This is a genomic window from Hydrogenophaga crocea (assembly GCF_011388215.1).
In the GTDB taxonomy this organism is placed as follows: domain Bacteria; phylum Pseudomonadota; class Gammaproteobacteria; order Burkholderiales; family Burkholderiaceae_C; genus Hydrogenophaga; species Hydrogenophaga crocea.
Map to the genome: position 1 here is coordinate 2,173,362 of NZ_CP049989.1, position 56,007 is coordinate 2,229,368.

General features: G+C 70.7%; 48 protein-coding genes (2 of these 48 running past the window's edge). 25 read left to right on the forward strand and 23 right to left on the reverse strand.

What is annotated here, in order from left to right; genetic code table 11:
• The 3 genes from G9Q37_RS10335 to G9Q37_RS10345 form a co-directional block, all read left to right on the forward strand.
• A protein-coding gene (locus G9Q37_RS10335; protein ID WP_205710747.1) for a DUF4365 domain-containing protein crosses the window boundary here: on the forward strand, positions 1-641 show its 3' portion. It extends 478 nt beyond the left edge of the window; 641 of the gene's 1,119 nt are visible here — the last part of the coding sequence; its start codon lies off the left edge, out of view; its stop codon occupies positions 639-641.
• A gap of 120 nt (positions 642-761) precedes the next feature.
• Entirely contained in the window at positions 762-1,529 is a 768-nt protein-coding gene (locus G9Q37_RS10340; RefSeq protein ID WP_166227115.1) for an abortive infection system antitoxin AbiGi family protein, read from the forward strand.
• Positions 1,530-1,610: 81 nt separating this feature from the next.
• Complete coding sequence (locus G9Q37_RS10345) at positions 1,611-2,369, forward strand: hypothetical protein (RefSeq protein WP_166227116.1); 759 nt, start codon at positions 1,611-1,613, stop codon at positions 2,367-2,369.
• A 253-nt stretch (positions 2,370-2,622) separates the two neighbouring features.
• Here G9Q37_RS10345 and G9Q37_RS10350 read toward each other — a convergent pair whose 3' ends face one another.
• Positions 2,623-3,540 carry a LysR family transcriptional regulator gene (locus G9Q37_RS10350; RefSeq protein ID WP_166227117.1) on the reverse strand — a complete coding sequence of 306 codons (918 nt, stop codon included), beginning with the start codon at positions 3,538-3,540 and terminating at the stop codon, positions 2,623-2,625.
• A gap of 150 nt (positions 3,541-3,690) precedes the next feature.
• Here G9Q37_RS10350 and G9Q37_RS10355 point away from each other — a divergent pair, with 150 nt between their 5' ends.
• Entirely contained in the window at positions 3,691-4,479 is a 789-nt protein-coding gene (locus G9Q37_RS10355) for a class II aldolase/adducin family protein (RefSeq protein WP_166227118.1), read from the forward strand.
• A gap of 12 nt (positions 4,480-4,491) precedes the next feature.
• Here the strand turns inward: G9Q37_RS10355 and G9Q37_RS10360 are convergent, their stop codons facing one another.
• Positions 4,492-6,009, reverse strand: a complete 1,518-nt coding sequence (locus G9Q37_RS10360; protein WP_166227119.1) for a winged helix-turn-helix domain-containing protein — start codon at positions 6,007-6,009, stop codon at positions 4,492-4,494.
• A gap of 192 nt (positions 6,010-6,201) precedes the next feature.
• Between G9Q37_RS10360 and G9Q37_RS10365 the strand changes: the two genes are divergently transcribed.
• The gene (locus G9Q37_RS10365; protein WP_166227120.1) at positions 6,202-6,726 is read left to right on the forward strand and encodes an OsmC family protein; all 525 of its coding nucleotides are present in this window, start codon (positions 6,202-6,204) and stop codon (positions 6,724-6,726) included.
• Between the two features lie 109 nt (positions 6,727-6,835).
• Complete coding sequence (locus G9Q37_RS10370) at positions 6,836-7,645, forward strand: alpha/beta fold hydrolase (RefSeq protein WP_166227121.1); 810 nt, start codon at positions 6,836-6,838, stop codon at positions 7,643-7,645.
• Between the two features lie 17 nt (positions 7,646-7,662).
• Here G9Q37_RS10370 and G9Q37_RS10375 read toward each other — a convergent pair whose 3' ends face one another.
• Entirely contained in the window at positions 7,663-8,685 is a 1,023-nt protein-coding gene (locus G9Q37_RS10375; RefSeq protein WP_166227122.1) for an AraC family transcriptional regulator, read from the reverse strand.
• Between the two features lie 80 nt (positions 8,686-8,765).
• Between G9Q37_RS10375 and G9Q37_RS21940 the strand changes: the two genes are divergently transcribed.
• Together G9Q37_RS21940 and G9Q37_RS10380 are read left to right on the forward strand one after the other, a co-directional pair.
• Positions 8,766-8,891, forward strand: a complete 126-nt coding sequence (locus G9Q37_RS21940) for a hypothetical protein (protein ID WP_277345042.1) — start codon at positions 8,766-8,768, stop codon at positions 8,889-8,891.
• Positions 8,888-10,009: an acyltransferase family protein gene (locus G9Q37_RS10380; protein WP_166227123.1), complete on the forward strand. Its 1,122-nt coding sequence runs from the start codon at positions 8,888-8,890 to the stop codon at positions 10,007-10,009. Before G9Q37_RS21940 ends, G9Q37_RS10380 begins: the two co-directional genes overlap by 4 nt.
• 18 nt (positions 10,010-10,027) lie before the next feature.
• Here G9Q37_RS10380 and G9Q37_RS10385 read toward each other — a convergent pair whose 3' ends face one another.
• Positions 10,028-10,912, reverse strand: coding sequence for a LysR family transcriptional regulator (locus G9Q37_RS10385; protein WP_166227124.1), 885 nt, complete (start codon positions 10,910-10,912; stop codon positions 10,028-10,030).
• A gap of 98 nt (positions 10,913-11,010) precedes the next feature.
• Between G9Q37_RS10385 and G9Q37_RS10390 the strand changes: the two genes are divergently transcribed.
• The 3 genes from G9Q37_RS10390 to G9Q37_RS10400 are packed head-to-tail and all read left to right on the forward strand — an operon-like array spanning position 11,011 to position 16,010.
• Positions 11,011-12,582 carry an NADH-quinone oxidoreductase subunit L gene (locus G9Q37_RS10390; protein WP_166227125.1) on the forward strand — a complete coding sequence of 524 codons (1,572 nt, stop codon included), beginning with the start codon at positions 11,011-11,013 and terminating at the stop codon, positions 12,580-12,582.
• Positions 12,583-12,606: 24 nt separating this feature from the next.
• Positions 12,607-15,162 (forward strand): YbcC family protein, encoded by a 2,556-nt coding sequence (locus tag G9Q37_RS10395; RefSeq protein WP_166227126.1) that lies wholly within the window; start codon positions 12,607-12,609, stop codon positions 15,160-15,162.
• Positions 15,159-16,010 (forward strand): DUF6671 family protein, encoded by an 852-nt coding sequence (locus G9Q37_RS10400; protein WP_166227127.1) that lies wholly within the window; start codon positions 15,159-15,161, stop codon positions 16,008-16,010. The genes G9Q37_RS10395 and G9Q37_RS10400 overlap by 4 nt, the downstream gene beginning before the upstream one ends.
• 13 nt (positions 16,011-16,023) lie before the next feature.
• On the opposite strand, the gene G9Q37_RS10405 is transcribed toward G9Q37_RS10400, so the two are convergent.
• The 7 genes from G9Q37_RS10405 to G9Q37_RS10435 form a co-directional block, all read right to left on the reverse strand.
• On the reverse strand, positions 16,024-16,461 hold the full coding sequence (locus G9Q37_RS10405; RefSeq protein WP_166227128.1) for a hypothetical protein: 438 nt from the start codon (positions 16,459-16,461) through the stop codon (positions 16,024-16,026).
• Positions 16,394-17,035, reverse strand: a complete 642-nt coding sequence (locus tag G9Q37_RS10410) for a nucleotidyltransferase domain-containing protein (protein ID WP_166227129.1) — start codon at positions 17,033-17,035, stop codon at positions 16,394-16,396. Before G9Q37_RS10410 ends, G9Q37_RS10405 begins: the two co-directional genes overlap by 68 nt.
• A gap of 70 nt (positions 17,036-17,105) precedes the next feature.
• Positions 17,106-17,948: a LysR family transcriptional regulator gene (locus G9Q37_RS10415; protein WP_166227130.1), complete on the reverse strand. Its 843-nt coding sequence runs from the start codon at positions 17,946-17,948 to the stop codon at positions 17,106-17,108.
• A gap of 56 nt (positions 17,949-18,004) precedes the next feature.
• The gene (locus G9Q37_RS10420) at positions 18,005-19,021 is read right to left on the reverse strand and encodes a TRAP transporter substrate-binding protein (RefSeq protein ID WP_166227131.1); all 1,017 of its coding nucleotides are present in this window, start codon (positions 19,019-19,021) and stop codon (positions 18,005-18,007) included.
• Between the two features lie 55 nt (positions 19,022-19,076).
• Positions 19,077-20,354, reverse strand: a complete 1,278-nt coding sequence (locus tag G9Q37_RS10425) for a TRAP transporter large permease (RefSeq protein WP_166227132.1) — start codon at positions 20,352-20,354, stop codon at positions 19,077-19,079.
• Positions 20,351-20,830, reverse strand: a complete 480-nt coding sequence (locus tag G9Q37_RS10430) for a TRAP transporter small permease (RefSeq protein WP_166227133.1) — start codon at positions 20,828-20,830, stop codon at positions 20,351-20,353. Before G9Q37_RS10430 ends, G9Q37_RS10425 begins: the two co-directional genes overlap by 4 nt.
• Positions 20,827-21,363 (reverse strand): gluconokinase, encoded by a 537-nt coding sequence (locus G9Q37_RS10435; protein WP_166227134.1) that lies wholly within the window; start codon positions 21,361-21,363, stop codon positions 20,827-20,829. The genes G9Q37_RS10430 and G9Q37_RS10435 overlap by 4 nt, the downstream gene beginning before the upstream one ends.
• 181 nt (positions 21,364-21,544) lie before the next feature.
• Between G9Q37_RS10435 and gntR the strand changes: the two genes are divergently transcribed.
• Together gntR and G9Q37_RS10445 are read left to right on the forward strand one after the other, a co-directional pair.
• On the forward strand, positions 21,545-22,579 hold the full coding sequence (gntR, locus tag G9Q37_RS10440) for an HTH-type transcriptional regulator GntR (protein WP_166227135.1): 1,035 nt from the start codon (positions 21,545-21,547) through the stop codon (positions 22,577-22,579).
• Between the two features lie 108 nt (positions 22,580-22,687).
• The gene (locus G9Q37_RS10445; protein WP_166227136.1) at positions 22,688-25,030 is read left to right on the forward strand and encodes a penicillin-binding protein 1A; all 2,343 of its coding nucleotides are present in this window, start codon (positions 22,688-22,690) and stop codon (positions 25,028-25,030) included.
• Between the two features lie 44 nt (positions 25,031-25,074).
• On the opposite strand, the gene G9Q37_RS10450 is transcribed toward G9Q37_RS10445, so the two are convergent.
• From G9Q37_RS10450 to G9Q37_RS10465, 4 genes are all read right to left on the reverse strand, one after another.
• Entirely contained in the window at positions 25,075-26,055 is a 981-nt protein-coding gene (locus tag G9Q37_RS10450; RefSeq protein WP_166227137.1) for an NAD(P)H-dependent flavin oxidoreductase, read from the reverse strand.
• Between the two features lie 19 nt (positions 26,056-26,074).
• A complete protein-coding gene (locus G9Q37_RS10455) occupies positions 26,075-27,865 on the reverse strand; it encodes an acyl-CoA dehydrogenase (protein WP_166227138.1) in 1,791 nt (596 codons plus the stop codon).
• Positions 27,866-27,938: 73 nt separating this feature from the next.
• Positions 27,939-28,871: an electron transfer flavoprotein subunit alpha/FixB family protein gene (locus tag G9Q37_RS10460; RefSeq protein ID WP_166227139.1), complete on the reverse strand. Its 933-nt coding sequence runs from the start codon at positions 28,869-28,871 to the stop codon at positions 27,939-27,941.
• A gap of 13 nt (positions 28,872-28,884) precedes the next feature.
• Positions 28,885-29,634, reverse strand: a complete 750-nt coding sequence (locus tag G9Q37_RS10465; protein WP_166227140.1) for an electron transfer flavoprotein subunit beta/FixA family protein — start codon at positions 29,632-29,634, stop codon at positions 28,885-28,887.
• Between the two features lie 317 nt (positions 29,635-29,951).
• On the opposite strand from G9Q37_RS10465, the gene G9Q37_RS10470 reads away from it, so the two are divergent.
• From G9Q37_RS10470 to G9Q37_RS10480, 3 genes are all read left to right on the forward strand, one after another.
• Positions 29,952-30,956, forward strand: a complete 1,005-nt coding sequence (locus G9Q37_RS10470; protein ID WP_166227141.1) for a TRAP transporter substrate-binding protein — start codon at positions 29,952-29,954, stop codon at positions 30,954-30,956.
• 82 nt (positions 30,957-31,038) lie between these two features.
• Positions 31,039-31,542, forward strand: a complete 504-nt coding sequence (locus G9Q37_RS10475) for a TRAP transporter small permease (protein ID WP_166227142.1) — start codon at positions 31,039-31,041, stop codon at positions 31,540-31,542.
• Positions 31,539-32,834 carry a TRAP transporter large permease gene (locus G9Q37_RS10480; protein WP_166227143.1) on the forward strand — a complete coding sequence of 432 codons (1,296 nt, stop codon included), beginning with the start codon at positions 31,539-31,541 and terminating at the stop codon, positions 32,832-32,834. The genes G9Q37_RS10475 and G9Q37_RS10480 overlap by 4 nt, the downstream gene beginning before the upstream one ends.
• On the opposite strand, the gene G9Q37_RS10485 is transcribed toward G9Q37_RS10480, so the two are convergent.
• Both G9Q37_RS10485 and G9Q37_RS10490 read right to left on the reverse strand, forming a co-directional pair.
• Positions 32,821-34,140, reverse strand: coding sequence for a mechanosensitive ion channel family protein (locus tag G9Q37_RS10485; protein ID WP_166227144.1), 1,320 nt, complete (start codon positions 34,138-34,140; stop codon positions 32,821-32,823). The two genes, G9Q37_RS10480 and G9Q37_RS10485, sit on opposite strands and share 14 nt — an antisense overlap.
• A 53-nt stretch (positions 34,141-34,193) precedes the next feature.
• On the reverse strand, positions 34,194-35,147 hold the full coding sequence (locus tag G9Q37_RS10490) for a histone deacetylase family protein (RefSeq protein WP_166227145.1): 954 nt from the start codon (positions 35,145-35,147) through the stop codon (positions 34,194-34,196).
• A gap of 30 nt (positions 35,148-35,177) precedes the next feature.
• Between G9Q37_RS10490 and G9Q37_RS10495 the strand changes: the two genes are divergently transcribed.
• The 5 genes from G9Q37_RS10495 to G9Q37_RS10515 all read left to right on the forward strand — a co-directional run bounded on the left by G9Q37_RS10495 (position 35,178) and on the right by G9Q37_RS10515 (position 40,751).
• A complete protein-coding gene (locus tag G9Q37_RS10495) occupies positions 35,178-36,122 on the forward strand; it encodes an AAA family ATPase (protein ID WP_166227146.1) in 945 nt (314 codons plus the stop codon).
• On the forward strand, positions 36,122-37,102 hold the full coding sequence (locus G9Q37_RS10500) for a DUF58 domain-containing protein (RefSeq protein WP_166227147.1): 981 nt from the start codon (positions 36,122-36,124) through the stop codon (positions 37,100-37,102). The genes G9Q37_RS10495 and G9Q37_RS10500 overlap by 1 nt, the downstream gene beginning before the upstream one ends.
• Before the next feature lie 2 nt (positions 37,103-37,104).
• Complete coding sequence (locus G9Q37_RS10505) at positions 37,105-39,126, forward strand: transglutaminase TgpA family protein (RefSeq protein WP_166231180.1); 2,022 nt, start codon at positions 37,105-37,107, stop codon at positions 39,124-39,126.
• Between the two features lie 13 nt (positions 39,127-39,139).
• The gene (gene mltB, locus G9Q37_RS10510; RefSeq protein ID WP_166227148.1) at positions 39,140-40,213 is read left to right on the forward strand and encodes a lytic murein transglycosylase B; all 1,074 of its coding nucleotides are present in this window, start codon (positions 39,140-39,142) and stop codon (positions 40,211-40,213) included.
• Positions 40,214-40,292: 79 nt separating this feature from the next.
• Complete coding sequence (locus G9Q37_RS10515) at positions 40,293-40,751, forward strand: type III secretion system chaperone (RefSeq protein WP_166227149.1); 459 nt, start codon at positions 40,293-40,295, stop codon at positions 40,749-40,751.
• Between the two features lie 85 nt (positions 40,752-40,836).
• On the opposite strand, the gene G9Q37_RS10520 is transcribed toward G9Q37_RS10515, so the two are convergent.
• The 3 genes from G9Q37_RS10520 to G9Q37_RS10530 are packed head-to-tail and all read right to left on the reverse strand — an operon-like array spanning position 40,837 to position 45,682.
• Positions 40,837-41,796 carry an alpha-E domain-containing protein gene (locus G9Q37_RS10520; RefSeq protein ID WP_166227150.1) on the reverse strand — a complete coding sequence of 320 codons (960 nt, stop codon included), beginning with the start codon at positions 41,794-41,796 and terminating at the stop codon, positions 40,837-40,839.
• A gap of 17 nt (positions 41,797-41,813) precedes the next feature.
• Positions 41,814-43,256 (reverse strand): circularly permuted type 2 ATP-grasp protein, encoded by a 1,443-nt coding sequence (locus G9Q37_RS10525; RefSeq protein ID WP_166227151.1) that lies wholly within the window; start codon positions 43,254-43,256, stop codon positions 41,814-41,816.
• Complete coding sequence (locus G9Q37_RS10530; protein ID WP_240936594.1) at positions 43,253-45,682, reverse strand: DNA internalization-related competence protein ComEC/Rec2; 2,430 nt, start codon at positions 45,680-45,682, stop codon at positions 43,253-43,255. The genes G9Q37_RS10525 and G9Q37_RS10530 overlap by 4 nt, the downstream gene beginning before the upstream one ends.
• A 212-nt stretch (positions 45,683-45,894) precedes the next feature.
• Here G9Q37_RS10530 and G9Q37_RS10535 point away from each other — a divergent pair, with 212 nt between their 5' ends.
• The 4 genes from G9Q37_RS10535 to G9Q37_RS10550 are packed head-to-tail and all read left to right on the forward strand — an operon-like array spanning position 45,895 to position 53,451.
• The gene (locus G9Q37_RS10535) at positions 45,895-49,350 is read left to right on the forward strand and encodes a transglutaminase family protein (protein ID WP_166227153.1); all 3,456 of its coding nucleotides are present in this window, start codon (positions 45,895-45,897) and stop codon (positions 49,348-49,350) included.
• A gap of 34 nt (positions 49,351-49,384) precedes the next feature.
• A complete protein-coding gene (locus G9Q37_RS10540; RefSeq protein WP_166227154.1) occupies positions 49,385-51,973 on the forward strand; it encodes a circularly permuted type 2 ATP-grasp protein in 2,589 nt (862 codons plus the stop codon).
• Positions 51,974-51,984: 11 nt separating this feature from the next.
• Positions 51,985-52,935, forward strand: coding sequence for a transglutaminase family protein (locus G9Q37_RS10545; protein ID WP_166227155.1), 951 nt, complete (start codon positions 51,985-51,987; stop codon positions 52,933-52,935).
• A gap of 54 nt (positions 52,936-52,989) precedes the next feature.
• A complete protein-coding gene (locus G9Q37_RS10550) occupies positions 52,990-53,451 on the forward strand; it encodes a RidA family protein (protein ID WP_166227156.1) in 462 nt (153 codons plus the stop codon).
• Here G9Q37_RS10550 and G9Q37_RS10555 read toward each other — a convergent pair whose 3' ends face one another.
• The 3 genes in view from G9Q37_RS10555 to parC are tightly spaced (at most 12 nt apart) and all read right to left on the reverse strand, a layout consistent with a single transcriptional unit that may run on beyond the window.
• Positions 53,452-53,634 (reverse strand): hypothetical protein, encoded by a 183-nt coding sequence (locus tag G9Q37_RS10555; protein WP_166227157.1) that lies wholly within the window; start codon positions 53,632-53,634, stop codon positions 53,452-53,454.
• Positions 53,635-53,646: 12 nt separating this feature from the next.
• Positions 53,647-54,762, reverse strand: a complete 1,116-nt coding sequence (locus tag G9Q37_RS10560) for a DNA glycosylase AlkZ-like family protein (RefSeq protein ID WP_166227158.1) — start codon at positions 54,760-54,762, stop codon at positions 53,647-53,649.
• 4 nt (positions 54,763-54,766) lie between these two features.
• Positions 54,767-56,007 carry the 3' portion of a DNA topoisomerase IV subunit A gene (parC, locus tag G9Q37_RS10565; RefSeq protein ID WP_166227159.1) on the reverse strand. Its footprint extends 1,111 nt past the window's final position, so only the last 1,241 of its 2,352 coding nucleotides appear in the window; its start codon lies off the right edge, out of view; its stop codon occupies positions 54,767-54,769.

Below are 56,007 nucleotides of genomic sequence, written 5' to 3' on the forward strand. Positions count from 1 at the left end.
CCTACTGTCGCGAGGTGACCCGTGACACCGTCATGAAGACCGGCAAGCTGTGGAAGATTGAAGTTCCAAAGATTGACATGCTTGCCAATCCAAAAAAGTGGCTTCATGAACTAGAGTCGCTCACCCAGCCAGAGCTGTACGTCCGGCGCATGAACAGGTTGCGCATTGATCGTCGTTGGATGGACCTTATCGCGGAAGGTTGGGAAGTTCGTGTGACCTTCGACCATTGGGTAAACAAGTCACTCCCGCGCTATCAGGTGACGATCTACGCCGACGAAGAGAGGGAGACTTGGCCTACTCTTTACGCCCCCGGAGTTGGGGTCAAAGGCATGCTCCAGCACTTTTTTCCATGGGCTGACTTCACCGTGGACGGCGAAGAACATGAGGAGGGGGCACAGGGACGTTACGAGGCGGAGTGCTACTCTCGCTATGACGCGGAAACCGGGGAAGCGTTCTACGACCAAGAATTCGACGAGTGGTACGAGCCGCCAACAGGCCTTGTCCCAGTCTCAGACAACGGTGAGACCGAAACCTACGTATTGATTCTGTCGTTGAACGAGCTCGGCAAAAGCTTCTTGGCCGTTGACGACTATCTTTCTGACCCCGAAGTTCAAGAAGCCATCGGATTCGAACTGAAGTGAGATCGGCAGAGCGCGCGGTCAGCCATCGTTCGACAGATGGACTTGGATCCCGGCCATCGGCCAATAGCTGTAGCGCCAATGCACTCTCGTTTTCGAAACACGCGCAACCCCAAACCACCCATGCTGCCGACGCTCCGATTCCTCCACTCCATGCGCGAACTCGAGTTCCTTCGGTTGGCGTTGTCAGAGGGACTGATGTTCACCGATCACGAGGCCGCTTACGTGCCGGCCTCATCGACAGCTGAGTGGGAGGAGCTCTCGGCTGGGGTCACCGTATTGCTCAAGCAGCGGCTCGCAGCGCTGGGCAAACCGTGGCAGTCTTTGTCGGAGGGCCGGAGAGAAACGCTGATGAGCGGCATCGGCTCAATGCGCGGCAAGATTCCCATGATCTGTTTCACGGAGATTCCGGAAGGACGACAGCTCTGGTTCCAACAATTCACGTTCGGCCGGTATGGAGTTGTCGTCTCAAGAAGCTGGCTCGAGCGGAATGGAGGCGACCGAGTGCTGTATGTTGGTGAAAACTCCGAACTTTCCCGTCGGTTGTACCGCGTAATTGCGACATTCATGGCCTCGACCGTACTGCTGGGCCAAGATGGAGAACCGGTATTCTCCCACCACTCCTTCCCGCCGATCCTCGATCTATTGGCGTGCATGGAGCAGCGGTCAAACCTCGCGGAGCTTGAGTGGCGCATCCCCGGCCATCATGGTTTTCACTCAGGTCAGCGCGCAACGGGAAGGCGACTGCCGCTCCCACTCGGCGACGTCGAAGCAGTTCTTGTGAAAGAGGCATCTGAGGTCGCAGAGGTTGAGCGCCTAATGCGCACTCTGCCAGGCTCAAACTCACTGCCATCGCTGCCTTTGGTCATCCATCAGCCGGCGGTACTTTGATGCCTAACCTCTCCATCCAGTGGCTGTCGACTAGGCTTCGCTTTTTTCCGTCTTTCCTGTCGCACGTTGAGCAAATAAACCATGAAGTTGCGCCTCCCATGCATGCAGTGCTTCCAAGAGCTCGGGAGGCCGACTGACGAGATGTTGCCCGTTGAGCTACGTGATGACGGCCTTTACGAGGCGACATGCGAACGCGGACACACCACAGTGACGGCGATCCAAGAGCAAAAGTACGAAGTACTGTTTGACCTTGCTGCGATGGCCCTTCTCGACGGCTATCCTCGCGAAGCAATTGCCAGCATGGCGGCTGCACTCGAGCGGTTTTATGAGTTCTATGTTTTCGTGCTCTCCTTAGAGCACAAAGTCGATCCCAATGCATTTGCCGCCACCTGGAAGCTAGTGGACAACCAGTCGGAAAGGCAATTCGGTGCTTATTTGTTTGCTTCACTGCTATACAGCCCGAATACAGTTCCAAAAGTCATTGAGGAAGAGCAACCTTTACTTCCTGGAATTGCCAAAGGCCAGACAAGAACGTGGCGTTCGTTCCGCAACGCTGTAGTGCACAAGGGATACATGCCGTCGACGGCAGAGTGCCTTGTGTACGGCGACCTTGTGTATCGGCACATTACTGAGTTGACGCTCGAGCTGAAGAGGTCATGCGCCGAGTCCCTACAAAGAGCTAACTTTGCGCACCTCTCTAAGGCGCATGGCGGGGGTAAGTCCGTGTCCACGATGTCTATCCCCACCCTCCTGTCCTTTGTCCGCGAAGAGCGCCCGGCGTCTTTGGCGGAAGCATTGAAAGAACTTGAAAAGTACCGTACGTGGCTGCACCACAAATGAAATTCAACGAGCAGCTCCGGCTAACACATTCGCGTTGCGCGCGAGTTTTTCGGCTGGAACCGCGGTAACGAATGTCTTCTTCCACGACTGAAAAATGCTCACCACTGGCCGATCACAGCAGCCTAGCAATGGCATCGCTAATCGCAAGCGGTCCGCGTCCAAGACCAGCTTCCAAATGGCTGCGAGGTAACGCAGATCTGACGTTCACGGCGCCGACACGACCGGCAGCACCCCGTCTGAAGCCGCCCCTCCCTCACCCCACCACCCCCCTCACCCCCACCAACAACTCCTCCACCAACGCCCCCGTCGCCGGCGACAAATGGCTCTCCTGCCGCCGGTACAGCGCGTACCGCCGCGTGGTCTGCACGTCGCGCAGCGGCAGGATGCGGATGGCCTGGCCCGGGTTGGGGGCCGGTGGTTCGAACAGGGCGCGCGGCATCCAGCCCAGGTAGCCGCCGCCCGCCACCAGCCGGCGCAGCAGGTTGATGGACTTCGATTCCACGCTCGCGGCGGGCACCGGCAGTTGGCGCTCGGCAAACAGTTGCTGCCAGTCTTCGCGCGGCTGCAGGCCGCGCGGCACCAGGGCCCAGCGCTGCTCGGCCAGGTCGGCCAGGCGCATGTCGGTGCGGCCGCACAGCGGGTGGGTTTCGCCCAGCACCACGTAGCAGCCTTCCTGCCACGCGCCTTCGGTGATGCGCTCCAGCCCGGGCGCGGTGGGCACGTCGAAGGTCAGGGCCAGGTCGATCTCGCCGCGCGCCAGCTGCGCCAGCAGGTCTTCGGTGAGGCCCTCTTCCACGCTGGCCTGCAGCCCGGGCCACTTCTGCAGCAGGCGCTCCACCGTGGCGGGCACAAAGCTCTCCAGCGCGCTGGCCACCGCGCCCACGCGCACGCGGCCGCGGCCCATGCCGCGCAGCGCCTCGATGGCCTGCACCGCGCGCGCCGATTCGTTCAGCAGCAGCCGTGCATGGGGCGCGAGTTGCGCGCCGTACTCGGTGAGCGTGGCGCCGCGCTGGTGGCGCTCGAACAAGGGCACGCCCAACTGCTCTTCCAGCCGCTTCACGATGCGGCTCAGGGCCGGCTGCGTCACGTGCAGCACCTCGGCCGCCTTGCCCAGCGAACCGCAGTCGACGATGGTCTGAAAAGCGTGGATCTCGCGCAGGTTCAGCAGCATGGCAGGGCCCAAAAAAGTTCGGCGGCATCTTACGGGCGGGCGCGCGCGGGTCGCACCGCATCGGTATGCCTTGGGGCCGATTCGTCATGCCCGCGCGCGGCAGGCCGTGCCTAGACTGCGTCGCCCCCTCCACCCCCCAAGACACAACCCATGCTCACCAACGAAGAACTCCAGCGCGTGCTGCAGCAGCGCCAGCAACTGCGCACCCAGGTGTCGCCCGAGGAATGGGCCGCGCGGGTCGAGCTCGCGGCCTGCTACCGGCTCATCGCGCACTTCCGCATGACGGACTGGATCTACAACCACATTTCGTCGCGCGTGCCGGGCTCGCACGAGCACTACCTCATCAACCCCTTCGGCCTGCTGTACGAAGAGGTGTCGGCGTCGAACCTGGTGAAGGTGGACGTGCACGGCCGGCTGGCGGAAGACGTGCCGCTGGAGGTGAACCCCGCGGCCTTCGTGATCCACGGCGCGATCCACACCGCGCGGCCCGACGTGGGCTGCGTGCTGCACACCCACACCGCCGCGGGCGTGGCGGTGGCCGCGCAGGCCGATGGCTTGCTGCCGATTTCGCAGCACGCCATGCGCGTGTACGGCCAGATCGGCTACCACGACTTCGAGGGCATTGCGCTGGACAACGCCGAGCAGCAGCGGCTGGTGGCCGACATGGGGTCCAACAACATCCTCATCCTGCGCAACCACGGCCTGCTCACCGCGGGCCGCACCGTGCCCGAGGCCTTCGAGCTCATGTTCTACCTGGAGCGCGCCTGCCAGATCCAGATCGCGGCCACCTCGGGGCCGCAGAAGCTGGTGTTTCCCTCGGCCGAGGTGCAGTCGCGCGCCATCGCGCAGTTCGCGGACTCGCCCTCGTACATCCAGGGGCGCGACTGGCTCGCGCTCATCCGGCTGCTCGACCGCATCGATCCTTCGTACCGCAGCTGAGCCGGGCCGCCTTCAGGCGGGCGCCGGCGGGCTCTGCGGCCACAGCAGCGCCAGCCGCTCGCCCACGCGCCGGCCGTGGGTGAGCGCGATGTCGGCCACGCCCATGCCCGCGCACAGGCGGCGCGCCTCGGCCAGGGCCGCGGCCGCTGCGGCCGGCTGGCCCTGGCGGTCCAGCAAGGCGGCTTCGAGCACGCGCGCGAGGTGAAAGCGCGGGTCGCGCCGGGCGGCTTCGCGTGCTTCGGCCAGGGCTTCGGCCTCGCGCCCCACGCGCAGCAGGAAGGTGCCCAGCGCCCAGCGCCAGAAGCCCTGGCGGCGGTCGCGCGGGCTGATGGCCATGCCGTGGCGCATCTGCTCGATGCCGGCTTCGAGCCGGCCCGTGAGCGCCAGCGAGGCCCCGAGCGCCACGTGCGCCTGCGCATTGCTCGGGTCGATGGCGAGCGCGCGCTGCAGCACCTCCACGCCGCGCTGGTGCTGCCCCAGGTCGCACAGCGCGCAGCCCGCGTAGCCCAGCACCTCGGAGCTGCCGTCGTCGAGCGCGATCGCGCGATCGGCCGTGCGCAAGGCATCGGCCGCGAGCCGGGCCGCGTCGGGCAGTTGTGTGAGGTTGGTGGAGAGGGCCGTCAGCAGCGCGTAGTGCGCGTGGCCCAGCCCGAAGGCCGGATCCAGCGCGGTGCTCTTGAGCAGCAGCGCACGCGCTTCGGCGATCGCGTCGGGGCCCCAGCCCTGCAGGGCGATGGCGCCGATGGCCTGGTGGTAGTGGGCCCAAACGCCCTGGTGCTCGGGCCGCTGGCGGCGGATGTGGGCGATCTCGGCGCGCGTGAGTTCGGGCTCGAGCTCCGACATGATCCCGCGCGCGATGTCTTCCTGCAGGTCCACGGCCGCGTCGCGGCGGCGCTCGAAGCGGCCGCTCCACAGCACGTGGCCGCTGCTCGCGTCGATCAGTTGCGTGCCCACGCGCACGCCCTCGCCCGCGGGGCGCACGCTGCCCTCGACCACGAAACGCACGCCGAGCTCGCGCGCGATCTCGGGCACCGTCGTGCCCTGCCCGCGGAACGCGAACGACGAGGCGCGCGACACCAGCCGAAAACCCGGCACGCGCGCCAACAGCGCAATCGTGTCTTCGGCCAGGCCGTCGGCGAGGTAGCGGATCTGCGGCTCGTCGCACAGCACGTTGAACGGCAGCACCGCGATGGTGGGCCCGCTGGCCAGGCCCGCGGCCGGCGCTGCGCCCGCGGCGCGCAGCGGCAGGGCCCACTGGTAGCCGCGGCCCGCCACGGTGGCGATGCTGTCCGGCCCCAGCAGCTTGCGCAGCGCGGCCACCTGCACCGAGAGGTTGTTGTCCTCCACCACCAGGCCGGGCCACACGGCGTCGAGGATCTCGTCCTTGCCCACCACGCGGTCGTGGCGCGCCAGCAGGCACAGCAGCAGGTCGAAGGCGCGCGCGCCCACGCTGGCGGGCACGCCGTCGACAAGCAAGGCGCGTTCGGCGGGGCGCACTTCGAAGCGGTCGAACTGGTAGCGGTCGGGCATGCACCTTCTCCGGGGCGGCATGTTTAGGAACGTTTAGCCCGGACTTGAGCGCGTTAAAGGCCGGCGCGGCGCGCGCTCGATAAGGTCCGGACACGCCGCGTTGTACAGGGCTCCACGGCCCCCTTGCAATGCTGCGCTGCGATGGCCGGGTGCAGCCCGGTGCCCGTCCCTCAACCCTTGTGGAGCCTCGTGATGAACACCCGCCTCTTCGAAACCCAGTCCGCCCTGCGCGCGCGCTACAAGCAAGCGCCCGAACTCGCGCTCGTCACCGCGCAGGCGCGCACCCGCAGCGACAACCCCGCCGACCCTTTCCACCTGCAGGTGGTGCCCGCGCTGCGCGACGAGGCGGCGGTGCCGGTGGGCGTGCACGGCTCGGTCGGCGGCCCCTACGACGCACCCTGCCCCGGCGACCTGCTGTGCGCCGCGCTCGCGGCCTGCTACGACGCGTCGGTGCGCATGGTGGCGCAGGCCATGGGCATCGAACTCACGGCGCTCGAGGTGCACGTGCAGGCCAAGGTCGACATGCGCGGGGCCATGGGCATGGGGCGCGACCTGCCGGTGGGCTTCCAGTCGTTCAGCACCGACATCCACCTGCAGGCGCGCGAAGGCACGCCCGCCGAGGCGATCGAGCAATTGCGCGTGGCGGCGCAGCGCTGCTGCGTGGTGGCGCACACGCTGCGTTCAGCACCCGAGATGCAGACCCGGTTTCACGCCTGAGGCGTGGCCGCGGTGGCGGCGCCGGTCAAGCAACTGGCGTGCGCCGTCATGGCCGGCGGGGGCGCGCTGCGGCACAGTGCCGCCATCCGAACCGCATCCCCGCACGGCCATGAACCTTCCCACCCGCCAACTCACCCTGGGCCAGTCCCGGCTCGCCTACGACGACACCGGCGGCACGGGCCCGCTGCTGGTCTGCATGCCCGGCATGGGCGATCTGCGCAGCGAATACCGCGCGCTGCGCCCGCTGCTGCAGCAGGCCGGCCACCGCGTGGTCACGCTGGACGTGCGCGGGCACGGCGAAAGCTCGGCGCAGTGGCCGGGCTACTCGGCGCGCGACGTGGGACGCGACGCGCTGGCGCTGATCGAGCACCTGGGCGCCGGCCCGGCGGTGGTGCTGGGCAACTCGTTCGCGGCGGGCTCGGCGCTGTGGGCCGCGCACGAAGCGCCCACCCGGGTGCGCGGCGTGGTGCTGCTCGGTCCCATCGTGCGCGACGTGCCCGCCCCCTGGTACGCCAAGGCCGCGCTCGCCCTGGGCTTTGCCGGGCCCTGGCGCGTGGCGTTCTGGATGGCCTACTGGAACAGCCTGTTCCCCCTGCGCAAGCCGGCCGACCACGCGCAGGCCCGGGCCGCGCTGGCGGCCAACCTGCGCGAGCCGGGTCGCATGGCGGCGCTGCGCCACATGGTGTCGCTGAGCAAGGCCGACACCGGGGCCCTGGTGGCGCGCAGCCGCGTGCCCGCGCTGGTGGTGATGGGCTCGCGCGACCCCGACTTTTCCGACGCCACGGCCGAAGCGCACTGGCTGGGCCAGGCCCTGCGCACCGAGCCGCTGATCGTGCCGGGCGCGGGCCACTACCCGCACCTGGAAGCGCCCGAGCAGGTCGCGCCCGCGGTGCTCGCCTTCATCGCGAGCCTGCGGTGAGGCGCGCGATCCCGGGCTCAGCGCGCGGCGCGGCGAACGGCCGTGGGCGTGGTGCCGGTCCAGCGCTTGAAGGCGCGGTGGAAGGGGCTGGGTTCGGCAAAGCCGAGCAGGTAGGCCACCTCGCCCAGGGCCAGGCGCGGGTCGGCCACGTAGCGCAGCGCGAGTTCGCGGCGCACGCCGTCCACCAGCGCGGCGAAGCGCGTGCCCTCCTCGTCGAGCCGGCGCTGCAGGCTGCGCTCGCTCAGGTGCAGCCGCGCGGCCACCTGCCGCAGCGTGGGCGGGCCGTTGGCCATGGCCTCGGCCAGCAGACGGCGCACCTGGGCGGCCGTGGGTTCGTGCAGCGGCGCGTGCGCGGCCAGCAGTTGCTCGGCGTGCGCGGTGACGATGCGCGAGAGGCCGGGGTCGGCCGCGGGCACGGCGCGCTCCAGCACCGCGTCGGCCAGCACCAGGCACGACACCGGCGCGTCGAAGCGCGGGGCCACGCCGAACACCGCCCGGTAGGCCTCGGCATCGCCCCCGGCGCTGTGGGCGAACGCCACGGCCTGCGCGCGCACGGGCGCGCCGCCGATCTGCGTGGCCACCACCACCAGCGAGGCGAGCGTGAACTCGGCCGCCTGGCGGCAAGGGGTGACGCCCGCGGCATCAAAGCGGTGCTCGACGCGCAGCCCGCCCTCGACCGGCACGAGCACGAAGCTCGCAAGGTCGTGCACCAGGCGGTTGTAGCGGGCCAGCCGCTGCAGGGCGCTGCGCAGGTCGGGCGCGGTGCGCACGGCGTAATCGAGCACGTCGAAGGTGCCGGGCCGGATGGCCTGCGCTGCGCGCAGGCCGAACAGCGGGTCGCCGCAGCGTTCGGCGGCCAGGGTCCACAGGCGCTCTTCCACCGCCAGCGGCATGCGGGCCTCGGGGTCGGCCAACGCCGCGGCGGCCAGGCCGGCGTCGGCCATGAGCCGTCCGGCGTCCACCCCACGCGCGGCGGCCGCCTGCACCACGAACGCGCCGATGCGCGCGGCAACCTGCGGGGAGCGGTGGGGGGCGGGCATGGGCGGGGCGTGTTGGCGGGGCGGGTGGCGGGGTGCAATGATCGCACCCACGTTTGTGCCCGCAGCATGGGAGAGCCCGCATGAAGATCGTCCGCAGCAAGACCTTCCGCGCCGAGCGCGCCTGGGGTGCGCTCGACATCGCCAACGTGGCGCACCCGATCGGCGAGGCGCGCATTCTGGTGGTGGAAAAGGAAGGCTCGGTGTGACACCGCCGCGCACGGTCTTCCTGGACCGGCTGCGCGTGGTGCTCACCGCGCTGGTGGTGCTGCACCACACGGCCATCACCTATGGCGGCAGCGGCGACTGGTTCTACCGCGAGGTGCGCGACGGCGGTGCGCCGTCGAGCCTGTTGCTCAGCGTGTTCTGCGCCGTGAACCAGGCCTTCTTCATGGGCTTTTTCTTTCTGATCGCCGGTCGCTTCACGCCGGGCTCGCTGGCACGCAAGGGCGCGCGCGCGTTCGCGCAAGAGCGCCTGCTGCGCCTGGGGCTGCCGCTGCTGGTGTTCGGCTTTGTGCTGGGGCCGCTGGCCGTGGCGCTGGCGGGCGTGCCGGCGGGGCGGCCCTGGGCGACGGCGTGGTGGGTACAAGTGCAGCAGCTGCGCTTCGTGGTCGGGCCGCTGTGGTTCGCGTGGGCGCTGCTGCTGTTCACCGCGGCGTTCATGCTCTGGCGGTGTTGGCGGCCCGGGCCCGCGCCCGCGCCCGCGCCCGATCGGCCGGTGCCGGGTTCGCCGTGGTGGCTGGCGTCGGCGCTGGCGGTGGGCGCGGTGGCGCTGGCGCTGCGGCAGTGGGTGCCGGTGGGGCAGAGCGTGTGGGGCCTGCAGCTCGGCTACTTCGCGTCGTACGCTTTTTTGTTCGCGCTGGGTTGCGCGGCGGCGCGCCACGGCTGGCTCGAACGCGTGCCGCCCGCGCAGGCCCGGCGCTGGCGGCGCGTGACGTGGCTGACCCTGCCGCTGTTGTTCGTGGTGGCAGCGCTGTCGGGCGCGCTCGCGGGCCGGCCGGTGAATGTCAACGGCGGGCTGGGGCTTCCTGCGGTGGTGTACGCCTTCTGGGAGCCTTTCATGGCCTGGGGCCTGATCGCATCGCTGCTGGTGCTGTTCCAGCGCCGCTTCAACACGCCCAGCCCGCGGTGGCAGCGCTGGAGCGAGCAGGCCTATGGCGCGTTCGTGCTGCACGCGCCGGTGCTGGTGGGCGTGTCGGTGGCGCTCGCGGGCTGGGGCGCGCCGGCGCTGCTCAAGTTCGCGCTGGTGGGCGCGGCCAGCGTGGTGCTGTCGTTCGCGCTGGCGCGGGGCCTGCGCGCGCTGCCCGGGGTACGGCGGGTGCTGTAGCGCGGCTCATAGCGCGGCTCAGCCCGTGCCCGCGATCAGGGTCTCCAGCACCTCGATGCGGTGCCGGTGTGGCGTGGTGATCGCATAGAAGCGCTCCTGCAGATCGGTGAACCGCCCCACCGCCACCAGCGCCCCGGTGCGCAGTTCGTCCTGCACCACCACCTCGGGCAGCACGGTGAGCCAGCCGCTGTCGCGCGCGATCAGGCGCAGCATGGCCATGTCGTCGACCTCGGCGCGCAGGCGCGGCGTCACGTTGGCCGAGAGGCAGAGCGCGTCGAACTGCGCGCGCAGCGCATGCCGCGGGCCGGGCAGCACCACGTCCAGTCCGTCGAGGTCTTCGGGCACGCGCAGGGCCTGCGCGGCCCAGCGGCCCGCGGGGCCCACGAGCGACACCGCCTGGCTGCCGAGGAAGCGGCAGTGCAGCGGGCGGTCGGGGTCGGCGGGCACGGTTTCGTTGGCCAGCACCACGTCGAGCTGGTGCTGCACCAGCCGCTCGATCAGGCCTTGCAGCAGGCCGGACTCGAGCGTGAGCACCACGCTCGCATCGCTGAGCAGCGGGCGGATCCAGTTCTCCTGGTAGTTGCGCGAGAGCGTGGCCACGCTGCCCACGCGCAGCCGCGTGACGCCGGCCATGCGGCCCTGCAGCCGGCCCAGCATTTCCTGGCCCAGGCCGAAGATGTTCTCGGCATAGGCCAGCACGAGTTGGCCGGTGTCGGTCAGTTGCAGCCGCCGCCCTTCGCGCGCGAACAGCGGCTCGCCCAGGCGGTCTTCGAGCTGGCGGATCTGCGCCGACACCGCCGATTGCGAGGTGTTGAGCTCTTCGGCGGCCCGGGTGAGGTGGCCTAGCCGCGCCACCCGCCAGAAGTAGAACAGGTGGTGGAAATTGAGCTGATCGAGGCGCATCGTTCGTTTTTCAGAATGTTTTTGTTCTGATCAATGTATTTTACTGAACGGTCGCAAGCCGGGAAGATCGTGGGCAACGCAATACCGAGGCCCCCGCCATGCCCCTCACCGACCTTGTGCCGACGATCAGCGCGCTCACGCCCGCGGTGCTGATGGCCCTGGCCGCGGCCCATGCCGCGCTGGCCGGGCGCACGCCCACCCCGGGCCCCACCGTGCCGCCGCCCACGCTGTGGCGAGGCTTCCAGGGCTTGTCGCTGGCGGCGCTGGCGGCGGCGGCGCTGGCGCTGGCGCTGCCCTTCCTGGCCCGGCCCGACGCTGCGCCCGCCAACGGCCTGGGCGCCTGGCTGGCGCCGTCCCCCTTCGCCGGTGTGCTGGCGCTGCTGGTGCAGCTGCTGGGCACGGTCATCGGCGCCTTCTCGGCGCGCTACCTGCAGGGCGAGCGCGGCCAGCCGCGTTACGTGGCCATGCTGGCGGTGGTGCTGGCCGCGGTGCACGGGCTGCTGCTGGCCCAGCACTGGCTGGTGCTGATCGGCGCCTGGGCCCTGGTGGGCGTGGCGCTGCAGCGGCTGCTGTGCTTCTACCCCGAGCGCGCCTTCGCCCGCCTGGCCGCGCACAAGAAGCGCCTGGCCGACCGCGTGGCCGACGCGCTGCTGCTGCTGGCCGCCGCGCTGGCCTGGGGCACGGTGGGCAGCGGTTCGCTGCCGGCCCTGTGGGACCACGTGGCCCAGCACGGCCTGAATCCCGCGCTGCACCTGAGCGCGGTGGCGCTGGTGCTCGCGGTGGTGCTGCGCACCGCGCTGCTGCCGGTGCACGGCTGGCTGATCCAGGTGATGGAAGCGCCCACGCCGGTGTCGGCGCTGCTGCACGCGGGCGTGGTCAACCTGGGCGGCTTCGTGCTGATCCGCTTCGCACCGCTGCTGGAGCAGGCCATGCCCGCGCGCGCGCTGCTGCTGGCCTTCGGCCTGGCCACCGCGGTGCTGGCGGGCATGGTCATGCTCACGCGCATCAGCATCAAGGTGCGGCTGGCCTGGTCCACCGTGGCGCAGATGGGCTTCATGCTGGTGGAGTGCGCGCTGGGCCTGTACACGCTGGCCGCGCTGCACCTGCTGGGCCACTCGCTCTACAAGGCGCACGCCTTCCTGTCGGCCTCCGAGGCGGTGCGCAGCACGCGGCTGCAGGCGCTGTCGGCGCCCTCCCCGGCCACGGGCGCGAGCCTGCTGTTCGCGCCGGTCCTGAGCGTGGCGGTGGTGCTGGGCCTCAGCGCCGCGCCCGATGTGGCCCCCTGGCCCTGGTGGTGGAGCGCCGTGCTCGCGCTGGCCTGGGCGCCGCTGCTGTGGCTGCCCTCGGCCCCGGCGCCGGCGGGCCTGCGCGCGCGGCAGGTGGTGTGCGGCGCGCTGATGGTGGCCGGGCTCACGCTGGCCGCGCTGTTCGCCCACGCCCTGCCCTTCGGCCTTGCGGACGCGCCGCAACACGCCCTGGGCCTGATCACGCTCGCGGGCATGGCCGCGCTGTACGCGGGCCTGGCGCTGCTGCAGCGCCGGCCCGGCCTGCTCTCGGGCTGGCGGCGCTGGAGCTACGCCGGCTTCTACGTGGACGAGGCCTACACCCGCCTGGCGCTGCGCCTGTGGCCCACACGCTGGACGCCCGAGACCGCCACGCCCCGCGCCTGACCGACCCTTTTCCGGAGAACCGCCATGTACTCGCTCAACGATTCGAGCCCCGCCGCGGCCCAGGCCGCGCCGACCGTGGACGACGCGCTGCACCGCGCGATCGACGAGGCCTGCGCGCAGGCCTGCCGCGCCATCGCACCCAGCTGGCCGCTGGACCGCGCGATCGCGGTGAACCCGCACTGGCAGCGCATCGGCCTGCCGCTGCGCCGCGTGGCCGCGCGCATGGCAGCGCTGGGCAACGTGCAGGTGTTCCCGCCGCGCGAGCGCCAGCGCGAGGCCTGGCAACAGGGCCGCATCCGCCCGGCCGATCTGGCGCAGGCGCTGCAGCAACTGCCGGCGGCCCAGAGCGCGGGCCTGAGCGCCGAGCGCTGCGTGCAGGCGCTCCACGAACCCGCGCCCAGCGCCCAGCTGCCGCTGCTGATCGACGTGCTCGACACCGACCCGCGGCGCGGCAACCGGCTGGGCTGGCGCCAGGCCGTCACGCACCAGGTGAGCCAGACCTGCGCGGCCTACTTCGACGCCCACCAGGCCGACTGGCAGCCCGAGCACCGCGAGGGCCTGTACGCCTTCTGGCGCGACACCCTCACGCACGACCACGGCATCGGCCTGCTGATGGGCCTGCCCGACCTGGGCCAGGCGATCGGCGCACTGCCCGCCACCGCCCAGGACGCCGAGCGCTGGGTGATCGCGCGCCTGGGCCTGCCGCCCGCGGTGTGGGCCGACTACCTCGAATCGGTGCTGCTGTCGGTGAACGGCTGGGCCTCGTGGTGCGCCTACCTGGGCTGGCAGGCCGCGCAGCAGGGCGGGCACGACGCGCACCTGCGCGAGCTGCTCGCGATCCGCCTCGCCTGGGGGGTGCTGCTGCTCGAAGGCAAACACGACGACGACGCCGAACGGGCCTTCGCCGAGCTGCAGCAGGCCTGGGCCGACGCGCCCCAGGTGCTGCAAAAAGCAGAGCGGGCGCTGCTCGTGGACGAGGTGTGGCAGCTCGCGCTGGAGGTCGGCTACCAGCGCCAGCTCGCGCAACGCCTGCTCGCCACGGCCGCGCCGCCGCTGGTGCCGCCCGTGACCGAGGTGCAGGCCGCCTTCTGCATCGACGTGCGCAGCGAGCCGCTGCGCCGCGCGATCGAGGCCGAGTGGCCGGCCGTGCAGACGCTGGGCTTCGCCGGCTTCTTCGGCTTGCCCGTGGCCTACACGCCGCTGGCCACGGCCGCGCGCCGGCCGCAGCTGCCGGGCCTGCTCGCGCCCGCCATGGAAGTGACCGACCGCGTGGTGAGCGCCGACGCCGCGCACCGCGCCACCGACGCGCTGCTGCAGGCCGCGGCCGAGCGCTCGCGCCAGACGCGTCTGGCGCTCAAGGACCAGTGGCAGGCCGCCAGCCGCTGGCCCGGCGCGGCGTTTTCTTTCGTCGAGGCCGCGGGCCTGGGCTACCTCGGCAAGCTCGGCGGCTGGCTGGTGCCGGGCCGGCGGGCGCGCGCGCGCGACGACCTCGAAGGCCTGCCCGCGCGCTACCGCCCCGTGTGCCGTCCGGCCCTGATGGGCCTGGACACCGCGGCCAAGGTGGCACTGGCCGCGCGCGTGCTGCACGCCATGGGCCTGGGCGCGGCGGGCTCGCAGGTGGCGCCGCTGGTGCTGCTGGTGGGCCACGGCAGCCAGTCGGCCAACAACGCCCACGCGGCCGCGCTCGACTGCGGCGCCTGCTGCGGCCAGACTGGCGAGGTGAACGCGCGCAGCCTGGCGCAACTGCTCAACGAGGCCGCGGTGCGCGAAGGCCTGCGCGCGCAAGGGGTGGCCCTGCCCGATGACACGGTGTTCATGGCCGCGCTGCACAACACCACCACCGACGAGATCGAGGGCTTTGACCTCGACCTGCTGCCACCGGCCGCGCTCGCGCGCTGGGAGCACCTGCAGCGCGTGCTCGAACACGCCTGCGACCGCGTGCGCCGCGAACGCGCGCCCTCGCTCGGGCTCGACCCGCGCGCGCCGCACACCGAGCTGCTCGACCAACTGCGCCGCCGCGCCAACGACGGCGCGCAGACCCGCCCCGAGTGGGGCCTGGCGGGCAACGCCGCGTTCGTGATCGCGCCGCGCTGGCGCAGCCTGGGCAGCGTGCTCCAGGGCCGCAGCTTCCTGCACGACTACGACGCCGCGCACGACCGCGACGGCAGCGTGCTCGAACTGCTGATGACCGCGCCCATGCTGGTCACGCACTGGATCAACTGGCAGTACCACGCGTCCACCTGCGACCCGCAGCACCTGGGCAGCGGCAACAAGGTGCTGCACAACGTGGTGGGCGGCCACCTGGGCGTGTTCGAGGGCAACGGCGGCGACCTGCGCGTCGGCCTGTCCAGGCAGTCGCTGCACGATGGCGAGCGCTGGGTGCACGAGCCGCTGCGCCTCACGGTGGTGATCGACGCTGCGCAGGAAGCGATCGACAAAGTGATCGGCCAGCATGCGGTGGTGCGGCAACTGATCGACAACGGCTGGCTGCACCTGTGGCGCTTCGCGGACTCGGGCTTCGAGCGCCGTGTGCACGGCGGCTGGCAGGCGGTGGCGAACGTGGGGGCCGTGCGCGCATGAGTCGGCCCGGACCGTACGCGGGCCAGCGCGTGGCCCTGCTCACCCAGCACGGCAAGGAACGCGTGATCGCACCTGTGCTCGACCCCGGCCTGGGTTGCACCGTGCAGCTCGTGAGCGGCTTCGACACCGACCTGCTCGGCACCTTCACACGCGAGATCCCGCGCGAGGGCACGCAGGTGGAGGCCGCGCGGCGCAAGGCGCGCCAGGGCATGGCGCTGTCGGGCCTGCCCCTGGGCCTGGCGAGCGAAGGCAGCTTCGGCCCCGACCCCTTCACGGGCATGTTTCCCTGGAACGTCGAGGTGCTGGTGTGGATCGACGACGCGCAGGGCCTGGAGGTGGTGGGCGTGGCCCAGGGCCCGGCGCGCAACGGGCATGTGCACAGCAACGCCTGGGCCGACATCGAGGCCTTTGCGCAGCGCGAGGGTTTTCCGCGGCAGCAGCTCGTGATCCGCCCCGACGACGAGGACGGCCCGCCGCTGCACAAGGGCGTGGCCGACTGGGCGCTGCTGCGCCGCGGCTTCGACGAGGCGCTGGCGCAATCGCGGCAGGGCCGCGTGTTCGTGGAGCACGACCTGCGCGCCTTCGCGCACCCCGAGCGCATGGCGCGCATCGGCCAGGCCGCGCAAGACCTGCTGCAGCGCCTGCGCTCGGTCTGCCCGGCCTGCGGCGCGCCGGGCTTCGGCGTGAGCCACCGCGAACCCGGCCTGCCCTGCGCCGACTGCGGCAGCCCCACCAGCAGCTACCGCAGCGAGGTCTGGCGCTGCCCGTGCTGCGCGCACCAGACCGACCGTCCGCGCACCGACCGGCTCACCGCCGAGCCGGCGCATTGCGGGCAGTGCAATCCCTGATCGATGTGACGCTTCAGCGCAAGCGGGCGAGGTAAGACAACAGCTCGGGAGCCATGCGCGCCATGGCTTCGAGCGCAGCCTCCACATCGTCAGCGGTGGGCTCCATCCCCTGGTACTGGTTGTTGCGCAGGTCGCGGATGGCGTCGACACGATCGAACACCGACTCGGTCACGCCCACGATGGCCGCAGCGGCTTCAAGCGCCTCGGCGTGATGCCCGTTGGCCGAGGTACAGCGCCAACCTTCGATCAGCAGCACGGCAAAGCTCAAATTGAGAACGGCATCGTAGGCAGCGCCCAGCCGCGTGCTGTTCGAGTTGGCGGCGCGGTGGGCATCGGCCGCCTTGCCTTGCGCAATGCTTCGCCAGCCGGCCACCGACATGCGGCTAACGGGCGCCTTGACGAACACTTTGCTGCCGGCGCGCAGGAAGTCCTGGGGTTGGCGCAAGGGCATGGATGTCTCCCTGGAGTTCGATGACATCGCCCGACGCGATGTCTTGAACCAGTGAGTCCCCGCCCGACCGGGCTCTGCTCCAGTCGGCCAGTGTGTAAAGCAGCACGTTCACCGGCCGGCCGAGTGCGCGACCGGCCTTCTTGAAGTGCGACTGCGCCTGCAGGCGCGACAAACCATCGGCGATCAGCAGCAGGTCGATGTCGCTGTCGGGCCGGGGCTCACCGCGGGCGACCGAGCCGAAGATGGCCGCGGCGTGCACCCCGCCCCCGAGCTGCGACACCGCTTCGCGCAACACACGCACGGTCGTGTGGTCTTGTTGGAGCAGGGCGCGCAGCGGCTTCAAGGCCGGATCGCCGGACGCGCGGAACACCGTCTGGCCGAACTGCACCGACGATTCGAGCAGCCCCACGTCCACCCAGCGCCGCAACCAGCGCGAGGTATTGCCCGGGTCGACACCCGCCTCCATGGCCAGTTCACGCACCCGGAACGGGCGCTCGGGTTGCCCGTACAGGCAGCGCAGCACCCGGTACCGCGAGGCACCCCCCAGCAGTTCGGCCATGAGATCGGTGTTCATGCGTTGCATGTTACACATCGATCGCTGTTGAATCACCATCAATCGATGGTGATTCAACAACTTGTATCGCTCAATCCCCCAGGCCGACCAGCACCTTCAGCACCGCATCCACCGCCGGGTCGGGCGTGGCCAGCCGCCGGTGTGCGAGCGCCATCGGCCGCATCAGGCGCGGGTGCAGGTGGCGCACCTGTACCCCGGGTGCGTCCAGTTGGTCCTGCACCTCTTCGAGCGGCAGCAGGGCCGCGCTCTGGCTGGCCGCGGCCAGGCTCTTGAGCGCGCCCGGGTAGCTCAGCGTGAGGTAGGGGCGCGGGTGGTAGCCGGCCTGGCCGAACCAGGCCGCCACCAGGCCGTGCATTTGCGTGGCCGGCGCGAACGACGCCCAGCGCCGGGTCACGAGCCAATCGGGCGTGACCCGCTCGGGCGCGTTCCACGACGCCGGCAGCAGCGCCACCATCGGGTCGTTGCGCCAGGGCGTCAGGCTCACCTCGGCCATGGGCGGCTGCGGGCTCGCGACGATGCCGATGTCCAGCGTGGCGCTCGTGAGGCGCCGCATGGCCTCGGCCGAGCCCACCGCTTCGAGCTTGACCTCCACACCCGGGCTCGAGCGCCCCAGGGCCTCGAGCGCCATGGGCAGCAAGCGCGTGCTCACGCCCGCCGACACGCCCACGCGCACCACGCCCTCGCGCCCGCTCGCGCGGCGCTGCACCCGGTCCATCAGTTCGTCGCGCGCCGCGAGCAGCTTGCGCCCCTCGCGCACCAGCACCTCACCCGCGGGCGTGAGCTCGGCCCGCTTGCGCCCGCGCACCACCAGCAAACGGCTGGTGCGCGCGCTGGCGAACGCTCTGGCGTGTGCCGAGCGGGCCGTGGGCGAGCGCTTTCGCGTGCCGCCGAACGGCGGCTGAGGCCGGCGCATGAAAAAACCCCCGGGGCCCGGGGCCGCGGGGGTTTGTGAGCAAGGGTGGGCCGCGCTTACTTGCCGCCGCGCGCCTTGGCCACCGCGGCCTGGGTTTCCTTCCACAGGTCGTCGCCCACGTTGGCGGCGATGCCGGCGTTCACCGCGCTGAGCTTCTCGCGCATGCGGTTGGCTTCGGCGGGGCTGAGCTGGTTGATCTGCATGCCCTTGGCCTTGAGGTCGGCCAGCGCCTTGTCGGCCTCGGCACGCGTGTCCTTGCGCTCGAAGTCGCGGCTCTTCTTCGCGGCGTCCAGCAGCACCTTCTGCTCGTCCTTGCTGAGCTGGTCCCACCACTTCTTGCTCACGGTCACGATCCACGGGCTGTAGACGTGGTTGGTGACGGTGAGGAACTTCTGCACCTCGTAGAACTTGCTCGAGACGATGGTGTTGTACGGGTTCTCCTGGCCATCGACAGTCTTGGTCTCGAGCGCGGTGAACAGCTCGGAGAACGGCAGCGGCACGGCGTTGGCGCCCAGGGTCTTGAAGCTGTCGATGAAGACGTTGTTCTGCATCACGCGCAGCTTGATGCCGTCGAGGTCTTCGAGCTTGGTGACGGCGCGCTTGTTGTTGGTGAGGTTGCGAAAGCCGTTTTCCCAGTAGACCAGGCCGACCAGGCCCTTGTCCTGCAGCTTGTCCATCACCTTCTGGCCGACCGGGCCGTCGAGCACCACGTCGGCTTCCTGCGCGTTGTTGAACAGGAAGGGGGTGTCCCAGATGGCCATCTCTTTGGTGATGCCCACCAGCGTGGCGGTCGAGCCCACCATCATTTCCTGCGCGCCACCGATCAGGGCCTGCTGCATCTGGATGTCGGAGCCCAGCGCGGCCGCGCCGATGGCGCGCACCTTCATCTTGCCGCCCGAGGCCTTCTCGACCTCCTGCGCGAACAGCTTGACCGCGCGGCCCTGGTTGGAGTCTTCGTTGAGGCCGTAGCCGAAGCGGATCATGCGCGGCTTGATGTCCTGCGCGTGGGCGAGGCCACCGGCCACGGTGGCCAGGGCCACGGTGAGCGTGAGCGCGAGTTGCTTGAGTTTCATGGTCATCTCCTGGGGTTGTTGGCGGCCGCGCCGCCGGGTGAAAACGGAAAGGGGTTCAGAACATCCACTTGAGCGGCTGGGTGACGATGGCCGGGAACACGATGAGCAGCGCCAGCATGGCCAGGTAGACCAGCAGGAAGGGCATGACGCCGCGGATCACCGATTCCATGCGCAGCCCGCCCACGCCGGCCACCACGTTGAGCACCGTGCCCACGGGCGGCGTGAGCAGGCCCAGGCAGCCGATGAAGATGAACACGAAGCCGAAGTACACCGGGTCGATGCCGGCCTTGGCGGCCAGCGGCGCGAGCACCGGCGCGAGGATGAGGATGGTGGGCGTGAGGTCCATCACCATGCCCACGGCCAGCAGGAACACCGCCACCACCGCCATGAACAGCAGCGGGTTCTGCAGCAGCGGGCCCATGATGTCGGCGAGCTGGTTGGGCAGGTCGGCCAGGGTGATCATGTAGCTGGCCGCGGTGGCGGCGCCGCACAGGAACATCACCACGCCGGTGGTGCGCGCGGCGTCCACGAACACGCGGTACAGGCCGGCCACGCTGAGTTCGCGGTACACGAACATGGCCACCACCAGCGCGTAGGCCGCGGCCACCACGGCGGCTTCGGTGGGCGTGAAGATGCCCAGGCGCAGGCCGCCGATGATGATCACCGGCATGAACAGCGCCCAGATGCTCGACGCCAGCACCGAGCGGCGGAACGACCAACTGGTTTTCTCGGCCACCGGCAGCTGTTCGCGGCCCGCGATGCGGCGCCACACCAGCACCAGGCTCACCGCCATCAGCAGGCCGGGCACGATGCCCGCGAGGAACAGCTTGCTGATCGAGGTGTTGGTGGTGACGCCGTAGATCACCATGGGCATGGACGGCGGGATGATGGGCGCGATGATGCCGCCCGAGGCGATCAGGCCCGCGCTCGGGCCTTCGGGGTAGCGCTGCTGGCGCATCATGGGCAACAGCAGCGTGGCCAGGGCGGCGGTGTCGGCGATGGCTGAGCCGCTCATGGACGCGAGCATCACCGAGGCCGCAATGGCCACGTAGCCCAGGCCGCCGGGGATGTGGCCCACGAAGGCGCGCGCGAGGTCGATGATGCGCCGGCTCAGGCCGCCCGCGTTCATGAGCTCGCCCGCGAGGATGAAGAAGGGCACGGCCAGCAGCGGGAAGCTGTCGAAGCCCGCCTGCACGTTCTGCGCGAGCAGTTGGGCGTCGAAGAAGTCGAGCTGCACCATGAGCGCGAGCGCGGTGAGCATGAGCGCGAACGCGATGGGCACGCCCACCGTCATGGTGGCGAACAGCACCAGCAGGAACAGCACGATGGTCATGCGGCACCGCCTTCCTGGCGGCCGAACAGCTCGGCCAGCGCCTGCAGCACCAGCAGCGCGGCCATGCACACCCCCATCACGAAAATGGCGCCCGCGGCCAGCGCCAGCGGGTAGCCCATGACCGGGCTGTGGCTGCCCATGCCCACCACCACCTGCGCCCAGGCGCCGGTGATGAGGTAGTACAGCGACAGGCCGATGAGCCCGCGCGTGAGCCAGCGCAGCACCGCGGCGGGCACGCCGCTCAGGCGCGCGGTGACGAGGTCGAAGCCCAGGTGCTTGCCTTCGGCGAAGGTGAGCGTGGCCGCGATGGCCACCAGCCACACGAACAGCAGGCGCGAGAGTTCTTCGGACACCACCCAGCCCGTGCCCCACACGTAGCGCAGCACCACGTTGCCGAACACGGCCACCACCATGCCCGCCAGGCACAGGGCCAGGAAACCCTCGGCCAGGTGCTTGAGGAAGCGGATCGCTTTCATGCCTTCACCTCCTGCCGCGGCGCGGGCGCGCTGCGCACCCACTGCGCCACCGCGCTCACGAGTTCGGGGATCGGGCGCATCGCGTCGAGCGCGAGCACGCCGGGCTCGGCGCTCGGGTCTTCGAGCGCTTCGAACTGGCTGTCGACCAGGCTCACCGGAAACAGGTGGCCGGGCCGCGTGGCCACGCGCTCGCGCGCCTGTTCACGCGTGAGCTGCAGGAACACGAAGCGCAGGCCCGGTGCGGCCGCGCGCAGGCGGTCGCGGTAGCGGCGCTTGAGCGAGGAGCAGGTGAGCACCACGCCCTCGGGGCGCAGCGCGAGCTGCTCGGCCAGGGTATCGAGCCAGGCGGCGCGGTCGTCGTCGCTGAGCGCGATGCCCGAGCGCATCTTGGCGACGTTGGCCGCGGGGTGGAAGTCGTCACCCTCCAGCAGCGGCAGGCCCAGGGCCCGGGCGCCATGCTGGCCCAGGCTGGACTTGCCGCAGCCGGCCACGCCCATGACGACGAGGCGGGTGGGAACGGGGTTGAGGGTCATTGGTAGCGCTGTCCAAAGAATCCGAAAGAAACGGTCCTGGGGTCAGGACCGTTCATGGCGATCGCTTTGCTTCGGAATGGCTGCCCGAGTGTGGGAACATCAGGGCCAATCCGGATGCGAAGCCCGCTATGGTAGCGCTATCCTATTCCCCGTTCCGTCACCGCTTTGACAGGGAAAACCCTTGCCCCCCACCCCACCCACCGAACGCCGCCGCCGGCCCAGCGGCCGCATCACCCTGCAGGACGTGGCCCGCGAGGCCGAGGTCAGCCCCATCACCGCGTCGCGCGCGCTGCGCGGCGAGCGTGGCGTGGCCGCCGAACTGGTGGCGCGCGTGAAAGCGGCCGCGGCCCGGCTCGGCTACGTGCCCGACCCGGCCGCGCGCGCGCTGGCCTCGGCCCGCGGCACGCAGGTGCCGGTGCTGGTGCCGCTGCTGTCGAACGCGCTGTTCGTGGACGTGATCGAGGCGGTGCACCGGGTGCTGCTGCCGCACGGCCTGCAGCCGCTGATCGGCGTGACGCACTACGACCCGATGGAAGAAGAGCAGCTGCTGCGCAGCTACCTCGCGCAGCGGCCCGCGGGGGTGCTGCTCACCGGCTTCGACCGCACCGAAGCCGCGCGCCAGCTGGTGGCCGCCAGCGGCATTCCCTGCGTGTACCTGATGGAGCTCACCGACGCGCCCGGCGTGCACTGCGTGGGCTTCTCGCAGCAGGACGCGGGCCACGCGATCACGCAGCACCTGATCGAGCGCGGCCGCCGCCGCATCGCCTTCATCGCGGCGCAGCTCGACCCGCGCGTGCTGCAGCGTGCCGAGGGCTACCGCCGCTGCCTGCGCGCCGCCGGCCTGTACGACGCGCGGCTGGAGCTGCTGAGCCCGCAGCCATCGTCCATGCGCCTGGGCGGCGAGCTGCTCGAAGACCTGCTGCGCACGCGGCCCGAGGTGGACGCGGTGTTCTTCTGCAACGACGACCTGGCCCAGGGCGGCCTGCTCGCCGCGCTGCGCCTGGGCGTGGCCGTGCCCCAGCGCATCGCGGTGGCCGGCTTCAACGACCTCTCGGGCAGCGACCAGATGCTGCCGCCGCTGACCACCGTGCGCACGCCGCGCCGCGCCATCGGCGAGGTGGGCGCGGGCATGCTGCTGTCGCTGCTGCGCGATGAGCCGCTGGCGCGCAGCAGCGCCGACCTGGGCTTCGAGCTGGTGGTGCGCGGCAGCAGCTGAGGCGTGCGAGCGCCGCCCGTCAGCCCGCCGCCCGCTTGTTACAGCTGGCAACCACCGCCCCACCCCGCGTTCACCGGGCTTCAGGCGGGCAGCGGACAATCGCGCCCCATGTTGCAGAACCGCTCCCGCCGGGCCGCCCTGGCCCTGGCCCTGTCCGCCGCGCTCGCGGCAGCGCTGCCGGCCACCGTATCGGCTTTCGACATGCCGTCGCTCGACCGCATCGTCCACTACCAGCCCAAGCTGCCGCTGCAGGTGTTCACCGCCGACGGCGAAGAGATCGCGCAGTTCGGCGCCGAGCGGCGCGAGTACGTGCCGCTCGCGCGCATCCCGCTGCAGCTGCAGCAGGCGCTGCTGGCGGTGGAAGACGCGCGCTTTCGCGAGCACTCGGGCGTGGACCCCAAGGGCATGGCGCGCGCGCTGGTGGCGGTGATCACGGGCGGGCGCAAGCAGGGCGCGTCCACCATCACGCAGCAGCTCGTGCGCACCATGCTGCTCACGCGCGAGTTCTCGGCCGAGCGCAAGGCCAAGGAGATCTGGCTCGCGCTCAAGCTCGAGAACGAGCTCTCCAAGGACCGCATCCTCGAGATCTACCTCAACGAGATCTTTCTGGGCCAGCGTGCCTATGGCTTCGCGGCCGCGGCCAAGACCTACTTCGGCAAGCCGCTCGACCAGCTCACGCTGGCCGAGAACGCCATGCTCGCGGGCCTGCCGCAGAACCCCTATTACGCCAACCCGGTGGCGAACTTCCAGCGCGCCACGCAGCGCCAGCGCGTGGTGCTCGAGCGCATGCGCGAGACCGGCGTGATCACCGAACAGCAGCTCGCGGCCGCGCGCGCCGAGAAGCTCGTGATCCGCACGCCCGGCCTGCGCAGCGTGCACGCCGCCCACGTGGCCGAGATGGCGCGCCGCGCGGTGGTGGAGCGCTTCGGCACCGAGGCCTATTCCAGCGGCCTGCGCGTGACCACCTCGCTCGTGGCCGCCGACCAGCGCGCGGCCCACGCCGCGGTGCAGCGCGGCGTGCTGGCCTTCGAGCGGCGCGGCGCCTGGCGCGGGCCCGAAGACACCGAATCGCTGCCCGCGGGCACGGGCGCCGAGCTCGAACGCGCCGCGGCCGAGGCGCTCAAGGACCACCGCGACGACGAGACCCTGCGCGTGGGCATCGTGCTCGACGCCAACCCCAAGGCCGTGCAGGTGCAGCTCGCCACCGGCGAGCGCGTGACGCTGCAGGGCGAGGGCCTGCGCTGGGCGCAGCGCGGGCTCGATCCCAAGGCCAAGGCGCCGCTCAAGCTCGCGCGCGGCGCGATCGTGCGCGTGGTGAGCACGGGCAAGGCCAAGGACAGGAAGACCGATGTGTGGGCCATTTCGCAGTGGCCCGAGGTCGAGGCCGCGCTGGTCGCCATGGACCCGCAGAGCGGCCGCATCCGCGCGCTGGTGGGCGGCTTCGACTTCACCAACCAGCCGTTCAACCACGTCACCCAGGGCTGGCGCCAGCCGGGCTCGGCGATCAAGCCGCTGCTGTACTCGGCCGCGCTCGAATCGCGCGTGATGCCGGGCACGCTGGTGGACGACCTGCCCTTCACCGCGGCCAACGGCTGGAGCCCCACCAACAGCAACCACCAGACGCTGGGCCCGATCACGGTGCGCCACGCGCTCGCGGTGTCGAGCAACCTCGCGAGCATCCGCGTGCTGCAGCACGTGGGCACGCCCACGGCGCGCGACTGGCTGGGCCGCTTTGGCCTCGACCCGGCGCGCCAGCCCGACGACCTCACGCTCGCGCTCGGCACCGGCAGCGCCACGCCGATCCAGATGGTGCAGGCCTATGCCACGCTGGCCAACGGCGGCTGGCGCGTGCCGCCCGTGGTGATCGAGAAGATCACCGACGCGCAGGGCAAGGTGCTGTTCGAAGCGCCGCCGGCCGCTCCGCTCACCGAAGACACCCGCGCCATTCCCGCGCGCAATGCCTACGTGATGTCCAGCCTGCTCAACGAGGTGACGCGCAGCGGCACCGCGGCGCGCGCGCAGGCCGTGCTCAAGCGGCCCGACATCTACGGCAAGACCGGCACCACCAACGAGGCGGTCGACGCCTGGTTCGTGGGCTTCCAGCCCACGCTGGCCACGGCCGTCTGGGTGGGTTACGACAAGCCGCGCAGCCTGGGCGGCGCCGAATCGGGCGGGCGCATCGCGCTGCCGATCTGGACCGACTACATGGGCGTGGCGCTCAAGGGCAAACCGGTGCAGCCCCTGCCCGAGCCGCCCGAGGGCGTGGTGGCCAGCGGCGGCGATCTGGTCTACAGCGAATGGCGCGACGGCGGCTGGGTGTCGGCCATCTCGGACACCGCGGGCGTGCAGTACCAGAGCAGCTTCGGCGCCGGCGTGGGCCGCGTGTTCGACGCCATCGGCGACTGGCTGCGCAGCGGCCGGCCCGCACAGCCCCAGCCGCCGGGGCAGTGAGGCCCGGGCGCGGGCCTCACTGAGCGGCCTTCACGGCGCGGGGATCAGCCCGCGCAGATGCGGGCCTTGGCCTCGGCGTACTCGCGCTGGAAGCGCGCCACCAGTTCGCCCGCGCCGGTGATCTCGCGGATCGCGCCGATGCCCTGGCCGCAGCCCCAGATGTCGCGCCAGGCCTTGGCCGCGTTCGCGCCCTCGCCGGTCGAGAAGTTCATCTTGCTCGGGTCGCTCTCGGGCAGGTTGTCGGGGTCCATGCCGGCGTTGCGGATCGAGCCCTTGAGGTAGTTGCCGTGCACGCCGGTGTAGAAGTTGCTGTAGACGATGTCGTCGGAGTTGCTCTCGACGATCATCTGCTTGTAGCCCTCGACGGCGCGCGCCTCGTGCGTGGCGATGAAGGCCGAGCCGATGTAGGCCAGGTCGGCGCCCATGGCCTGCGCGGCCAGGATCGCGCCGCCCGAGGCGATGGAGCCCGACAGCGCCACCGGGCCGCCGAACCACTCGCGGATCTCCTGCACCATGGCGAACGGGCTCTTCACGCTCGCGTGGCCGCCGGCGCCCGCGGCCACCGGAATCAGCCCGTCGGCGCCCTTCTCGATCGCCTTGTGCGCGAACACGTTGTTGATCACGTCGTGCATGACGATGCCGCCCCAGGCGTGCACCGCCTGGTTCACGTCTTCGCGCGCGCCCAGGCTGGTGATGATGATGGGCACCTGGTACTTGGCGCACAGGGCCATGTCCTGCTCGAGCCGGTCGTTGCTCTTGTGCACGATCTGGTTGATCGCGAAGGGCGCGGCCGGCTTGTCGGGGTTGGCCTTGTTGTGCGCGGCGATGCCCTCGGTGATCTCGGCCAGCCACTCGTCGAGCTGCGAGGCCGGGCGCGCGTTGAGCGCCGGCATCGAGCCCACCACGCCCGCCTTGCATTGCGCGAGCACGAGCTTGGGGTTGCTGATGATGAACAGCGGCGAGCCGATCACCGGGAACTTGAGGTTCTTGAGGACCGGGGGCAGGTAACGCTCGGGTGCGGGCATGGTGTCTCCGTTGGAAGGATCAGAACGCTTCGAGGGCCATGGCCGTCACGCCCTCGGCGCCCTCGACGATGGACGCCGCCACGCCCGGGGCGCGGCTGAGGATGTGGTCGGCATAGAAGCGCGCGGTGGTGATCTTGGCCTGCATGAAGGCTTTGTCCTGTCCCTTGGCCGACAGGTCTTCGGCCACGAGCAGGGCGCGCGCCAGTTGCCAGCCCGCCATGAGATTGCCCGCGAGCATCAGGTAGGGCACGCTGCCCGCGAAGGCCGCGTTGGGGTTGGCCTTGGTGTTGGCGGCGATGAAGTCCACCGCCTGCTCGAAGGCCTCGCGCGCGGCCGTCAGGCGCTTGGCCACCGCCCGGGCGTTGTCGCTGCCCGAGCGGGCGAGCTCGGCTTCGGTGGTGCGCACCTGGCCGGCGATGGCCTTGGCCACGGTGCCCCCGTCGCGCGCGGTCTTGCGGCCCACGAGGTCGTTGGCCTGGATCGCGGTGGTGCCTTCGTAGATGGTGAGGATCTTGGCGTCGCGGTAGTGCTGGGCCGCGCCGGTTTCTTCGATGAAACCCATGCCGCCGTGCACCTGCACACCCAGGCTGGTGACCTCCAGGCTCATCTCGGTGCTGTAGCCCTTCACCAGCGGCACCAGGAATTCGTAGAAGGCCTGGTTCTGCTTGCGCACCTCGGCGTCCGGGTGGTGGTGGGCCGCGTCGTAGGCGGCCGCGGCCACGCTGGCCATGGCGCGGCAGCCCTCGGTGGCGGCGCGCATGGTCATGAGCATGCGCTTGACGTCGGGGTGGTGGATGATGGGCGCGGCGGTGTTCAGGCTGCCGTCCACCGGGCGGCTCTGCACGCGGTCGCGCGCGTACTGCACGGCCTGCTGGTAGGCGCGCTCGCTGATCGCGATGCCCTGCACGCCCACGGCGTAGCGCGCGGCGTTCATCATGATGAACATGTATTCGAGGCCGCGGTTTTCCTGGCCCACCAGGGTACCGATGGCGCCGCCGTGGTCACCGTACTGCAGCACGGCCGTGGGGCTGGCCTTGATGCCGAGCTTGTGCTCGATGCTCACGCAGTGCACGTCGTTGCGCGCGCCCAGCGAACCGTCGGCGTTGACCAGGAACTTGGGCACCACGAACAGGCTGATGCCCTTGACGCCCTCGGGCGCGCCGACCACGCGCGCCAGCACCAGGTGCACGATGTTGTCGGCCATGTCGTGCTCGCCGTAGGTGATGTAGATCTTGGTGCCGAAGATCTTGTAGGTGCCGTCGGGCTGCGGCTCGGCGCGGGTGCGCACGGCGGCCAGGTCCGAGCCGGCCTGCGGCTCGGTGAGGTTCATGGTGCCGGTCCATTCGCCGCTGATGAGCTTGGGCAGGTAGGTGTCCTTCTGCGCGTCGCTGCCCGCGGTCAGCAGGGCTTCGATGGCGCCGTCGGTGAGCAGCGGGCACAGCGCGAAGCTCAGGTTGGCGCTGTTGAGCATTTCGCCGCAGGCCGAACCGATGGTCTTGGGCAGGCCCTGGCCACCGAAATCGGTGGGGTGCTGCAGGCCCTGCCAGCCGCCCTCGGCGTACTGGCGGTAGGCGTCCTTGAAGCCGGGCGTTGTGGTGACCACGCCGTCTTTCACGAACGAGGGCTTGAGGTCGCCCTCGCGGTTGAGCGGGGCCACCACGCCCTCATTGAGCTTGGCGCATTCCTCGAGCACCGCCTGAGCGGTTTCCAGGCCCGCGTCTTCGAAGCCGGGCAGTTGGGCAACCTGGTCGATGCGCGCCAGGTGCTCGATGTTGAACAGCATGTCCTTGACGGGGGCGGTGTAGCTCATGGGGTGTCTCCGGGAAAGCAAAGATGCAGAAAAAAGGGCATCGCAAGCGATGCCCTTGGGGATGCGCTGCCGATCAGAGCGCCTTGACGATCTCGGGCACGGCCTCGAAGAGGTCGGCCTCCAGGCCGTAGTCGGCCACGCTGAAGATCGGGGCCTCGGGGTCCTTGTTGATCGCGACGATCACCTTGGAGTCCTTCATGCCGGCCAGGTGCTGGATGGCGCCCGAGATGCCCGCGGCGATGTAGAGCTGCGGCGCCACGATCTTGCCGGTCTGGCCGACCTGCAGGTCGTTGGGCGCGTAGCCCGCGTCCACCGCGGCGCGGCTGGCGCCGATGGCGGCGCCGAGCTTGTCGGCCAGCGGCGTGATGACCTCGGTGAACTTCTCGGCGCTGCCCAGGGCGCGGCCGCCCGAGACGATGATCTTGGCCGCGGTGAGCTCGGGGCGGTCGCTCTTGGCGATCTCGCTGCCCACGAAGGTGCTCTTGCCCGAATCGGCCACGGCGCTGGCGCTCTCCACGGCGGCGCTGCCACCGCTGGCGGCGGCGGCGTCGAAGCCGGTGGTGCGCACGGTGATGACCTTGACCTTGTCGCCGCTCTGCACGGTGGCGATGGCGTTGCCCGCGTAGATCGGGCGCTCGAAGGTGTCGGCGCTCACGACCTTGGTGACGTCGCTGAGCTGCGCCACATCGAGCAGCGCGGCCACGCGCGGGGCCACGTTCTTGCCCGAGGCGGTGGCGGGGAACAGGATGTGGCTGTAGTTGGCGGCCAGTGCGATGACCTGCGCGGCCACGTTCTCGGCCAGGCCGTGGGCGAAGCCCTCGGCGTCGGCGTGGATCACCTTGCTCACGCCGGCGATCTGGCTGGCCGCCTGGGCGGCCGCCGCGGCGTTGTGGCCCGCGACCAGCACGTGCACCTCGCCGCCGCATTGCGCGGCCGCGGTCACGGTGTTGAGGGTGGCGCCCTTGATGGCGGCGTTGTCGTGTTCGGCAATAACCAGTGCAGTCATTTCAGTGCGCTCCTCAGATCACCTTGGCTTCGTTCTTGAGCTTGCTCACAAGGGTGGCCACATCGGGCACCTTCACGCCGGCGCCGCGCTTGGGCGGCTCGCTCACCTTGAGGGTCTTGATGCGCGGGGCCACGTCCACGCCGAGGTCCTCGGGCTTGATGGTCTCCAGCGGCTTCTTCTTGGCCTTCATGATGTTGGGCAGCGTCACGTAGCGCGGCTCGTTCAGACGCAGGTCGGTGGTGACCACGGCGGGCATGGCCACCGAGAGCGTCTCCAGGCCGCCGTCGACCTCGCGGGTCACTTTGGCGTTCTGGCCGTCGATCTCGACCTTGCTCGCGAAGGTCGCCTGCGGCAGGCCGGCCAGCGCGGCCAGCATCTGGCCGGTCTGGTTGCAGTCGTCGTCGATCGCCTGCTTGCCCAGGATCACCAGGCCGGGCTGTTCCTTGTCCACCAGCGCCTTGAGCAGCTTGGCCACGGCCAGCGGCTGCAGTTCGGCATCAGTCTCGACCAGGATGGCGCGGTCGGCGCCGATGGCCATGGCCGTGCGCAGCGTTTCCTGGCACTGCGCCACGCCGCAGGAGACGGCGATCACCTCGGTGGCCGCACCCTTTTCTTTCAGGCGCACCGCCTCTTCCACGGCGATCTCGTCGAAGGGGTTCATGGACATCTTCACGTTGGCGATGTCCACTCCGCTGCCGTCGCTCTTCACGCGGACTTTCACGTTGTAGTCGACCACGCGCTTGACGGGGACGAGGACCTTCATGCTGGCTTGCTCCTATGGTGGTTGATGCGGTCGCGCAATTGACGTGCACGTCAACTCGGCATTGTAGGCGCGGGTCTGGTGCGGGCCGCCCGCCGAAAAGCGAACGATCGTGCTTTTTTGATTATAGAGATACCGGCACGGGCATCTTCGAATACCCCTGCGCGCACTTGTCGTTGCGCCGACATTCGCCGACCGTTGGGTCGGCGAACCCGGGTAAGTCTGGAGCCTCAGGCACGAACCCAAGGCCTATATTGGGTCACCACCCGTTGGTTATGTTGGATCACCAAAGGGCCAATCCCGTCGCTGGAGCAAACCGCATGAAGCTGATTCCCCTTCTGGCCACCGCCGCCCTGCTGGGCACCGGCATGGCCTCGGCGCAGACCGTGTTCACCGCCTCTTCGTGGGTCGGCCCCACGCACACGCTGAGCGTGGCGCAGAAGTCGTGGTGCGACCTGCTCGAGAAGGAAAGCAGCGGGCGCATGAAGTGCAACATCCTGCCCAAGGGCGTGGCCGCCGCGCCGGGCACCTTCGACGCGGTGCGCGACGGCCTGGCCGACATCTCCTTCACCGTGGACGGCTACACGCCGGGCCGCTTCGTCTTCACGCAACTGGCCGAGTTCCCCTTCCTGGGCGACAGCGCGCTCGCCACCTCGGTGGCCTACCAGCACCTGTACACCAAGTACTTCGCGCCGCTGGGCGAGCACCGGGGCGTGAAGGTGCTGGGCGTGTTCACGCACGGCCCCGGCATCATCTTCAACAGCAAGCAGCCGGTGAAGACCGCCGAAGACGCCACCAAGCTCAAGTTCCGCATCGGCGGCGGCAACATCAACGAGCTCTCCAAGCTCATGGGCTTCAACACCACGCTCAAGCCTGCGCCCGATTCCTTCGAGCTGCTGTCCACCGGCGTCATGGACGGCACCTTCTTCCCCGACGAATCGGTGGCCTCGTTCAAGCTGAGCATGATCAAGCACGCCACCACCTTCCCGGGCGGGCTCTACAACACCAGCTTCGTGTTCATGATGAACCCGGCCAAGTACAACGCGCTGTCGGCGCAGGACAAGGCGGTGGTCGACAAGATCTCGGGCGAGACCGCCGCGCGCATCTTCGGCGAGGGCTGGGACAAGGTCGACGCCTCCAGCCGCGAGCTGCAGAAGACCCAGGGCGTGGCCCGCATCCAGGCCGACGACTCCTTCATCAAGGCCGTCACCGCCAAGCAGGCCGAGCTCGAAGACAAATGGGCCGCGGCCGCGGCCGCCAAAGGCCTGAAGGACCCCAAGGCCGTGCTGGCCGAGTTCCGCGCGGAGATCAAGAAGGTCAAGTGACACCCGGGTCCTGAACACCAGGCCCTCCCGCACGGCGGGCAGTCATCCGGCTGCCCGCCGTTGTCGCATCACGGTTTCCCCCATGCTCACCTTCCTGGATCGCGCACTGCGCTGGTCGACCGGCTTCATGGCCGCGATGGCCTTGTTCACCATCATGTGGCTCACCGTCTTCGACGTGACGGGCCGCAAGTTCCTCAACCACTCCGTGCCCGGCGGGCTGGAGCTCACCGAAGTGCTGATGGTCGTGGTGATCTTCGGCGCGCTGCCGCTGGTCTCGTGGCGCAGCGAGCACGTGGTGTTCGACTCGCTCGACCCCTTCATCCCCGACTGGATCCAGAGCGTCCAGCAGCGCCTGGTGCACCTGGTGTGCGCGCTCGCGTTCGGCTTCATGGCCTACCTCATGGTGCTGCGCGCCGACCGCTTCGCCGAGTACGGCGACATCACCGTGTACCTGCAGCTGCCGCTGTCGCCCGTGGCCTGGATGATGGCCGTCTTTCTCGCCGTGACGGCGCTGGTGCACGCGGTGTTCGTGGTGGTGCGCGCGCCGCAGCGCGATGCGGGGCCGGGCGAAGGGAGCGTTGCATGATCGAAGCATCCATCGGCTTCGCTGCCGTCTTCATCATGGCCGCGCTGCGCATCCCGCTGGCGGTGTGCATGGTCACCGTGGGCATGGGCGGCCTGGCCCTGCTGCGCGGCTGGCAGCCCGCGCTCGCCAGCACCAGCCAGGTGATCTTCGAGACCGGCTTCGCCTACGTGCTCTCGGTCATCCCGCTGTTCGTGCTCATGGGCAACTTCGTCGCGCGCGCGGGCATGGCGCGCGAGCTCTTCCAGGCCGCCAACGCCTTCGTCGGCCACCGCCGCGGCGGCCTGGCCATGGCCAGCATCATCGCCTCGGGCGGCTTCGGCGCCATCTGCGGCTCCTCCATCGCCACCGCCGCCACGATGACGCGCGTGGCCTACCCCGAGATGAAGCGCCACGGCTACCGCGACGCGCTCGCGGCCGGCTCCATCGGCGCCGGCGGCACGCTGGGCATCCTCATCCCGCCCTCGACCATCATGGTGATCTACGGGATCATCACCGAGACCGACATCGGCAAGCTCTTCGTGGCCGGCATCCTGCCCGGCATCGTGGCCATCGTCTGCCTGTGCCTGGCCGTGGTGGTCGTGACCTGGCGCGACCCCGCGGCCGGCCCCGCCGCCGAGCGCCACAGCTGGCCCGAGCGGCTGCGCGCGCTGCGCAACGTCTGGGGCGTGGCGCTGCTGTTCGCGCTCGTCATCGGCGGCATCTACGGCGGCGTGTTCACCGCCACCGAGGGCGCGGGCGTGGGCGCGGGCGGCGCCTTCGTGTTCGCGCTGCTGCGCGGCTCGCTCACGCCGCGCGCGCTGCTGGAGATCCTGCAGGAGAGCGCGCGCACCACGGCCATGCTGTTCACCATCCTGATCGCGGCCATGGTGTTCACCAGCTTCGTGAACTTCACCAGCATGCCCAACGACCTGCGCGACTTCATCGTGCAGTTCAGCCCCGAGCCCATCATGGTCGTGGTGATGATGATGGTGATCTACATCCTGCTCGGCCTGGTCATGGAGGAGCTCTCGATGGTGCTGCTCACCATCCCCGTGTTCTTCCCCGTCATCACCGGCCTGGGCTACGACCCGGTGTGGTTCGGCATCCTCATCGTCACCGTGATCGAGATCGGCATGATCTCGCCGCCCGTGGGCATGAACCTGTTCGTGATCAACGCGCTGCTGCCCAAGGTGCCGCTCAATCAGATCTTCCGCGGCGTCTGGCCCTTCGTGTTCGCCGACATCGTGCGCCTGGGCATCCTGGTGGCCTTCCCGGTGATCTCGCTCTGGCTGCCGGGGTTCATGAACCGCTGAACGCCGCGCCCTCGCCGCCGCCCTGCCCCACCACGCGCACCACGCGCTGGGGGAAGGGGATGTCGATGTGGTGGGCGCGCAGCGCGTTCAGGATCGCGCGGTTGATGTCCGAGCGCAGGTTGAGCTGGCCGTTCTCGGGATCGTCGATGGTGTAGCTCAGGGTGAACTCGAGGCCGTCGGCGCCGAAGTTGGACAGGGCCACCGAGGGCGCCGGGTCTGCGAGCACGCGGGGCCGGTCGCGCACCGCGTCGAGCAGCAGGCGCTCCACGAGTTCGATGTCGCTGTCGTAGTTGACGGTGAGCACCACCGTCTGGCCCACGCGCCCGCGCACCGGCGAGAGGTTTTCCACGCGGCTGGTGATCAGCGTCTCGTTGGGCACGATGGATTCGCGCCCGTTGAGCGCGCGCACCAGGGTGTAGCGCGCGTTGATGTCGGTGATGCGGCCCTCGAAGTTGTCCACGCGCACGTTGTCGCCGATGCGCACGCTGCGCTCGGCCAGGATCACGAAGCCGCTCACGTAGTTGGACGCGAGCTTCTGCAAACCGAAGCCGATGCCCACGCCCACCGCGCCGCCCAGCACCGACAGCGCGGTGAGGTCGATGCCCACCGCCGACAGCGCCACGATCAGGCCCACGAACATGAGCAGCGCGCGCGTGAAGTTGCTCACCGCCTTGCGCAGCGAAAGCTCGCTGCCCACCGCGTTGCGCAGCAGACGTGCCTCGATGGCGGCCGAGATCCACAGTGCCACGATGAGCACGATGGACGCGGTGAGCAGCCCCTCGACCAGCGTGCGCAGGCTCAGGGTACTGCTGCCGGTCTTCCAGGTGACCTGGTCCATCTCGGCCAGCACCACGGGCAGCAGGCCGCTCACCCACAGCACCATGGCGGCCCAGGCCACCCACGAAATGGTGCGCTCGAGCAGGCGCACCCAGGGCTGGCCGTCGAAGGCCACCTGCAGCACCTTCACGCCGAGCCGGATGACCACCAGCGACACCAGCACCGGAATGGCGACGTGGAACACCGCAAGCGGCACGAACTTGACCATCACGCCGCGCGCCACATAGCCGAGCAGCAGCAGCACCATGGGGAACAGCGCGCCGTCGATGAGGCGTTCGCCGAACAGCACCGAGTTCGGCGCGTGCTGCATCGAGAGCGCGCGGCGCAGCGCGCGCGTGAACAGCCAGGCCACCAGCACCGCCACGGCGAGCGCGGCCAGTTCGGCCAGCGACGCGGGTTGCAGCAAGCCACGCAGCCAGGCGCCGAAATCGTCAACCGGGCGGGGGGCCGGGGGAATGAGGTCGTTCATCGGGAGCCGACAAAAGAGAGAAAAGAAAGAAAAGGCGCGGCCCGGCGGGCCGCTCACACACCCGCGAGCACGCGCAGATGGGCCTCGACACTGCGCGCCAGCGCATCGAGCGCGTAGCCGCCTTCGAGGCAGCTCACGAGGCGGCCCTGCGCGTGGCGGTCGGCCACGGCCTTGATGCGTTCGGTCAGCCAGGCGTAGTCGGACTCGACCAGCCCGAGCTGGGCCATGTCGTCCTCGCGGTGGGCGTCGAAGCCCGCGCTCACGAAAACCATCTGCGGGCGGTGCTCGTCGAGCCGCGGCATCCAGTGGATGTCCACGAGCTCGCGGATGGCCATGCCGCGCGTGTAGGCGGGCACCGGCAGGTTCACGAGGTTGGGCGCCACCGCGTGCTCACCGGGCGGGTAGAACGGGTGCTGGTAGAAGCTGCACATGAGGATGCGCTCGTCGCCGGCCACGATGTCCTCGGTGCCGTTGCCGTGGTGCACGTCGAAATCGATCACGGCCACGCGCTGCAGGCCGTGGCGCTCGAGCGCGTACTTGGCCGCCACCGCCACGTTGTTGACGAAACAAAAGCCCATGGCCTGGCGGCGCGTGGCGTGGTGCCCGGGCGGGCGCACGGCGCAGAAGGCGTTGGCGAGTTCGCCCGCCATCACCGCGTCCACCGCATCGATGGCGGCGCCCGCGGCCATCAGGATGGCGTCCCAGCTGTGCGGGTTCATGGAGGTGTCGGGGTCGACCTGGGCGCGCGAGGGGCCGCCGGCCTGCATGTCGTCGCGCAGCTGTTCGGCCAGGCCGCGCAGCGACGCGAGGTGCATGCGGTCGTGCGCGAGTTCGAGGTCGGCCAGCGCGGCCGCGGTGGCTTCGCGCCGCTCCAGCGCGGCGTCGAGGCCGGTCACGAGCAACCGGTCTTCGATCGCATCGAGCCGTTCGGGGCATTCGGGGTGGCCGGCGCCCATCTCGTGCTGCCAGCATGCCCGGTGGGTGAAATAACCTGTGGCGTGGGACATCTCTGAACTGCTGTGAGAATCGCGGCCGCTATGCAAGACCAACGACAAAGCCAACGACAGATCGACGGCAAGATCCAGCAACTGCTGAGCCAGCTTAACACGGTGATCGTGGGCAAAGCGCAGCAGGTCAACGACAGCGTGGCCTGCCTGCTGGCGGGCGGCCACCTGCTGATCGAGGACGTGCCTGGCGTGGGCAAGACCACGCTGGCGCACGCGCTCGCGCGATCCTTTGGCCTGCAATTCGCTCGCGTGCAATTCACCGCCGACCTGATGCCCACCGACCTGATCGGCGTGTCCATCTACGAACGCGGCCGCGAGGCCTTCGTGTTCCACCCGGGCCCGGTGTTCGCCCAGGTGCTGCTGGCCGACGAGATCAACCGCGCCAGCCCCAAGACGCAGAGCGCGCTGCTCGAAGCGATGGAGGAAAAGCAGGTCACGGTGGAGGGCGAGACCCGGCGCCTGCCCGAGCCCTTCTTCGTGATCGCCACGCAGAACCCGCACGACCAGCTCGGCACCTACGCGCTGCCCGAATCGCAGCTCGACCGCTTCCACATGCGGCTGTCGCTGGGCTACCCCGACCGCGCCGCCGAGCGCGAGCTGCTGCGCGGCCAAGACCGGCGCTCGCTGATCGAATCGCTGCCACCCGCGCTCACGCCCGACGACCTGGCCCGCCTGCAGCGCGCGGTGGCCGCGGTGCACACCGCCGAGCCGGTGCTCGAATACCTGCAGGACCTGGTGGCCGCCACGCGCAACGGACGCTGGTTCCTGCAAGGCCTGTCGCCGCGCGCCGCACTGGCCGTGGTGCGCGCCGCCAAGGCCCAGGCCTTCCTGCAGGGGCGCGACTACGTGGCGCCCGACGACCTCGCCGCCATCCTGCCCCAGACCACGGCACACCGCCTGATCCCCGTGCGCGACGCCGGCCGCGGCCCGCTCGAGCAGGTGCGCGCCATGCTCGACGCCGTCCCCCTGCCCTGATGAACCCGCTGCGTCCGCTGCGCCGCCGCCTCCAGACCTGGTTCCACAACCGGATCCGGCGCAGCGACACCCTCACGCTCACGCAGCGCAACGTCTACATCCTGCCCTCGAGCCCGGGCTGGATGCTGGCGCTGACCCTGGCCGTGCTGCTGCTGGCCAGCATCAACTACCAGCTCAACCTCGGCTACCTGCTCACTTTCCTGCTCGCGGGCAGCGCGCTGGTGGGCATGCACGTGTGCCACGGCAACCTGCGCGGACTCACGCTGCACCTGCACCCGCCCGAGCCCGTGCACGCGCACGAGGCCGTGGTGCTGGAGCTGCAGCTCGCCAGCGAGCGCCGCCGCGTGCGGCACGGCATCGGCCTGGGCGTGGTCGACGCCGACGGCAAGGCCCCGACGCTGGCCTGGACCGACGTGCCCGCCCAGGGCCGCACCCCGGTGCAGCTGGCCTGGCGCGCGCCCGGCCGGGGCCTGCATGCGCTGCCCACGCTGATGGCGCAAACCGGGTTCCCGCTCGGCACCTTCCGCGTCTGGGCCTTCTGGCGCCCCGCGTCCACCGCTCTGGTGTACCCCGAACCCGAAGCCCACCCGCCGCCCTTGCCCCCGGGCGAGCCGCAGGGCGGCGGCGCCGGCAGCGCGCGCGTGCAGGCCACGGGCGAGTACGACGGCGTGCGCCCCTACCGCCGCGGCGACCCGCTGAAATCCGTGGTGTGGAAGAAGGCCGCTCAGGCCTTCGCGAGCGGCCGCGACGAGCTCGTGAGCCGCGACGCGCTGTCCAGCCAGCGCCAGGCGCTGTGGCTGGACATCAACCAGTGCGGCGGCGCGGGCATGGAAGCGCGCCTGTCGCGCCTGACGGCATGGGTGCTCATGGCCGACCGGCTCGGCCTCGACTACGGCCTGCGCGTGCCCGGGCGCGAGATCGCCCCCGACCAGGGCGCAGCCCACCGCGCCCGCTGCCTGGAGGCGCTGGCGCTGTGCTGACCCTGCACACTCCCGGCCGCGGCGCCAGCCTGCCCCGCGACACGCGCGACACGCTGTTCCTGCTCGCGGTCATCGCCTGGGTCGTCGCGCTGCAGGCGGCCCACATCCCCGCCTGGACCACCGCGCTCACCGGCGTGCTGCTGGCGTGGCGCGGCTGGCTTGCGCTCCAGGCCCGGCCGCTGCCGGGCTGGCCGTGGCGCGCGGGCCTGCTGGCCGTGGCCCTGGCCGGCACCTGGGCCAGCCACGGCACGCTGCTCGGTCAGAACGCGGGCGTGACCCTGGTGGTGGTGCTGCTGGCGCTCAAGACGCTGGAGCTGCGCGCGCGCCGCGACGCCTTCGTGGTGTTCTTCCTCGGCTTCTTCGCGCTGCTCACGCACTTCTTCTATTCGCAGTCGCTGGTCACGGCCGCGGGCATCCTGGTGGCGCTGCTGGGCCTGCTCACCGCGGTGGTCAATGCCCACATGCCGGTGGGCCGGCCGCCGCTCGCACAGGCCGCGCGCATCGCCGCCGGCATGGCGCTGATGGGCGCGCCCATCATGCTGGTGCTGTTCCTGCTGTTCCCGCGCATCGCGCCACTGTGGGGCGTGCCCAACAACAACCCCACGGGCACCAGCGGCCTGTCCGAAGACATGCGCGTGGGCGATGTGGCGCAGCTCGCGCTCGACGACAGCATCGCCCTGCGCGTGCGCTTCGACGGCCCGCCGCCCCCTGCGGCCCTGAGCTACTTCCGCGGCCCGGTGCTGAGCCGCTTCGACGGCCGCCGCTGGACGCAGCAGCTCGAACCCACGGCGCTGTCGGCCGGCCTGCGCGCCGAGCTGCGCCCGCGCGGCGAGCCGCTGCGTTACGAGGTCACGCTGGAGCCGCACCAGCGGCGCTGGCTGTTCGTGCTCGAGGCCGCCACCGAAGCGCCCGAGCTGCCCGGCAACCGCGTGCGCATGACCACCGACCTGCAGTGGGTCACGCAGCGCCCCATCGTGTCGCTGGTGCGCTACCGCGCGCAAAGCCACGTCGATTTCGGCCACGGCCCGCTGCAGGACAGCGCCGCCCTGCGCGAGTTCGTCGACCTGCCCCCGGGCTTCAATCCCCGCACCCTGCAACTCGCGCAGGACCTGCGCCGCGTCCATGGCCCGGGGCCGCAGAACGCGCCCGCGCTGGTCGACGCCGTGCTCGAGCGCCTGCGCACCGGCGGCTTCGTCTACACCCTGGAGCCCGGCGTGTACGGCCAGCACACCGCCGACGAGTTCTGGTTCGACCGCAAGGCCGGCTTCTGCGAGCACTTCGCGAGCGCCTTCGCGGTGCTCATGCGCGCCATGGACATCCCGGCCCGCGTGGTCACGGGCTACCAGGGCGGCGAGCTCAACGGCGTCGATGGCTACTGGACCGTGCGCCAGCGCGACGCCCACGCCTGGACCGAGGTGTGGCTGCAGGGCCGCGGCTGGGTGCGGGTGGACCCCACGGGCGCGGCGGTGCCCTCGCGCATAGGCTCGCTGCAACGGCTGCAGGCCCCGGCCGGCGCCGTGGCGGGTGCGTTGCAGGCCGCTGTGGGGCCCAACTTCATCGGCCTGCTGCGCGCCAACTGGGAGGCGCTCAACAACACCTGGAACCAGTGGGTGCTCAACTACACGCAAGACCGCCAGTTCGAGCTGCTGCGCTCCCTGGGCGTGGCGTCACCGAGCTGGCAGGACCTGGCCCTGGTGCTGTTCGCGGTGGTGGTCGTGGTGAGCCTGGTGGGCGCGGCCTGGGCCGTCTGGGAACGCCGTCGCCACGACCCCTGGCTGCGCCTGCTGCACCACGCGGGCAGGCGCCTGAGAACCCTGGGCCTGCAGGCCAGCGACCGGACCCCGCCGCGCGAACTCGCCTGCCAGCTGCGCGAGCGTTTTGCGCAAGACCCCGCCGCAGCGGCGCTGGCCGACTGGCTGCTGCGCCTGGAAGCGCAGCGCTACGCGCCCCACAGCACCACCACGCTGGCCGAACTGCGGCGCGAGTACCGCCGGCTGCGTTGGCCCCCGGCGCGCGGCGCGTGATGAAATCGGGGCAATGAAACGCCGATCGATCCCGCTCGCCCTGCTGGCCGCGAGCCTGCCACCCGCCTGGGCCACCGCCCCTTCGGGCCACCCCAAAACCCGCCCCGCCGCGCGCAAGGCCGCGCCCGAGCGCTTCTACCGCGACCACCCGGCCGCCATGGCCTTCGCCGACGATCTCGCCCAGCGCCGCGGTCTCGACACCGGGTGGGTGCGCGAGCAGATCGGCCGCGCGCGCCGGCTCGACGCCGCCATCCGCGGCGTCACGCCGCCACCCGCGGGCGTGCCCAAGAACTGGGCCGCCTACCGCGCGCGCTTCATCGAGCCCGTCCGCCTCGCCGCGGGCCAGCGCTTCTGGCTGGACAACCGCGCCACGCTGGCGCGCGCCGAGGCCGAGTTCGGCGTGCCCGCCAGCCTCATCGTGGGCGTGATCGGCGTGGAAACGCTGTATGGCCGCCACACCGGCACCCACAAGGTGATGGACGCCATCACCACGCTGGCCTTCGACTTCCCCGCCGTGCACCCCCGCGCGGCCGCGCGCACCGCCTTCTTCCGCGACGAACTCGAACAGCTGCTGAGCCTGTGCCAGCGCGGCGGCATCGATCCGCACAGCCTGCTGGGCAGCTTCGCGGGCGCCATGGGCTGGCCGCAGTTCATGCCCAGCAGCTGGGTGAAGTACGCGATCGACTTCGACGGCGACGGCCGCATCGACCTCTTCGACAGCCCGGCCGACGTGATCGGCTCGGTCGCGAACTACTTCAAGACCTTCGGCTGGCAAAGCGCCATGCCCACGCACTACCCGGTGCGCTTCGACCCGGCCCGGCTCGACCTCGACACCCTGCTCGCGCCCGACATCCTGCCCAGCTTCAGTGTCGAGAACTTCCTCGCCAACGGCGCGGTCGTGGACGGCGAGGCGCTGCAGCACCCGGGCAAGCTCGCGCTGATCGAGCTGCAGAACGCGGGCGCGCCATCCAGCTACGTGGCCGGCACCGACAACTTCTACGTGGTCACGCGCTACAACTGGAGCAGCTACTACGCCATGGCCGTGATCGAGCTCGGCGAGGCGGTGAAGGCGGCGCTGCAGCGCTGAGGCCGCCCAATGGGTTAAGCCGATTCGGCCTCTTGCATGAGGAACCGCCGCGGTGCGGTGCATTACGAATGCAGGGCCCATGAACCCCGACCAAGTCCTGCAGGCGCTCGCCACCGCCTTCGACACCCCCGACCTGCGATTCGACGCCAACGGTTGCGCGCGCCTGCGCGTGGACGACCGCATCGATGTGAACTTCGAGCGCAGCAGCGGGCACCTGCTGCACGTGTACTGCCCGCTGGGCCAACTGCCGGCCGACCACCGCGAGCCGATCTACGAGCGCCTGCTCACGGCCAACCTGTTCGGTGCCGAAACGGGCGGCGCCTCGCTCGCCATCGACCCGGAATTCGGTGAGATCGTGCTGTGCACCGACGTGGGCAACCACGGCTGGACGGCCGAACTCATCGCCTCGCGCATCGACCGCTTCGTGGACGCCGCCCTGGCCTGGCAAGAGCGCTTCACCGAACTCGCGGCCATGCCGGGCGATGCCGCGGCGCAGGCGAGCTTCCAGCGCCCGGTCGAATTTGTCGAGCATGCCTGAAACCTGGCCATTGGCAGGCCGACACCCTCGCTGGCCGACGCACTGAGGCGACCCGGCACCGGAACGAACGGGAAACCCGCCGCGCCTAGCCCGCCGGCACCAGAAAGTCCTGGCTGATGCGCCAGCCGAGTTCGTTCACGCGGTCGAGAAACTGCGTGAGGTAGGCGTGCAGGCCCGTGGCCAGGATCTCGTCGATGCGGCCGTACTGCAGTTCGGCCTTGAGCTTGCCCGCACGGCGCAGCGTTTCGGCGCTGTTGTCGTGCGCCACCACGCCCAGGTTGTTCACCACCTCGTTCACGCTCGCGGCCAGGCTGCGCGGCATGTCGGCGCGCAGGATCAGCAGCTCGGCCACCCGCTCGGGCGTGATCACGTCGCGGTATACCTTGCGGTAGACCTCGAAGCCGCTCACGCTGCGCAGGATCGCGCTCCAGTGGTAGAAGTCGTACTCCTGGTCGAGCTCGCTGGCCGCGCCGTAGAAGTCGCTGTGCACCGCGTGGAACTTCACGTCGAGCAGGCGCGCGGTGTTGTCGGCGCGCTCGAGGAAGGTGCCCATGCGGTAGAAGTGGAACGCCTCGTCCTGCAGCATGGTGCCGATGGCCACACCGCGCGAGAGGTGCGAGCGGAACTTGACCCACTCGAAGAACTCGCCCGGGTCGCGCTCGAAGTTCTTGCCCTTGAGCATGCGCGTGAGTTCGAGCCAGGTCTGGTTCTGCGTTTCCCAGAACTCGGTGGTGAGCGCGCCACGCACCGCGCGCGCATTCTCGCGTGCCGCGCGCAGGCACGACACGATGCTCGACGGGTTGTTCTCGTCGCGCACCATGAAGTCGAGCACGTTGCGCGGCGTGATGGCCTCGCCGTACTTGGTGCGGTACGAAGGCATGAGCTCGCTGATGGTCAGCAGGCCTTCCCAGCCCACCTGCGCCACCGCGGCCGATTGCGGCAGCAGCGAGGTCTGGTAGTTGACATCGAGCATGCGCGCGGTGTTCTCCGCGCGCTCGGTGTAGCGCGACATCCAGAAGAGGTGGTCGGCGGTGCGCGACAGCATGTGGGTCTCCCTTGGGTTCAGTCTTCGAGGATCCAGGTGTCTTTCGTGCCACCGCCTTGCGACGAGTTGACCACCAGAGAACCTTCCTTGAGCGCCACGCGCGTGAGGCCGCCGGGCACCAGCTGCACCTCCTTGCCCGAGAGCACGAAGGGCCGCAGATCGATGTGGCGGGGCGCCACGCCGCTTTTCACGTAGGTGGGACAGGTCGACAGCGAGAGCGTGGGCTGGGCGATGTAGCCCTCGGGCTTGGCGATCACGGCCTGGCGGAACTCCTCGATCTCGGCCTTGGTGGACGCGGGCCCGACCAGCATGCCGTAGCCGCCCGCGCCGTGCACCTCTTTCACCACGAGCTCGGGCAGGTGGGCCAGGATGTACTTGAGGTCTTCGGGGTTGCGGCCCATGAAGGTGGGCACGTTGGCCAGGATGGGTTTCTGACCGAGGTAGAACTCGATCATCTTGGGCACATAGGGATAGATCGACTTGTCGTCGGCCACGCCGGTGCCCACCCCGTTGCAGATGCTCACGTTGCCGCTGCGGTACACGTCGAGCAGGCCCGCGCAGCCCAGCGTGGACGTGGGCCGGAACACCAGCGGATCGAGAAAGTCGTCGTCGACGCGGCGGTAGATCACGTCGACCCGGCGCGGGCCGCGCGTGGTGCGCATGTAGACGAAGTTGTCCTTCACGAACAGGTCCTGGCCTTCGACCAGTTCCACGCCCATCTGCTGCGCGAGGAAGGCGTGTTCGAAGTAGGCGCTGTTGTACATGCCGGGCGTGAGCACCACCACCGTGGGCTCGGCCGTGGTGGCCGGGCTCACCGAGCGCAGCGTCTCGAGCAGCAGGTCGGGGTAGTGCGCCACCGGCGCCACGCGGTTCTCGCCGAACAGCTCGGGGAACAGCCGCATCATCATCTTGCGGTCTTCGAGCATGTAGCTCACGCCGCTGGGCACGCGCAGGTTGTCTTCGAGCACGTAGTACTCGCCCTCGCCCTGGGCGTTGGGCGCGCGCACGATGTCGATGCCCGCGATGTGCGAGTAGATCTGGTGCGGCACGTCCACGCCCATCATCTCGGGGCGGAACTGCGCGTTCTGCAGGATCTGGTCGGCCGGGATCACGCCGGCCTTGATGATCTCCTGCTCGTGGTAGACGTCGTGGATGAAGCGGTTGAGCGCGGCCACGCGCTGCACCAGACCCTCTTCCATGGTGCGCCATTCGTGGGCCGGGATGATGCGCGGGATCAGGTCGAAGGGAATGAGCCGCTCGGTGCCGGCGCCGTCTTCGTCCTTGGCGCCGTACACCGCGAAGGTGATGCCCACGCGGCGGAAGATCATCTCGGCCTCTTCGCGGCGGGCGGCCATGACCTCGTCGGGTTGCTCGGACAGCCAGCGTGCGTACTGCCGATAGTGCTCACGCACTTCGGATGGCGAGGCGTGCATCTCGTCGAACATCGGTCGTTGGCTCATGGTTGTTGTGCTCCTGGCAGCAGGATAGCAAGCTCCGGGCCAGCCGCCATGGGCGGGCGGGGTTCGCGGTGCTGCCAGTAGCGCGCGGCCTGCTCGCGCTCGCAACGCATGGCCTCGGGTTCATCGCTGCGCCAGGTGGCCGCGCCGCAGCGCGGCGTGTCCACCCAGGCCAGGCCGCGCGCGTCGTAACGCGCCAGCACGGCCGGCGCCGGATGGCCGTAGCGGTTGCGGTAGCCCGCCTGCACCACCACCCAGCGCGGCCGCAGGGTGTTGAGCAGCACCGGGCTCGACGAGCTGGCGCTGCCGTGGTGGGGCGCGAGCAGCAGCGCCACGCGTTCCTGCGGGCGCGCCAGCGCCAGCCGCGTCTCCTGCGCCGCGGGCACGTCGCCCGTGAGCCAGGCCACCTGGGCGCCGGCCGCGATGCGCAGCACACACGACAGCGCGTTGGTCGGCACACCCACTCGGGCGTAGGTGGCGTCGTCGGGGTGCAGCAACTCGAAGTCCACGCCGTCCCAGTGCCAGCGCTCGCCCGCGCGGCAGCGCGAGGCCGGGTCGTCGTCGAACGACGAACGCCACACCGCCCCGGGGAACGCGCGCCGCAGGGCGTCGGCGCCACCGGCGTGGTCGCTGTCGCGGTGGCTGATCACCACCCGATCGGGCTGCACGCCCAGGGCGCGCAGCAGCGGCAGCACGGTGCGCTCGCCGGCGTCGGCCTCAGGGCTCCAGCGCGGGCCGCTGTCGTAGACCAGGGCGTGCCGCGCCGTTCGCACCAGCACCGCGCTGCCCTGCCCGACGTCGATGGCCAGCACCTCGAACACGCCTGGCGGCGGGCGCGGCGGCTCGTACAGCCAGGCCGGGGCCATGAGCAGCAGGCCGGCCAGGCGCATCACGGCGGGCAGCCGCATCACCAGCAAGGCGCCGCCGGCCACCGCGGCCAGCGCGGCCGAGAAGGGCACGGCGGGGCGGTGCACCACAGCCCAGGGCCATGCGGCCATGGGCTGCAGCAGCGCATTGAGCAGCTCCACCGCCCACGCGGCCAGCGACCACAGCGGGTGCAGCAACACGCCCAGCAAGGCCAGCGGCGTGACCACGAACCCTACCCAGGGCACGGCCACCAGGTTGGCGAGCAGGCCCACCAGCGAGAACTGGCCAAACAGCAGCAGGCCCAGCGGTGCGAGGCCCAGCGTCATCAACCATTGCTCGCGCCACAGGCGCGCCGCGGCACGCCCGCCGCGGTGCCACAGCGGCAGGCTGCGGGCGCCGGCCGGCGAAGGGCGGCCCGGGTCGGCCGCGAACAGCAGCGCCACGGCCAGAAAACTCAACCAGAACCCCGCGTCCAGCAGCGCCCAGGGGTCGAGCACCAGCACGGCCGCCATCGCGAACAGCCACACGGCGGGCCAGGGCCATTGGCGCACGGTCACGCGCAGCCCCACGACCAGCGCCAGCATGAGCACGGTGCGCTGCGCAGGCACGTCGCCGCCGGCGAGCAGTGCATAGGCCGCGGCGGCCAGCACGCCGCCCACCGCCGCGGCGTGGCTCGCGGGCCAGCGCATGGGCAATGCGGGCCACCAGCGGCCGATGCCGCGCCACAGCGCCGCGATGAGCACGGTCGCCAGCCAGGCAAACAGCGTCACGTGCGCGCCCGAGATCGCCATCGCATGGGCGGTGGCGGTGTCGCGGTACAGCGCCCAGTCGGCGCGGTCGATCGCGGCCTGGTCGCCCACCGCGAGCGCCGCGATCACCCCGGCGCTTCGCGGATCGCCCACCCGCTGCGCGATGGCCTGTGCAATGGCCTGCCGCGCGCGGTCCACCGGGTGCCAGGGCGTGGTGCCCAGGCGCCGGGGCGGCGCCGCCCGCGGGCCCAGGCGCACCGAGCCGGTCGCGCCGATGCCCTGCTCCCAGAGCCAGCGCTCGCGGTCGAAGCCGCTCGGATTGGCATCGCCGTGCGGGCGCTTCAGGCGCACCTCGAGGGCCCAGCGGTCGCCTGCGCGCAGGTCGGGCGGCTCGGTCTCGTCGTTGGCCGCACGGTACCAGCCCAGCAGCAGGCGCGGCGGCAGCCGCACCTGGGCGCCGGCGAGCGCCGCCCGCTCCACCACGAACACGAAGCGCAGGCCCGTGGCCCCGGCCTGCGGCAGCGAGGCCACGCGGCCCACCACCGCGATGTCGCGGCCTTCGAGCGCCGCATCGAGACCGTCGGCCTGAAAGGCGTGCGCGCGCCAGCCGGTGCAGCCCACGGCCAGCGCCAGGCCGGCGAAGGCCCAGGCCGCGCGGGGGCGCAGCCACAAAGCCAGCAGCCCGCAGAGCACCAGGCTCTGGTACACGGGCAGCGGCCACAGCGCCGCTTGCTGCAGTTGCAGCGCGGTGCCGGCCACGCCGGCGGCCAAGCACCAGCCCGCCCGCCAGGGGATGGGGGTCAGGCTTTGCAAGGGGACGGGGCGGCGGTGTCTGAGGGCATGGGGCCCGCATGCTTGGGCAGGGACGTGGGCCGGGCCATCGGCCACGAGGCCGATTGCTCCGGCGGCCGCCTCGCGCCGTCGCGCCAGCGTCATGGTGTTGTGGCGCAGCTCTTGCTAGCATGGGCCGCAGCCGCGCACCCTGGCGCGCGGCGCCCCCGATCCCTCGCAGAAAGCCCCGTTGCATGGCCATCCACGTCGCCCTGAGCCACATCACGCACTACCGCTACGACCGCCTGGTGCGACTGGGCCCGCAGGTGATCCGCCTGCGCCCCGCGCCGCACGCGCGGGCCAAGGTGCTCTCGTATTCGCAGCGCATCGAGCCGGCCAACCACTTCATCAACTGGCAGCAGGACCCGTTCGCCAACCACCAGGCCCGGCTGGTGTTTCCCGAGCCCACCACCGAGTTCAAGATCACGGTGGACCTGGTGGTCGAGATGGCGGTGCACAACCCCTTCGACTTCTTCCTCGAGCCGCACGCCGAGCAGGTGCCCTTCGCCTACGCCGAGGCGCAGCGTGCCGAGCTCGCGCCCTACCTCGCCACCGAGCCGCTCACGCCGCTGCTGCAGGCCTACCTCGACGGCATCGACCGCGCGCCCCAGCGCACGGTGGACTTCCTGGTGCACCTGAACCAGCGGCTGCAGCAGGACATCGCCTACACCATCCGCATGGAGCCCGGCGTGCAGACGCCCGAGCAGACGCTGCAGCTCAAACGCGGCTCGTGCCGCGACAGCGGCTGGCTGCTGGTGCAGCTGCTGCGCCACCTGGGCCTGGCGGCGCGCTTCGTGTCGGGCTACCTGATCCAGCTCACGCCCGACGTGAAGGCCATCGACGGCCCCAGCGGCCCCGCGCAGGACTTCACCGACCTGCACGCCTGGTGCGAGGTGTTCCTGCCCGGCGCGGGCTGGATCGGCCTGGACCCGACCTCGGGCCTGCTCGCGGGCGAAGGCCACATTCCGCTGGCCTGCACGCCGCAGCCGGGCAGCGCCGCGCCTGTCGAGGGCCTGATGGACGAGGCCGAGGTGCAGTTCGAGCACCACATGCAGGTCACGCGCATCCACGAGTCGCCGCGCGTGACCAAGCCCTACACCGACGGGCAGTGGGCCGCGGTGCTCGCGCTCGGCGAGCAGGTGGACGCCGACCTGGTCAAACACGACGTGCGCCTCACGCAGGGCGGCGAGCCCACCTACGTGGCCACCGGCGACCGCGACGCCGCCGAATGGAACACCGACGCGCTCGGCCCGACCAAGCGCGGCTACGCCACCGAACTGCTCGACCGGCTGCGCGCGCAGTACGGCCACGGCGGCTTCGTGCACATGGGCCAGGGCAAGTGGTACCCGGGCGAGCAATTGCCGCGCTGGGCGCTCTCCGTGTTCTGGCGCGCCGACGGCCAACCCTGCTGGAACAACCCCGCGCTGCTGGCCGACGAGCGCGACGAGGCCCACCACAACAGCGACGACGCGCGCCGCTTCACGCAGGCGCTGGCGCGCCGCCTGGGCATCGCCACGCGCTACATCACGGCCGGCCACGAGGACACCTGGTACTACCTGTGGCGCGAGCGCCGCCTGCCGGTGAACGTGGACCCGTTCGACAGCAAGCTGTCCGACGAGCTCGAACGCGTGCGCCTGCGCCGCGTGTTCGACCAGGGGCTGGACGCCGTGGTGGGTTACGTGCTGCCGCTGCAGGCCAACGCGGGCAACCCCGCGCTCGGCGGCACAGTGTGGTCCACCGGCCCCTGGTTCTTCCGCGACGAGCGCATGTACCTCGTGCCCGGCGATTCGCCCATGGGCTACCGACTGCCGCTGGACTCGCTGCCCTGGGTGAGCGCGGGCGATCACCCCTACCACATCGAACAGGACCCGTTCACGCCGCGCGCACCCCTGCCGGCGGCCACGCCCTGGCGCCAGCAGTCGCGCGATTCGGCCGATGCCGCGTGGTTCGAGGCTTCGGCGCCGCGCGCGGCCGGCGCGGCCACGGGTGCCGGCACCGGTCCGAACACGGAGGCCGGCCCCGGACCCGCCAGTGCCAGCGCCGGCACGGCACGCGCGCCGCAGCGCGGCGAATCGGCCGGCTGGCTCACGCGCACCGCCCTGTGCGTCGAGGCGCGCGACCCGCAGCGCGCCAACGGCCCCAAGGCCGAAAAGGCCGAGGGCGGCAAACGCCAGCACCTCTACGTGTTCATGCCGCCGCTCGCGCGGCTCGAGGACTACCTGAACCTGCTGGCCGCGGTCGAAGACACGGCCGAACGCCTGAACCTGCCCATCGTGCTCGAGGGCTATCCGCCGCCGCGCGACCCGCGCCTGAAGGTGCTGCAGGTCACGCCCGATCCGGGTGTGATCGAGGTCAACATCCACCCCGCGCACAGTTGGGGCGAGCTGGTGGAGCACACCGAATTCCTGTACGAGGCCGCGCACCAGACGCGCCTGTGCGCCGAGAAGTTCATGACCGATGGCCGCCACACCGGCACCGGCGGCGGCAACCACTTCGTGCTCGGCGGCGCCACGCCGGCCGACTCGCCCTTTCTGCGCCGTCCCGACCTGCTCGGCAGCCTGCTGGGCTTCTGGCACAACCACCCCTCGCTCAGCTACCTGTTCAGCGGCCTGTTCATCGGCCCCACCAGCCAGGCCCCGCGCGTGGACGAAGCGCGCAACGACCAGTTGCACGAGCTCGAGATCGCGCTCGAACAACTCGATCGCGCCAAAGGCATCTACGGCGACCACGTGCCGCCGTGGTTCGTCGACCGCACGCTGCGCAACATCCTGATCGACGTCACCGGCAACACCCACCGCAGCGAGTTCTGCATCGACAAGCTCTACTCGCCCGACGGCCCCACCGGCCGGCTGGGCCTCCTCGAGCTGCGCGCCTTCGAGATGCCGCCGCACGCGCGCATGAGCGTGGCCCAGCAGCTGCTGCTGCGCGCGCTGGTGGCGCGCTTCTGGCAGCAGCCCTACAAGGCGCCGCTGGCGCGCTGGGGCACCGAGCTGCACGACCGCTGGCTGCTGCCCACCTATTTGCGCATGGACTTCGAAGACGTGATCGCCGAGCTGCGCGACTTCGGCTACGCCTTCGACATGGCCTGGTTCGCGCCGCATTTCGAGTTCCGCTTCCCGCTGATCGGCGAGGTCGCGGCGCGCGGCATCGAGCTCACGCTGCGCAGCGCGCTCGAGCCCTGGCACGTGATGGGCGAAGAAGGCGCCATCGGCGGCACCGTGCGCTACGTCGACTCCTCGCTCGAACGGCTCGAGGTGCACGTGCGCGGCTGGACCGACCGCCGCCACGCCATCACCTGCAACGGCCGTGTGCTGCCGCTGCACAGCACGGGCGTGGCCGGCGAGTACGTGGCCGGCGTGCGCTACAAGGCCTGGGCCCCGCCCTCGGCGCTGCACCCCTCGATCGGTGTGCACGCGCCGCTCACCTTCGACATCGTGGACACCTGGATGCAGCGTTCATTGGGCGGCTGCCGCTACCACGTGGCGCACCCGGGCGGACGCAACTACGACACCTTCCCCATCAACGCCTTCGAGGCCGAAAGCCGCCGCCTCGCGCGCTTCTTCCAGATGGGCCACACGCCCGGCCTCATGCAGGTGCAGGCCGAGGCGGTCAACCGTGAATTCCCGTGCACGCTGGACTTGAGGCGCTGATCGTGTTCGTGGGGGCCCGGGCATACTGCGCGCCGTGAACCAAGATCCCGGCGATTCGCTCTTCGACGCCCTGCTGCCCGAACAACCGGGCGAGTGGGCGCAGTCCCTGGCCATGCCCGCCGACGCAGGCCACCTCGACGAACTGCGCGGCGACGGCCCGCACGGCCTGGCCACCCCCTGGGCCGACTTCTTCGAGCACATCGGCCAGGAAGGCCTGGCCGACCTGAACCGCCGCGCCGAGAACCTGCAGCGCCAGATCCGCGACAACGGCGTCACCTACAACGTCTACGCCGACGAAGGCGGCCTGCAACGCCCCTGGTCGCTCGACCTCTTCCCCATGCTCGTGGGCCCGGCCGACTGGGCGCAGATCGAGGCCGGCGTGCACCAGCGCGCGCGCCTGCTCAACGCCATGATGGCCGACCTCTACGGCCCGCGCGAACTGCTCAAGCGCGCGCTGCTGCCCGCCGCGCTGGTGCAGGGCCACCCGGGCTACCTGCGCGCCATGCAGGGCGTGCGCCCGGCCGGCGGCACCTGGCTGCACATCGTGGGCTTCGACCTCGCGCACGGCCCCGACGGCCGCTGGTGGGTGGTGGGCCAGCGCACCCAGGCGCCCTCGGGCCTGGGCTACCTGCTCGAAAACCGCATCGCCATCGCGCGCCAGTTTCCCAAGGCCTTCGCGGGGCTGCGCGTGCAGCGCCTGGCCGCGAGCTACCGCGCGCTCATGGACGGCATCAAGGCCATCGCGCCCGAAGGCGAGAACGCGCGCATCGCGCTGCTCACGCCCGGCCCCTACAACGAAACCTACTTCGAGCACGCCTACCTCGCGCGCTACCTCGGCCTCATGCTGGTCGAGGGCAACGACCTCACGGTGCGCGACCAGCGCGTGTTCCTCAAGACGCTGGGCGGGCTCGAACCGGTGCACGCGCTGATCAAGCGCCTCGACGACGAATGGCTCGACCCGCTCGAGCTGCGCGCCGACTCCACCCTGGGCGTGCCCGGCCTGCTGCAGGCGCTGCGTGCGGGCAACCTGGTGCTGGCCAACGCGCCGGGCTCGGCGCCGCTCGAATCGAGCGCCCTGCTGGGCTTCCTGCCCGCCATCAGCGAGCACCTGCTCGGCGAACCGCTGGCCATGCCTTCCCTGGCCACCTGGTGGTGCGGCGAAGACGCGGCCCTGCGCAGCGTGCTGCCGCTGCTCAAGGGCGGCGTGATCAAGCCCACCTACCCGCGCTCGGGCCTGGAGACCGCGATCGGCCAGGCCCTGGGCGCTCGCGAGCTCGACGAGTGGTCGGGCCGCATGGCGCGCCGGCCCGAGGACTACACCGTGCAGTCCTGGCTGCCGCTGTCGCAAACGCCCACCTGGGACGGCGAACGCATCCTGCCGCGATCCACGCTGCTGCGCGTGTTCGCGCTCGCCGACGGCACGGGTTCGTGGCACGTGCTGCCGGGCGGCCTGGTGCGGCTGGCGCCGCGCGGGCAGCTCGTGGCCGCCATGCAACGCGGCGGCAGCAGCGCCGATTGCTGGGTGCTCACCGACGGCCCGGTCGACCACGCCACGCTCACGCAAAGCCAGCCCAGCACCTTCGCCATCGCGCAGCAGAAGCGCCCCGTGACCAGCCGCGCCGCCGAGAACCTGTTCTGGCTCGGCCGCTACACCGAACGCGCCGAGAACACCGTGCGCCTGGCCGAGATCGTGCTCGACCAGCTCGACGGCGAAGAGCCCGGCACGCCCGCGTTGCTGGCCTGGCTCTCGGCCGTGGCGCGCGAGAACGCGCTGGTGCTGCCCGACGCGCCCGACGCCACGCAGTCGTCGCGCGTGTTCGCGCGCTGCCTCATGGCCAACCTCGCGCCGCCGCCGCACGATCCGCAGGCCGGCAGCTCGTTCAGCGTGGGCTTCAACCTGGGCGCGCTCAAGGCCGCGGCCTCGCAGGTGCGCGAGCGGCTCTCGCGCGAGCACTGGAAGCTCATCGAGCTGACGCACGCGGGCTTCATGGGCTCGGCCGCGCAGCTCGCCGAAGACGCCGAGTACGCCACGGGCGAAGCGCAGTCCATGCTGCAGGAGGCCAGCGAGATGCTCGCCGCCATCACCGGCTCGCAGACCGACCGCATGGTGCGCGACGACGGCTGGCGGCTCTTGTCCGTGGGCCGCCACATCGAGCGCCTGATCACGCTCTCGCGCGCGCTCGCGCTGGGCCTGGAAACCGGCAGCCTGCACGAGCCCGCGGGCTTCGAGGCCATGGTGGCGCTGTTCGACTCCACCATCACCTTCCACGCGCAGTACCAGCAGCGCCGCGACATGGTCGCGCTGATCGACCTGCTGGTGCTCGACCCCGACAACCCGCGCTCGCTGGCCTGGGTGGTCAAGACCCTGCGCGCGCGCCTCGCGCGCCTGGGGCAGAACGTGGCGCCGCAAGACGCCGAGTTCGCGCGCGAACTGCCCGACCCCGCGCACTGGTCGCTCACCGAACTCAGCCACTGGCAGCGCGACGGCGACGGCCAGCGCCGCTGGAGCGCGCTCGCCAGCGTGCTGGCCGACTGCGAAATCGCGGCCATGGACCTGTCGGAGGCCATCGCGCGGCTGCACTTCAGCCACGCCGACCGCCGCAGCCAGAGCCTGAGCGCCTGAGGAAGCCCGCCATGGAGCTGCGCATCCGCCATTGCACCACCTACCGCTACCAGAGCCCGGTGGACATGGCGCAGCACATGCTGCACCTCACGCCGCGCGAAACCGCCACGCAGCGCGTGCTCGCGCACCGGCTGGCGATCGCGCCCGAGCCCGCCACCGTGCACCAGACCAAGGACGCGCACGGCAACCTGCGCACCTTTTTTGCGCAGGAAGCACCACACGAGGCGCTGAGCGTGCTGGCCGACAGCACGGTACACACCCGCGCGCCCCAGCCCCTGCCCGAAGGCGCACCATGGCGGGGCATGGCCTGGGAGCGCGTGCGCGAGCACTTCCGCTACCGGGTGAACGCGCCCTACGAGGCCGCGGCCGAGTTCGTCTTCGCCTCGCCCATGGTGCCGCGCGACGAGGCCTTCAGCGAATGGGCGCGCCCGGCCTTCGAACCCGGCCTGCCGCTGCTGCAGGCCGCGCGCGCGCTGATGGAGCGCATCCACACCGAGCTGCGCTACGAAACCGCGAGCACCGAGGTCAACACGCCCGCGCTCGAAGCGCTGGCCCAGGGCAAGGGCGTGTGCCAGGACTTTGCGCACATCATGATCGGCTGCCTGCGCAGCCTGGGCCTGCCCGCGCGCTACGTGAGCGGCTACCTGCTCACGCAGCCGCCGCCGGGCAAGCCGCGCCTGATCGGCGCCGACGCCTCGCACGCCTGGGTGTCGGTCTACGCGCCGGCCAGCGGCGACACGCCGGGCCAGTGGTTCGACTTCGACCCCACCAACAACCGCTGCGGCGCGGGCAGCCCGGGCGAGGACTACGTGGTCCTGGCGATCGGCCGCGACTTCAGCGACGTCTCGCCCATGCGCGGCGTGATCCAGGGCGGCGCGCAGCACACGCTCGAGGTGGCGGTGACGGTGGCGCCGCCGGCGGAACTGGAAGGGCGCGAGCTCGATCCGCGCGAAGGGCACTGACGCACCGGTCGATAGAATCGATCGCTCCTTTCAACCGCCTTCCTGGAGCGACCGATGAGCGCACTCGCCAAGCTCAAGCAACTGGGCATCACCCTGCCCCCCGTGGCCGTCCCGGCCGCCGCCTACGTGCCCTTCGTGCAGACCGGCAACCTCGTGTTCATCAGCGGCAACATCGCGCGCAAAAACGGCCAGGCCTGGGTCGGCCAGCTCGGCCTGACCATGACCACCGAAGAAGGCAAGGAAGCCGCGCGCTCGGTGGCCATCGCCCTGATGGGCACGCTGCAGGCGGCCTGCGAAGCGGCCGGCAAGACGCTCGACGACGTCAAGCGCATCGTCAAGGTCATGAGCCTGGTCAACAGCACACCCACCTTCACCGAGCAGCACCTGGTCACCAACGGCTGCAGCGAACTGCTGGGCGAGGTCTTCGGCTCGGCCCACGCGCGCAGCGCCTTCGGCGTGGCGCAGTTGCCCATGGGCGCCTGCGTGGAGATCGAGCTGATCGCCGAGCTGGGCTGATCAGCGTTGCTGGCGGCGCGCGTTCGCGCGCCGTACCTGGCGGCTCTGCGTGGCCTCAGCGGTCGCTTTCTCGCGCGCCGCGCGGCGCTGCATGACACGCCGCGTGGCCCAGCGCGACAGCGCAAACGCCACAAGGCCCACGGCCATGGCGATCAACACACCGGTGATCTCACCCGATTGCATGGTCTTGACTCCTCAGGTCGGGCGCGCATAGCCCGACAAACACACCTCGAGGCGCGCCAACTCTTCGTCGAGCGCACGCCGGAACGCCGGGTCGCGCGGTGCGCGGCCCGACACGAAGCCCGGTGCCGGCAGCAGCCGGCCGTCCTGCATCCGCAGGTTGATCCAGCCCGGCACCTGTTCGCCCCACAGCAGGGGCAGCGCGTAGTGGCCCATGGTGCGGCGCGCCGCGGGCAGGTAGGCCTCGAAGCGGTAGGCCCAACCCCACAACAGCTCGAAACGGCGGCGGTCCCACACCACCGGGTCGAAGGGCGCGAGCACGCGCACGGCGTCGGCCGGCCGGTGGCGGCGCGAGGCGGGGTTTTCGTCGGCGGGCCAGAACCAGGCCGTGCCGTCCACCACCGCGTGGCCATAGCGCTGGCGCGCGGCCTTCGCCACGGCGCGCGCTTCGACCGCCAGATGGGGCGCGCCATAGCGCAGCAGCGTCACCAGGTAGCCGAGGCTGGCCGCGGGCAGCGGCGCGTAGAGGTTCACGATGGCGTCGACCAGGGCCTCGGCGCGGGCGCGCCGCGCCGCGGGGCTGTCTTCATGCGCGGGGTGCTGCATGGCCTCGTACAAGCGCGTGCCGCCCTCGCGGCGGCGCACGCGCAGCCAGCCGTGGTGGTGCATCTGGTCGAGCAGCCGCGTGCTGGCGTTGAGTTCGCCGCCCCAGTAACCGGCCACGCGGCCATGGTGCGCAAAGGCCTCGCCCACGTCGCGCGGATGCACCACACCACGCTCGCGCACGAACGCCAGCACCTCGCTGGCGCGGCGCGCGGTGGCCGCGTCCCAGGGGCGGCGCGGCGCACGCGGGTGCAGCAGGCCGAACAGGCTGCGCGGCACGAAACCGTAGTTGACGAATGCGTCTTCCTCGAGACCGAGGCGCTCGTAGCCGCGTTCGAGATCGCCAGCGCGGTAGCCACGCACGCGCTGGAACAGGATCAGGTCTTGCGCGCGGGCGGGGGCACGCAGGGGGTCGGCCTGCACGAAGCCCAGCCGCCGCACCGCGGCCGGCAAGGCCTGCGGTGCGAACAGGCTGCGGGCGATCGCGTGGCGGCGCAGCGCATCGGTCGTGAGCGCGGCGCCGGCCACCGCGTCACTCCACGCGCGTGATGCGCGCGGGCTTGAAGCCCAGATCGGCCGCCTTGCCCTTGCGGCCGCGGCCGGCCTTGGCGTTGTTGAGGCTGCGGATCTCCAGCGTCTCGTCGCGTTCCTTGCCGCCGCGGCCGATGCCTTCGATCTTCACGCTGCGCGTATAGGCCGCGGCGCCCGCGAGCGTGTCCTTGGGTTCGAGGTCGATCAGCATCAGGCCGCGACCGCCCTTGTCCATCTGCTTGAGCTCGCCGATCTCGAAGGTGAGGATGCGCCCGCCGGTGGACGCGCAGCACACGTGCGTGGCCGGCGCGAGCGGCTGGCTGCCGGTGGTGAAGGCCGCGTGCGAGGGTGCGCACGGCACCTCGCCCTCGCCGAGGTTGATGAAGGTCTTGCCGCCCTTCTGGCGCGAAATCATCGATTCGACCGTGGCGATGAAGCCGTAGCCGCCGCTGCTGCTCAGGAGCAGCGCCGCGTTGGCCGGGCCGGCGAAGTAGTGCAGCGGCTGGGTGCCGCTTTCCAGGTCGATCAGCGTGGTCACGGGCTGGCCGTCGCCGCGCGCGCCGGGCAGGCTGGCCACGGGCACCGAGTACACGCGGCCGTTGCTGCCGATCACGATCAGCGTGTCCACCGTGCGGCACTCGAAGGTGCCGTACAGGCCGTCACCGGCCTTGAAGGCGAAGGCGCCGGCGTCGTGGCCGTGGCCCGTGCGCGCACGCACCCAGCCCTTGCTCGACACCACCACCGTCACCGGCTCGTCGACCACCTTGATCTCGGCCACGGCCTTCTTCTCGGCCTGGATCAGCGTGCGGCGCTCGTCGGCGAAGACCTTGGCGTCGGCCTCGATCTCCTTGACCATCAGGCGGCGCAGGCTGCTCGGGTTGGCCAGGATGTCTTCGAGACGGCCCTGCTCTTCGCGCAGTTCCTTGAGCTCCTGCTCGATCTTGATGGCTTCGAGCCGCGCGAGCTGGCGCAGCCGGATTTCGAGGATGTCCTCAGCCTGGCGATCGCTCAGGCGGAAGGCCTCGATCAGCGCGGACTTGGGCTCGTCGCTGTGGCGGATGATGCGGATCACCTCGTCGATGTTGAGCAGCACGAGCTGCCGGCCTTCGAGGATGTGGATGCGGTCGAGCACCTTGTCGAGCCGGTGCTGCGAACGCCGCGTGATGGTGGTCTGGCGGAACTCGATCCACTCGAGCAGCATCTGGCGCAGCGATTTCTGCACCGGCCGGCCGTCGAGCCCGA

Excerpts from the sequence above, each read along its gene's own strand:
- G9Q37_RS10340 (WP_166227115.1), top strand. The coding sequence starts at position 762 with ATGCTGCCGACGCTCCGATTCCTCCACTCCATGCGCGAACTCGAGTTC.
- G9Q37_RS10345 (WP_166227116.1), top strand. The coding sequence starts at position 1,611 with ATGAAGTTGCGCCTCCCATGCATGCAGTGCTTCCAAGAGCTCGGGAGG.
- G9Q37_RS10350 (WP_166227117.1), bottom strand. The coding sequence starts at position 3,540 with ATGCTGCTGAACCTGCGCGAGATCCACGCTTTTCAGACCATCGTCGAC.
- G9Q37_RS10355 (WP_166227118.1), top strand. The coding sequence starts at position 3,691 with ATGCTCACCAACGAAGAACTCCAGCGCGTGCTGCAGCAGCGCCAGCAA.
- G9Q37_RS10360 (WP_166227119.1), bottom strand. The coding sequence starts at position 6,009 with ATGCCCGACCGCTACCAGTTCGACCGCTTCGAAGTGCGCCCCGCCGAA.
- G9Q37_RS10365 (WP_166227120.1), top strand. The coding sequence starts at position 6,202 with ATGAACACCCGCCTCTTCGAAACCCAGTCCGCCCTGCGCGCGCGCTAC.
- G9Q37_RS10370 (WP_166227121.1), top strand. The coding sequence starts at position 6,836 with ATGAACCTTCCCACCCGCCAACTCACCCTGGGCCAGTCCCGGCTCGCC.
- G9Q37_RS10375 (WP_166227122.1), bottom strand. The coding sequence starts at position 8,685 with ATGCCCGCCCCCCACCGCTCCCCGCAGGTTGCCGCGCGCATCGGCGCG.
- G9Q37_RS21940 (WP_277345042.1), top strand. The coding sequence starts at position 8,766 with ATGAAGATCGTCCGCAGCAAGACCTTCCGCGCCGAGCGCGCCTGGGGT.
- G9Q37_RS10385 (WP_166227124.1), bottom strand. The coding sequence starts at position 10,912 with ATGCGCCTCGATCAGCTCAATTTCCACCACCTGTTCTACTTCTGGCGG.
- G9Q37_RS10390 (WP_166227125.1), top strand. The coding sequence starts at position 11,011 with ATGCCCCTCACCGACCTTGTGCCGACGATCAGCGCGCTCACGCCCGCG.
- G9Q37_RS10395 (WP_166227126.1), top strand. The coding sequence starts at position 12,607 with ATGTACTCGCTCAACGATTCGAGCCCCGCCGCGGCCCAGGCCGCGCCG.
- G9Q37_RS10400 (WP_166227127.1), top strand. The coding sequence starts at position 15,159 with ATGAGTCGGCCCGGACCGTACGCGGGCCAGCGCGTGGCCCTGCTCACC.
- G9Q37_RS10405 (WP_166227128.1), bottom strand. The coding sequence starts at position 16,461 with ATGCCCTTGCGCCAACCCCAGGACTTCCTGCGCGCCGGCAGCAAAGTG.
- G9Q37_RS10410 (WP_166227129.1), bottom strand. The coding sequence starts at position 17,035 with ATGAACACCGATCTCATGGCCGAACTGCTGGGGGGTGCCTCGCGGTAC.
- G9Q37_RS10415 (WP_166227130.1), bottom strand. The coding sequence starts at position 17,948 with ATGCGCCGGCCTCAGCCGCCGTTCGGCGGCACGCGAAAGCGCTCGCCC.
- G9Q37_RS10420 (WP_166227131.1), bottom strand. The coding sequence starts at position 19,021 with ATGAAACTCAAGCAACTCGCGCTCACGCTCACCGTGGCCCTGGCCACC.
- G9Q37_RS10425 (WP_166227132.1), bottom strand. The coding sequence starts at position 20,354 with ATGACCATCGTGCTGTTCCTGCTGGTGCTGTTCGCCACCATGACGGTG.
- G9Q37_RS10430 (WP_166227133.1), bottom strand. The coding sequence starts at position 20,830 with ATGAAAGCGATCCGCTTCCTCAAGCACCTGGCCGAGGGTTTCCTGGCC.
- G9Q37_RS10435 (WP_166227134.1), bottom strand. The coding sequence starts at position 21,363 with ATGACCCTCAACCCCGTTCCCACCCGCCTCGTCGTCATGGGCGTGGCC.
- G9Q37_RS10445 (WP_166227136.1), top strand. The coding sequence starts at position 22,688 with ATGTTGCAGAACCGCTCCCGCCGGGCCGCCCTGGCCCTGGCCCTGTCC.
- G9Q37_RS10450 (WP_166227137.1), bottom strand. The coding sequence starts at position 26,055 with ATGCCCGCACCCGAGCGTTACCTGCCCCCGGTCCTCAAGAACCTCAAG.
- G9Q37_RS10455 (WP_166227138.1), bottom strand. The coding sequence starts at position 27,865 with ATGAGCTACACCGCCCCCGTCAAGGACATGCTGTTCAACATCGAGCAC.
- G9Q37_RS10460 (WP_166227139.1), bottom strand. The coding sequence starts at position 28,871 with ATGACTGCACTGGTTATTGCCGAACACGACAACGCCGCCATCAAGGGC.
- G9Q37_RS10465 (WP_166227140.1), bottom strand. The coding sequence starts at position 29,634 with ATGAAGGTCCTCGTCCCCGTCAAGCGCGTGGTCGACTACAACGTGAAA.
- G9Q37_RS10470 (WP_166227141.1), top strand. The coding sequence starts at position 29,952 with ATGAAGCTGATTCCCCTTCTGGCCACCGCCGCCCTGCTGGGCACCGGC.
- G9Q37_RS10475 (WP_166227142.1), top strand. The coding sequence starts at position 31,039 with ATGCTCACCTTCCTGGATCGCGCACTGCGCTGGTCGACCGGCTTCATG.
- G9Q37_RS10480 (WP_166227143.1), top strand. The coding sequence starts at position 31,539 with ATGATCGAAGCATCCATCGGCTTCGCTGCCGTCTTCATCATGGCCGCG.
- G9Q37_RS10485 (WP_166227144.1), bottom strand. The coding sequence starts at position 34,140 with ATGAACGACCTCATTCCCCCGGCCCCCCGCCCGGTTGACGATTTCGGC.
- G9Q37_RS10490 (WP_166227145.1), bottom strand. The coding sequence starts at position 35,147 with ATGTCCCACGCCACAGGTTATTTCACCCACCGGGCATGCTGGCAGCAC.
- G9Q37_RS10495 (WP_166227146.1), top strand. The coding sequence starts at position 35,178 with ATGCAAGACCAACGACAAAGCCAACGACAGATCGACGGCAAGATCCAG.
- G9Q37_RS10500 (WP_166227147.1), top strand. The coding sequence starts at position 36,122 with ATGAACCCGCTGCGTCCGCTGCGCCGCCGCCTCCAGACCTGGTTCCAC.
- mltB (WP_166227148.1), top strand. The coding sequence starts at position 39,140 with ATGAAACGCCGATCGATCCCGCTCGCCCTGCTGGCCGCGAGCCTGCCA.
- G9Q37_RS10515 (WP_166227149.1), top strand. The coding sequence starts at position 40,293 with ATGAACCCCGACCAAGTCCTGCAGGCGCTCGCCACCGCCTTCGACACC.
- G9Q37_RS10520 (WP_166227150.1), bottom strand. The coding sequence starts at position 41,796 with ATGCTGTCGCGCACCGCCGACCACCTCTTCTGGATGTCGCGCTACACC.
- G9Q37_RS10525 (WP_166227151.1), bottom strand. The coding sequence starts at position 43,256 with ATGAGCCAACGACCGATGTTCGACGAGATGCACGCCTCGCCATCCGAA.
- G9Q37_RS10535 (WP_166227153.1), top strand. The coding sequence starts at position 45,895 with ATGGCCATCCACGTCGCCCTGAGCCACATCACGCACTACCGCTACGAC.
- G9Q37_RS10545 (WP_166227155.1), top strand. The coding sequence starts at position 51,985 with ATGGAGCTGCGCATCCGCCATTGCACCACCTACCGCTACCAGAGCCCG.
- G9Q37_RS10550 (WP_166227156.1), top strand. The coding sequence starts at position 52,990 with ATGAGCGCACTCGCCAAGCTCAAGCAACTGGGCATCACCCTGCCCCCC.
- G9Q37_RS10555 (WP_166227157.1), bottom strand. The coding sequence starts at position 53,634 with ATGCAATCGGGTGAGATCACCGGTGTGTTGATCGCCATGGCCGTGGGC.